44 protein-coding genes and 1 tRNA gene are annotated in these 40,549 nt (G+C 29.6%); 26 read left to right on the top strand and 19 right to left on the bottom strand.

From position 1 onward, the window contains the following. Nucleotides 1–44: 44 nt before the first annotated feature. Nucleotides 45–116, bottom strand: a tRNA-Gly gene (locus tag GQ540_RS08530). Nucleotides 117–327: 211 nt separating this feature from the next. On the opposite strand from GQ540_RS08530, the gene cyoE reads away from it, so the two are divergent. The 10 genes from cyoE (at nt 328) to tsaB (ending at nt 7,445) form a co-directional block, all read left to right on the top strand. After that, entirely contained in the window at nt 328–1,200 is an 873-nt protein-coding gene (gene cyoE / locus GQ540_RS08525) for a heme o synthase (RefSeq protein ID WP_291800047.1), read from the top strand. Next, nucleotides 1,201–1,782 (top strand): cytochrome c oxidase subunit 3, encoded by a 582-nt coding sequence (locus GQ540_RS08520; protein WP_291800046.1) that lies wholly within the window; start codon nt 1,201–1,203, stop codon nt 1,780–1,782. Between the two features lie 54 nt (nt 1,783–1,836). Beyond that, a complete protein-coding gene (locus GQ540_RS08515) occupies nt 1,837–2,817 on the top strand; it encodes a cytochrome c oxidase subunit 3 (protein WP_291800044.1) in 981 nt (326 codons plus the stop codon). 18 nt (nt 2,818–2,835) lie between these two features. Next, nucleotides 2,836–3,189, top strand: coding sequence for a cytochrome C oxidase subunit IV family protein (locus GQ540_RS08510; protein ID WP_291800043.1), 354 nt, complete (start codon nt 2,836–2,838; stop codon nt 3,187–3,189). 62 nt (nt 3,190–3,251) lie between these two features. After that, nucleotides 3,252–3,899, top strand: a complete 648-nt coding sequence (locus tag GQ540_RS08505) for a hypothetical protein (RefSeq protein ID WP_291800041.1) — start codon at nt 3,252–3,254, stop codon at nt 3,897–3,899. A 5-nt stretch (nt 3,900–3,904) separates the two neighbouring features. Beyond that, on the top strand, nt 3,905–4,531 hold the full coding sequence (locus GQ540_RS08500; protein ID WP_291800039.1) for an SCO family protein: 627 nt from the start codon (nt 3,905–3,907) through the stop codon (nt 4,529–4,531). Continuing rightward, on the top strand, nt 4,531–5,046 hold the full coding sequence (locus tag GQ540_RS08495) for a DUF420 domain-containing protein (protein WP_291800037.1): 516 nt from the start codon (nt 4,531–4,533) through the stop codon (nt 5,044–5,046). The genes GQ540_RS08500 and GQ540_RS08495 overlap by 1 nt, the downstream gene beginning before the upstream one ends. A gap of 1 nt (nt 5,047) precedes the next feature. After that, nucleotides 5,048–5,257: a hypothetical protein gene (locus GQ540_RS08490; protein ID WP_291800035.1), complete on the top strand. Its 210-nt coding sequence runs from the start codon at nt 5,048–5,050 to the stop codon at nt 5,255–5,257. A gap of 89 nt (nt 5,258–5,346) precedes the next feature. Beyond that, entirely contained in the window at nt 5,347–6,675 is a 1,329-nt protein-coding gene (locus GQ540_RS08485; protein ID WP_291800033.1) for a TolC family protein, read from the top strand. Between the two features lie 98 nt (nt 6,676–6,773). Next, on the top strand, nt 6,774–7,445 hold the full coding sequence (gene tsaB / locus GQ540_RS08480; RefSeq protein WP_291800031.1) for a tRNA (adenosine(37)-N6)-threonylcarbamoyltransferase complex dimerization subunit type 1 TsaB: 672 nt from the start codon (nt 6,774–6,776) through the stop codon (nt 7,443–7,445). Nucleotide 7,446: 1 nt separating this feature from the next. Here the strand turns inward: tsaB and GQ540_RS08475 are convergent, their stop codons facing one another. The 4 genes from GQ540_RS08475 to GQ540_RS08460 are packed head-to-tail and all read right to left on the bottom strand — an operon-like array spanning nt 7,447 to nt 11,411. Next, nucleotides 7,447–8,139, bottom strand: coding sequence for a hypothetical protein (locus tag GQ540_RS08475; RefSeq protein ID WP_291800029.1), 693 nt, complete (start codon nt 8,137–8,139; stop codon nt 7,447–7,449). Between the two features lie 48 nt (nt 8,140–8,187). Then, nucleotides 8,188–8,994 carry a mechanosensitive ion channel domain-containing protein gene (locus GQ540_RS08470; RefSeq protein ID WP_291800027.1) on the bottom strand — a complete coding sequence of 269 codons (807 nt, stop codon included), beginning with the start codon at nt 8,992–8,994 and terminating at the stop codon, nt 8,188–8,190. 6 nt (nt 8,995–9,000) lie between these two features. Then, nucleotides 9,001–9,363, bottom strand: a complete 363-nt coding sequence (locus GQ540_RS08465) for a DUF1304 domain-containing protein (protein ID WP_291800025.1) — start codon at nt 9,361–9,363, stop codon at nt 9,001–9,003. A gap of 2 nt (nt 9,364–9,365) precedes the next feature. Beyond that, complete coding sequence (locus GQ540_RS08460; RefSeq protein ID WP_291800023.1) at nt 9,366–11,411, bottom strand: thioredoxin domain-containing protein; 2,046 nt, start codon at nt 11,409–11,411, stop codon at nt 9,366–9,368. A gap of 224 nt (nt 11,412–11,635) precedes the next feature. Here GQ540_RS08460 and GQ540_RS08455 point away from each other — a divergent pair, with 224 nt between their 5' ends. Then, nucleotides 11,636–12,379, top strand: a complete 744-nt coding sequence (locus GQ540_RS08455) for a DUF2490 domain-containing protein (protein WP_291800020.1) — start codon at nt 11,636–11,638, stop codon at nt 12,377–12,379. Nucleotides 12,380–12,425: 46 nt separating this feature from the next. On the opposite strand, the gene GQ540_RS08450 is transcribed toward GQ540_RS08455, so the two are convergent. Together GQ540_RS08450 and GQ540_RS08445 are read right to left on the bottom strand one after the other, a co-directional pair. Continuing rightward, complete coding sequence (locus GQ540_RS08450; protein WP_291800018.1) at nt 12,426–13,613, bottom strand: pyridoxal phosphate-dependent aminotransferase; 1,188 nt, start codon at nt 13,611–13,613, stop codon at nt 12,426–12,428. Between the two features lie 10 nt (nt 13,614–13,623). Continuing rightward, nucleotides 13,624–14,721: an acyl-CoA desaturase gene (locus GQ540_RS08445; protein WP_291800016.1), complete on the bottom strand. Its 1,098-nt coding sequence runs from the start codon at nt 14,719–14,721 to the stop codon at nt 13,624–13,626. Nucleotides 14,722–14,867: 146 nt separating this feature from the next. On the opposite strand from GQ540_RS08445, the gene rsmG reads away from it, so the two are divergent. Next, nucleotides 14,868–15,506 (top strand): 16S rRNA (guanine(527)-N(7))-methyltransferase RsmG, encoded by a 639-nt coding sequence (gene rsmG, locus GQ540_RS08440; RefSeq protein WP_291800014.1) that lies wholly within the window; start codon nt 14,868–14,870, stop codon nt 15,504–15,506. A gap of 10 nt (nt 15,507–15,516) precedes the next feature. Here the strand turns inward: rsmG and GQ540_RS08435 are convergent, their stop codons facing one another. Then, nucleotides 15,517–16,674, bottom strand: a complete 1,158-nt coding sequence (locus GQ540_RS08435) for a hypothetical protein (RefSeq protein ID WP_291800012.1) — start codon at nt 16,672–16,674, stop codon at nt 15,517–15,519. A gap of 165 nt (nt 16,675–16,839) precedes the next feature. Between GQ540_RS08435 and GQ540_RS08430 the strand changes: the two genes are divergently transcribed. After that, a complete protein-coding gene (locus GQ540_RS08430; RefSeq protein ID WP_291800010.1) occupies nt 16,840–17,019 on the top strand; it encodes a hypothetical protein in 180 nt (59 codons plus the stop codon). Nucleotides 17,020–17,093: 74 nt separating this feature from the next. Here GQ540_RS08430 and pruA read toward each other — a convergent pair whose 3' ends face one another. Then, nucleotides 17,094–18,722 carry an L-glutamate gamma-semialdehyde dehydrogenase gene (gene pruA / locus GQ540_RS08425; RefSeq protein WP_291800008.1) on the bottom strand — a complete coding sequence of 543 codons (1,629 nt, stop codon included), beginning with the start codon at nt 18,720–18,722 and terminating at the stop codon, nt 17,094–17,096. Between the two features lie 108 nt (nt 18,723–18,830). On the opposite strand from pruA, the gene GQ540_RS08420 reads away from it, so the two are divergent. Then, nucleotides 18,831–19,538 carry an NRDE family protein gene (locus GQ540_RS08420; RefSeq protein WP_291800006.1) on the top strand — a complete coding sequence of 236 codons (708 nt, stop codon included), beginning with the start codon at nt 18,831–18,833 and terminating at the stop codon, nt 19,536–19,538. Here the strand turns inward: GQ540_RS08420 and GQ540_RS08415 are convergent. From GQ540_RS08415 to GQ540_RS08405, 3 genes are read right to left on the bottom strand one after another with little or no spacing between them, the layout of a single operon-like run. Further along, nucleotides 19,535–20,707, bottom strand: coding sequence for a DUF3667 domain-containing protein (locus tag GQ540_RS08415; RefSeq protein WP_291800004.1), 1,173 nt, complete (start codon nt 20,705–20,707; stop codon nt 19,535–19,537). The genes GQ540_RS08420 and GQ540_RS08415 overlap by 4 nt on opposite strands. 2 nt (nt 20,708–20,709) lie before the next feature. After that, nucleotides 20,710–21,096, bottom strand: a complete 387-nt coding sequence (gene apaG / locus GQ540_RS08410) for a Co2+/Mg2+ efflux protein ApaG (protein ID WP_291800002.1) — start codon at nt 21,094–21,096, stop codon at nt 20,710–20,712. Nucleotides 21,097–21,145: 49 nt separating this feature from the next. After that, nucleotides 21,146–22,390: a DUF5103 domain-containing protein gene (locus GQ540_RS08405; protein WP_291800000.1), complete on the bottom strand. Its 1,245-nt coding sequence runs from the start codon at nt 22,388–22,390 to the stop codon at nt 21,146–21,148. Nucleotides 22,391–22,581: 191 nt separating this feature from the next. Here GQ540_RS08405 and GQ540_RS08400 point away from each other — a divergent pair, with 191 nt between their 5' ends. The 7 genes from GQ540_RS08400 to GQ540_RS08370 all read left to right on the top strand — a co-directional run bounded on the left by GQ540_RS08400 (nt 22,582) and on the right by GQ540_RS08370 (nt 29,028). Beyond that, nucleotides 22,582–23,931, top strand: coding sequence for a Na(+)-translocating NADH-quinone reductase subunit A (locus tag GQ540_RS08400; protein WP_291799998.1), 1,350 nt, complete (start codon nt 22,582–22,584; stop codon nt 23,929–23,931). A 4-nt stretch (nt 23,932–23,935) separates the two neighbouring features. Next, a complete protein-coding gene (locus GQ540_RS08395; protein ID WP_291799996.1) occupies nt 23,936–25,141 on the top strand; it encodes an NADH:ubiquinone reductase (Na(+)-transporting) subunit B in 1,206 nt (401 codons plus the stop codon). Nucleotides 25,142–25,143: 2 nt separating this feature from the next. Beyond that, complete coding sequence (locus GQ540_RS08390) at nt 25,144–25,890, top strand: Na(+)-translocating NADH-quinone reductase subunit C (RefSeq protein WP_291799994.1); 747 nt, start codon at nt 25,144–25,146, stop codon at nt 25,888–25,890. Between the two features lie 3 nt (nt 25,891–25,893). Further along, nucleotides 25,894–26,541, top strand: a complete 648-nt coding sequence (locus GQ540_RS08385; protein ID WP_291799992.1) for an NADH:ubiquinone reductase (Na(+)-transporting) subunit D — start codon at nt 25,894–25,896, stop codon at nt 26,539–26,541. A gap of 5 nt (nt 26,542–26,546) precedes the next feature. Next, a complete protein-coding gene (gene nqrE, locus GQ540_RS08380) occupies nt 26,547–27,260 on the top strand; it encodes an NADH:ubiquinone reductase (Na(+)-transporting) subunit E (protein ID WP_291799990.1) in 714 nt (237 codons plus the stop codon). 2 nt (nt 27,261–27,262) lie between these two features. After that, on the top strand, nt 27,263–28,573 hold the full coding sequence (gene nqrF / locus GQ540_RS08375; RefSeq protein WP_291800049.1) for an NADH:ubiquinone reductase (Na(+)-transporting) subunit F: 1,311 nt from the start codon (nt 27,263–27,265) through the stop codon (nt 28,571–28,573). A gap of 77 nt (nt 28,574–28,650) precedes the next feature. Then, a complete protein-coding gene (locus tag GQ540_RS08370) occupies nt 28,651–29,028 on the top strand; it encodes a Na(+)-translocating NADH-quinone reductase subunit F (RefSeq protein WP_291799988.1) in 378 nt (125 codons plus the stop codon). A 44-nt stretch (nt 29,029–29,072) separates the two neighbouring features. On the opposite strand, the gene GQ540_RS08365 is transcribed toward GQ540_RS08370, so the two are convergent. Further along, on the bottom strand, nt 29,073–29,915 hold the full coding sequence (locus tag GQ540_RS08365) for an OmpA family protein (protein WP_291799986.1): 843 nt from the start codon (nt 29,913–29,915) through the stop codon (nt 29,073–29,075). Nucleotides 29,916–30,049: 134 nt separating this feature from the next. Here GQ540_RS08365 and GQ540_RS08360 point away from each other — a divergent pair, with 134 nt between their 5' ends. Further along, nucleotides 30,050–31,036: an FAD:protein FMN transferase gene (locus GQ540_RS08360; protein ID WP_291799984.1), complete on the top strand. Its 987-nt coding sequence runs from the start codon at nt 30,050–30,052 to the stop codon at nt 31,034–31,036. Nucleotide 31,037: 1 nt separating this feature from the next. On the opposite strand, the gene GQ540_RS08355 is transcribed toward GQ540_RS08360, so the two are convergent. The 3 genes from GQ540_RS08355 to map are packed head-to-tail and all read right to left on the bottom strand — an operon-like array spanning nt 31,038 to nt 32,954. Further along, nucleotides 31,038–31,802, bottom strand: coding sequence for a class I SAM-dependent methyltransferase (locus GQ540_RS08355; RefSeq protein WP_291799982.1), 765 nt, complete (start codon nt 31,800–31,802; stop codon nt 31,038–31,040). A gap of 8 nt (nt 31,803–31,810) precedes the next feature. Next, nucleotides 31,811–32,137, bottom strand: coding sequence for a cupin domain-containing protein (locus tag GQ540_RS08350; protein ID WP_291799980.1), 327 nt, complete (start codon nt 32,135–32,137; stop codon nt 31,811–31,813). Nucleotides 32,138–32,150: 13 nt separating this feature from the next. Further along, nucleotides 32,151–32,954 carry a type I methionyl aminopeptidase gene (gene map, locus GQ540_RS08345; RefSeq protein WP_291799978.1) on the bottom strand — a complete coding sequence of 268 codons (804 nt, stop codon included), beginning with the start codon at nt 32,952–32,954 and terminating at the stop codon, nt 32,151–32,153. 165 nt (nt 32,955–33,119) lie between these two features. Between map and GQ540_RS08340 the strand changes: the two genes are divergently transcribed. Continuing rightward, nucleotides 33,120–34,388: an acetyl-CoA hydrolase/transferase C-terminal domain-containing protein gene (locus tag GQ540_RS08340; RefSeq protein ID WP_291799976.1), complete on the top strand. Its 1,269-nt coding sequence runs from the start codon at nt 33,120–33,122 to the stop codon at nt 34,386–34,388. A gap of 76 nt (nt 34,389–34,464) precedes the next feature. Here the strand turns inward: GQ540_RS08340 and GQ540_RS08335 are convergent, their stop codons facing one another. Together GQ540_RS08335 and gpmI are read right to left on the bottom strand one after the other, a co-directional pair. Beyond that, the gene (locus tag GQ540_RS08335; protein ID WP_291799974.1) at nt 34,465–34,992 is read right to left on the bottom strand and encodes a thioredoxin family protein; all 528 of its coding nucleotides are present in this window, start codon (nt 34,990–34,992) and stop codon (nt 34,465–34,467) included. A gap of 34 nt (nt 34,993–35,026) precedes the next feature. Continuing rightward, the gene (gpmI, locus tag GQ540_RS08330; RefSeq protein WP_291799972.1) at nt 35,027–36,544 is read right to left on the bottom strand and encodes a 2,3-bisphosphoglycerate-independent phosphoglycerate mutase; all 1,518 of its coding nucleotides are present in this window, start codon (nt 36,542–36,544) and stop codon (nt 35,027–35,029) included. 268 nt (nt 36,545–36,812) lie between these two features. On the opposite strand from gpmI, the gene GQ540_RS08325 reads away from it, so the two are divergent. From GQ540_RS08325 to GQ540_RS08315, 3 genes are all read left to right on the top strand, one after another. After that, entirely contained in the window at nt 36,813–37,229 is a 417-nt protein-coding gene (locus GQ540_RS08325) for an ankyrin repeat domain-containing protein (protein ID WP_291799970.1), read from the top strand. Nucleotides 37,230–37,345: 116 nt separating this feature from the next. Continuing rightward, nucleotides 37,346–39,097 (top strand): aromatic amino acid hydroxylase, encoded by a 1,752-nt coding sequence (locus tag GQ540_RS08320; RefSeq protein ID WP_291799968.1) that lies wholly within the window; start codon nt 37,346–37,348, stop codon nt 39,095–39,097. A gap of 64 nt (nt 39,098–39,161) precedes the next feature. Then, nucleotides 39,162–39,473, top strand: a complete 312-nt coding sequence (locus GQ540_RS08315; protein ID WP_291799966.1) for a rhodanese-like domain-containing protein — start codon at nt 39,162–39,164, stop codon at nt 39,471–39,473. Nucleotides 39,474–39,521: 48 nt separating this feature from the next. On the opposite strand, the gene GQ540_RS08310 is transcribed toward GQ540_RS08315, so the two are convergent. After that, a complete protein-coding gene (locus tag GQ540_RS08310) occupies nt 39,522–40,466 on the bottom strand; it encodes a GSCFA domain-containing protein (protein ID WP_291799964.1) in 945 nt (314 codons plus the stop codon). Nucleotides 40,467–40,549 lie beyond the last annotated feature (83 nt).

Genomic DNA, 40,549 nt, shown 5'->3' with positions numbered 1-40,549 from the left:
CTACCAATTCCACCACTTCAGCATTGGTATTTTATATATTGTAGAGCGAAAGACGGGATTTGAACCCGCGACCCCCACCTTGGCAAGGTGATGCTCTACCCCTGAGCTACTTTCGCAGTCATATTTTCTTTAGAACTTACATTCAATCTCTCAAATGCGAGTGCAAATTTAAAATAATTAAACTAATTGCAAAGGCTTTTTTAAAAATTATTTTAAAATAATTTTTAATCGGCTAGCTTTAAGGTTGTAATTCTCTAATAATAAAATATATTTGCAGTGATTTTAACCAAATTTAACATCAATAACTTCAAATTCAAGTACAATAAAGTGAATTTTTCAGCAATATTTAACGATTTTAAACAATTAACAAAGGTAGGATTGTCACTAAGTGTAGTATTTTCTTCATTAGCGGGGTATTTATTAGCAGTTGAAAAAATTCAAGTAGCAACACTTTTTATGTTAGCAATTGGAGGTTATTTAATGGTTGGCGCATCCAATGCCTTTAATCAAATAATTGAAAAGGATACCGATGCTTTAATGAAACGAACCATGAGCAGACCTTTGCCAACTGGTAGAATGCATGTTTCAATGGCATTGGTTATTGCAATTTCATTTACCATTGTAGGTTTAGCAATTTTATACAGTATAAATCCTAAAAGCGCCTTATTTGGCGCCATTTCAATCTTTTTGTATACAAGTGTTTATACGCCATTAAAATCGATTACACCTCTATCTGTTTTTGTTGGCGCTATTCCTGGGGCCATTCCATTTATGTTGGGTTGGGTAGCCGCTACAAATGATTTTTCTATTGAGCCTGGAGTGTTATTTTTAATTCAATTTTTTTGGCAATCTCCTCACTTTTGGGCTATTGCATGGTTGCAATATGATGAATATAAAAAAGCTGGTTTTAATTTAATGCCAATGGGGCAAAAAAACAAAAAGGCAGTAATACAAATTATTATATATACAGTTTGTTTAATAGTAGTTTCAGTAATTCCTGTTTTAAAAATGACAGGAAGTTTTTATATTTACCCATTAACAGCAGTCATTTTAGTTGCATTAGGAAGTACAATGTTGTTTTATGCTGTTAAATTATATAAAAATCAGACAAATAAAGAAGCAAGGCAATTGATGTTATCAAGTGTTTTGTATATTACACTCATACAAATAATTTACGTTGTAGATAAATTTTTACATTAAATGAAAAATACGTTAAAACAAGAATTAAAACAAGCCAAAAGAAAATCGGCTAAACCAATGCTTTGGGTCTCAATGATTAGTATGACTATGATGTTTGCTGGTTTAACAAGTGCATATGTTGTAAGCAGAAAACGTGACGATTGGGTTTCGTTTGATTTACCACCCGCATTTTATACAAGCACAATTTTAATTGTATTAAGTAGTATTGCTTTTTTATTGGCTAAATTTTTCATCAAAAAAAACAACAGAAAACTTACAACCTTATTCTTAGCTTCAACATTAATTTTAGGAGTAGGATTTGTGTTTTTTCAGTTTGAAGGATTTAAAGAGTTGTTTGATTCAGGGTTGTTTTTTGCAGGTGCAAAAAGCACTGTAAAATCGTCTTTTATTTATGGGATTACACTAGCACATTTAGCACATATTGCAGCTGGAATAATTGTTCTTTTAGTTGTATTCTATAATCATATAAATAAAAAGTATACTTCAACAAATTTCTTAGGTTTAGAACTAGGTGCTATCTTTTGGCATTTTGTTGATATTTTATGGATTTATCTATTTTTATTCTTCAATTTTATTAGGTAATAAAAATTACATATATTTGGCGCAACTATAACTAAAAATCAAAACAAACTTTATATGGAAGCAACTGTTGCTACTGATACTAATGACAATAATTGGGATGGAGGGAATAAAAAACCTTTAGACGCAAGTTATGGTAAAATGATGATGTGGTTCTTCATTTTATCTGATGCACTTACATTTTCGGGTTTTTTAGGAGCCTACGGTTTAATGCGTTTTAAATTTATTGACTCTTGGCCAATTGCTGATGAAGTTTTTACTCACTTTCCATTTTTGCACGGTGTACACGCACCAATGTATTATGTTGCATTAATGACCTTTATTTTAATATTTTCATCTGTAACAATGGTATTAGCTGTTGATGCTGGTCATCAAATGAATAAAGCCAAAGTAACTTTTTATATGTTTTTAACCATTATTGGTGGTGCAATATTCTTAGGCTCACAAGCTTGGGAATGGAAAAATTTTATAGGAGGTTCATATGGAGCAATTCAATTAAACGACGGTAAAATTATTCAATTTGTAGATGCTTCAGGACATCAGGTTACTTTAGAAAGTTTTGCTAAATCTTCTCATTCAGAAAGAACCCAGCATATAAAAAGTAAAGGATTATGGTTTGTTGAAGAAGCAGCTTTACCAGCAATAACATTAAATGAAGTTATTGAAGGTTTTAAAGCTCACCCTGAAATTACGATTAGAACAGAACAAATAAATCCAGAACTAAAAGAAAAAATTATAATTCCTCGCTCTAATGCTATGAATTATTTAGATGAAAGCAAAGCCGTAGTTGTAGGTGCAAACTTACAAGTAAACGAATACGGAAGAACATTGTTTGCTGATTTCTTTTTCTTTATAACAGGTTTTCACGGTTTTCACGTATTATCTGGAGTTATCATAAACATTATCATATTTTTTAATGTTATTATTGGAACTTATGAAAAAAGAAAAAGTTATGAAATGGTTGAAAAAGTTGGATTGTATTGGCACTTTGTAGATTTAGTTTGGGTATTTGTATTCACATTCTTCTACTTAGTTTAATTCAAAAAAAGATATAAAATGGCAAACGCACAAGAACATACATCACACACAAAATTAATTTGGAAAGTATTTGGAATACTTTCAGCTATAACGTTAGTTGAAGTTATTTTAGGAATTATAAAACCTGAATCACTTCATTTAACCAACTTTTTAGGAACAAGTTTATTAAATATTATATTTCTAGTTTTAACATTGGTAAAAGCATATTATATCACTTGGTTTTTTATGCACATGGCCGATGAAAAAAAGAATTTAAGAAGAGCAGTTGTTTGGACAGCGCTTTTCTTAATAACTTATTTAGCTGCGTTATTATTAATTGAAGGAAGTTACATTAACGATGTTTTAGGACCATTAACTAAATGGAACTACTAAAATCTAAAAAATATAAATTTAGAAAGGTGGTTTTTTAAACCGCCTTTTTTTATACAAAAGAGATGAAGAAATTTTGGGTGCTTTTTAGCTTATTTATTTTACCGCTAGTATTTTATATATTTTTATCAAAAGGAATTTATAAATATTCAAACTTACCAATACTTACAGAAAAAGTAATTGATTTTCAAAATTTTTCTTCAGAAGAAAATAATTCATTTGCTGAAAAACTATCAATAGTTTGTTTTTTAGGAAATGATATAAATGAAGCAAAGGCAAGCTTATTTAATTTAAATCAAACAGTTTATAAACGCTATTATTTAAAACCTCTATTCCAAATGGTAGCTGTACTTCCTAAAGGAAAAGAAGATGATTACAAAGAAGTAATTAAAGAACTTGCTGCTTTTACAGATATTAAAAACTGGTGTTTTGTGTACACAAATTCAGAAAATATTCAAACACTTTTTAATAGCTTTGACACACCTTATCAATTAAATGAAAATTTGTATTCAGAAAACGCATTTATTATTGATATGGAGTTACGTTTACGAGGAAGAAAAGACGATGAGGATACCCAAGATGGAAAATTATACGGTTATAATATGAGGTCTGTTTCAACGCTAAAAGATAAATTGAAAGATGATATTAATATCATTTATTATCAATTAAAAAAATCTAGGGAAAAACAAGAACGAAGAAAACGAGAAATTTAATCACAATGAAAAAATATTCATATATAGGTGTCGCTTTTATCATTTTAATTTTTGGAATTTATGCAATTCCAAAAATTGTAAACAAATTTAAAACACCTAAATTAGTTACTATTGCTAAAGTTCCTTCATTTGAATTTACCAATCAGGATGGTAAATTAATTTCAAATTCGTTTTATAAAAATAAAGTGTATGTTGTTGAGTTTTTCTTTACAACGTGCCCAACAATTTGTCCTAGAATGAATGAGAATATGGTAAAAATTCAAAACGAGTTTTATGCATTTCAAGATTTTGGAATTGCATCATTTAGCATCAACCCAAAACACGATACTCCTGAAGTTTTAAAACAATATGCCAAAGATCACGGAGCAACTTTAAATAATTGGAATTTCATGACTGGAAATCAAGATGCTATTTATAAATTAGCAAATACAGGTTTTACACTTTTCGCAGGTGAAAATAGCGATGCTGAAGGTGGCTTTGAACATTCAGGAATGTTTGCCTTAGTTGATAAACAAGGAAATATCCGCTCAAGATTAGATGAATTTGATAATCCAATTGCATTTTATGAAGGATTAGACCCAAAAGGAGTTAAAATGATTAAAGAAGATATTGCCATTTTATTAAAAGAATAATGACAACAGACACCAAAAAATATAACAAGTGGATAGTTATGTTATCCATTGCAATTCCTTTAGTAGTTGCTATTTTATTTGGTGTAAAAATTGATGCGGAACTGCCTATTTTTTTACCGCCAATTTATGCCAGTATAAATGGGTTAACTTCAATACTACTTATTGTTGCAGTTTGGGCTGTTAAAAACAAAAAATTAAAGTTACACGAAAAATTAATGAAAACAGCCATTGTGTTTTCTGTGTTATTTTTAGTTTTATATATGGCATATCATATGACTTCTAACTCAACCAAATTTGGTGGTGAAGGAAGTTTGAAAATTATATACTTTATAATTTTAATTTCTCATATTATTTTGTCAATTATTGTAATTCCATTTGTGTTAATTACCTACGTACGTGCAATTACAAATAACATTGAACTTCATAAAAAAATAGCAAAATACACATTTCCTTTATGGTTGTATGTTGCTCTAAGCGGTGTTGTAGTTTATATTTTAATAAGTCCTTATTATTAAAATGAAAAAAATTCTAGTCATATTATTTTTATTTTCATTTCAAATAAACAATGCACAATGCGCTATGTGTAAAGCTGTTGTTGAAAGTGGTGATGTTTCACAAGCAGAAGGGTTAAACTCAGGTATACTTTATTTAATGGTTTTTCCTTACCTTTTAGTGGGTGCTTTATTTTACTTTATTATTAAAAATAGAAGAAAGAAGAAAATTTAACATTTCTATAAGAGACTAAGAGTGTAACAAATAATAATTTTAGTCGTCATATAACAATATCAACTTAACTATAAACTCAATTCAAGATAATGAGAACAAAAATTGTTACTATTTTGGCGCTTATATTTTTCATAAGTATTAATGCGCAAGATAAAAAATGGACACTTCAAGAATGTGTAAATCATGCTTTAGATAATAATATTACAATTAAGCAAAACAGGTTAAATGTTGAAATAAGCCAAGAGAATGTGATTAGTACTAAAGGTAATTTTTTACCTAATTTAAATGCATCAACAAGTGGTAATCTAAATTTCGGATCTGGTTTCGATCCAGTTTCTCAAGATAGAGTTTCTACAAGTACTTTCGGTGGTTCTTTCGGAATTAACTCTGGGATTACAGTTTTCAACGGTTACAGGAATTTAAACACCTATAAACAAGCGCAATTAGGTGTTGAAGGAAGTGAATTGGATTTAGAAAAAATTCAAGACGACATTTCATTGTTTGTTGTAAATACGTATTTAAATGTATTATTTGCTAAAGAAAATTTGAGTGTAGCTAAAGTTCAATTTGAAATAAGTAAAAAGCAAATTGAAAATGCAACAGCTAAATTTGACGCCGGAGTGAAACCTAAAGGAGATTTATTAAACGCACAATCAACAGCAGCTACAGATGAGCAATCTGTAATTTCTTTTGAAAACACATTAAATTTAGCTCTATTAGACTTAGCACAATTATTACAGGTGAATCCTATTGGTTTTGATGTTGAAGTTATTAATGTTGAATCCCCTTCAGTTTCATTATTATATAAAAACCCTAATGAAGTTTACCAAAAAGCATTGACTAACAGGCCAGAAATTAAAAAAGCTCAATTAGATATTGAATCAGCTGACTTATCAGTTGAAATTGCAAAAGCATCATTCTTACCTTCTGTATCTTTAGGTGCCAATGTTGGAACCGGTTATGGTTTTAATCTTAAAAATAATTCTCATATACCCTATTTTACACAATTAGATGATAATTTAGGTTACGGTGTCAGTTTCAGCGTTAATATTCCTATTTTTAATAGAAACCAAACGAAATCTAATGTAAATAGACAAAAAATTAATTACGAGATTTCTAAATTTGGGTTAGAGAACGAAAAGTTACAATTACAACAAACTATTCAAAAAGCGTATTACGATGCTAAAGCTGCTGCAAAAACTTTTGAAGCTGCAGAAAAATCATTAATTGCACAAAATGAAGCTTTTAAAAATGCACAAGAAAGTTACAATTTAGGAGCAATGACACAGTTTGATTTTGATCAAGTACGTAATCGTTTTGTGAATGCTGAAGGTGCAATAATTAGAGCAAAATACGACTACGTATTTAAAACTAAAGTATTAAAATTCTATTTTGGAGAGCCTATAACACTTGACTAATTATTGAACAAATAGTTAATTAAACATCCAACTTTTAAGTTGGATGTTTTGTTTTATAGCTATTGAATTAAGTATCTTTGCCTTTTAAAATTAAAACATTGGGGTATATATTAAACATAGAAACGGCAACAAAAAACTGCTCGGTGAGTTTGGCTAAAAATGGAAGAACTATTGTTTTAAAAGAATTAAACAATGGTAATTACTCACACGCTGAAAAATTACACGAATTTATAAAAGAAGTTGTTAATGAAGTTGGCGTTAAATTAACTGAATTAAAAGCCATAGCCGTTAGTAAAGGCCCAGGTTCTTATACAGGCTTAAGAATTGGTGTTTCGGCAGCAAAAGGCTTATGTTTTGCTTTAGACATCCCATTAATAGCAGTTGACACTTTGCAAGCATTAGCCTTGTCTATTTCAATTTCTGAAGGACTTGTAATTCCGTTGTTAGATGCAAGAAGAATGGAAGTTTATAGCGCTGTATTTAATTCTGAAAATGAAATAAATAGAGAAGTAAAAGCTGAAATTATTTCAAAAGATTCGTTTTGTACTTATTTAAATGAACAAGAAGTTTATTTTGTGGGTGATGGAGTTGAAAAATGCAAAGGAATTATTACACATAAAAACGCCACATTTATTGATGACAAATTGCCTTCAGCCAACGAAATGTCAAAACTTTCTTTTGAAAAGTACAAAAAAAACGACATCGAAGATGTCGCTTATTTTGAACCTTTTTATTTAAAAGATTTTGTTGCTATAAAACCTAAAAAATAAATTATTTTAAAGTTGAATAATATTCTAGAATTTTTATAATGTCTTCTTTTTTAGATTTTTTCAACTTATTGTGTTTCATAAAACTAGCAATATCATTTGATTTATCACTAAAAGATTTCAAAAAATCCTTTTTGCTTTTTGGAAGTAAAAGAACTTTGCTATTACCTAATTTATAATAAAATGACTCACTTGAATTAAACCTAGCAAGTTTATCTTCTTCATATGAAGATTTAGCTTTTTTAGCTGAGATTAAAGTTCTTTTATGCTTTTTATATAGTTCTATATTACTCTTATTAAGTAGTAATTCTAAATAGCCTTCATTATTTTCACCTTTATCCTCATACGTTTTTAAAACAAATGTTTTACCTAGAATTAGTACATTAAAATTAGTTGCTTTAGCTAAATAAACTATAGATTTATCTTCTTTTTGAATTTCAATTTTATCTTCATAAACATTATAGCGCATCTGATAACTATAAATCTTTTTTGCATTTGTATTATTAATAGTTCCTAGTATAAATTGATTATTAAAGTATGGATCACCTTCATAATTTTTGTAGTTACTAGTAGGGTTTTTGTATCTAAAAACATCTGATATATCAGAGATAGCATTATTAATTGAATTTCCTTTTTGAGAAAAAACAGTTGAATACGTTAAAAGTGTTATTAGCAGTATTAATTGAGGTTTTTTCATTGCGTTTTATTATTTTTAATTTTAAAAAATTTAATTGCAAATATAAGATTATTTACGAATATGAACTTGATGAGGATATGGTATTTCAATACCAGCTTTATCAAGCGCATTTTTACCTTCTTCAAGAATACCAAAATAAACATTCCAATAATTTTCAGGAGTTGCCCATGGACGAACAGCGAAGTTAACAGAACTATCAGCCAATTCAGATACATTTACGCTTGGAGCAGGGTCTTTTAACACATTATTATTACTTAACATAACTTGCATTAACACATCTTTTGTTTTTTTTATATCTTCATCATAACCAACTCCAAAAGTTAAGTCTACACGTAATTTACCTTCTTCGGTATAATTTATAATATTTCCATTTGATAAAATTCCATTTGGAATAATTACTAATTTATTTTCTGGTGAAGTCAATTTTGTTACAAAAATTTGAATTTCTCTTACTGCACCTAGCTCTCCTTGAGCTTCAATTAAATCACCTACTTTAAAAGGTTTGAAAATCATGATTAATGCGCCACCTGCAAAATTAGCTAATGCACCTTGTAATGCTAAACCAATAGCTAAACCTGCAGCTCCTAAAACAGCTATAAATGAAGTGGTTTCAATTCCTAATTGAGAAATAGCTGTAATAAATATTAATATTTTCAAAGCCCAACCTACTAAGTCTCCTATAAATTTTTGAAGTGTAACATCAATGCCTCTTTTAGCCATTAATTTTTTAGTGATTTTTACAATTTTTTTAGCTAACCATAACCCAACTATTAAGATAAGAAAGGCAATTACTAAATTCATTGCGTATTTTTCAATTAATGACATAGCAATGTCTAAATACTTTTGGTAGTCCATAGTCTTTTATTTAAAAAGTAATGTTAATATTATTCCAATAATTGCGGGTATTGCCTGTACATAAAATAGTTTTATTTTTTTTGTAGTTAAAGCGCCTACTATTCCAGCAATTGAAACGCAACTTAAAAAAAACAGTCCTATTTGCATTGAATATTTTTTATCTATTATTGACCAAATAAGTCCGGCTGCTAAAAACCCATTATACAATCCTTGGTTTTGAGCCAATGTTTTAGATATTTTTGCGTCTTCAAGTTTTAATCCAAAGGCTTTCAATCCTCTTGGTTTATCCCAAAAAAACATTTCTAATATCATAAAATAAATATGCTCAAATGCAACTAATGCAACAAAAAATATTTGTAAAGTTTTCATTTTTAAAAAGTTATTTTTAATTGATTTAACGCTTTTTTTGGATCACTTACAGGAAGCTGACAAGCACCATCTACACAAATATAAATATAAGTTTCACTTTCATTATAACGCCCTTCCATTAATGGTAATTTACTATTTTTTGTACTTCCGGCAATTAGTTTATTAGGAATGTAATTTTCATTTAATTCGTGAAGTTTCTCAAAAGCATTTTCACCTGAAATAGCTATTTCATAATAATCTCTTGAAAAATCAGCCATTAATTGCAACCAATTTGAATAACCTGACCCATATTTTTGAGTTCTATCTTTTACATTGGCAAGCATTTGTTTACTTACTTTTAAATAATAACTATTTGAATAGTAATGACTTAATTTAAATAAATTTCTTGCCATTATAGAATTTGAAGCAGGAATAACATTGTCTTCAATTTCCATTTTTCGTGTTATTAAATTTGGATCTTCATTTGAAGTAAAATAAAACATAGCTCTTTCTGTATCATAAAAATGATCAAAAGTATAATCGGTTAATTGTTTGGCTGTGTTCAACCACATTTCATTAAATGTAGCTTCGTATAAAGCAATGTATGCATCAATTACCGTAGCATAATCTTCCAAATACCCGTTTATGGTGCTTTTACCATTTTTATAATTATGATTTAAATTTCCGTTTTCTTGTAGTTGTTTGGTATAAATAAATGTTGCGTTTTTTATGGCTACATCTAAAAAGTGTTTTTCATTAAAAACGGTATATGCGTTTATATATCCTTTTAACATTAATGCATTCCAAGAAGTTAAAGATTTATCATCTAATCTTGGCTTGTCTTTTTTATTTCGTTTTTTTAATAATATTTTTTGCCAAGAAGTAACTTTCTCTTCTAATTCTTCAATTGAAATTGAGTGATTTTTTAATATTTGAGAGGTATTATCTTTTCTAATAAGTATATAATTATCGTGTTCCCAAAATCCATAATTGTTTACATTGTAATAATCTGAAAATAGTTCAAAGTCAGCAGTTAAAATCAATTTTAATTCCTCTTTTCTCCAAACATAAAAAGCACCTTCTTCTAATTTACCTTCCTTATTATTACTATCTGCATCTAATGATGAATAAAAAGCACCCTCACTTGAAGTTTGCTCTCTTTCAATAAATTGAAGTGTTTGATAGATCGTATTTTTATACAACTCGTTTTTGGTTGCTTGATAGGCTTCTGCATATAAACTAACCAATTGTCCGTTATCATATAGCATTTTTTCAAAGTGTGGAACATGCCATTTTTTATCTACCGAATAACGCGCAAAACCTCCGCCAATTTGATCATAAATTCCACCTAAAGCCATATTAGTAAGCGATGTATTTACATAATTTAAAATTTCGTTATCTTTAGCTTGAATTGCATAGCGTAATAAAAATTGATAATTATTTGGCATTGGGAATTTAGGAGCACCTATTCTTCCGCCTAAATCAAAATCCATGGTTTGTTTCCATTCTGTAACCGATGATTTTAAATCTTCAGTGGTAAAACCTTCAGTAGTATTATTAAACGAAATTAAATTTGAATTTTTAACTCCTTCAGTTAGCTTTTCAGCATAATCAATTGCTTTTTCTGGAGTTTTTGCATATAATTCAGCCAATTGAGTTAATGCGTTTATCCAATTTTTCTTCGGAAAATAAGTTCCTCCCCAAATTGGTCTTCCGTCAGGTAAAGTAATACAATTTAGCGGCCAACCTCCTTTGCCTGTTATTAACTGTACGGCGTTCATATACACTTGGTCAATATCTGGGCGCTCTTCTCTATCAACTTTAATATTTATGAAATTTTGATTCATAATTGCAGCAACCTCCTCATCTTCAAAACATTCATGTTCCATCACGTGACACCAATGACAAGAAGAATAACCAATAGATATTAGTATTAATTTATTTTCCTTTTTTGCAAGCTCAAGTGTTTCAGCATTCCAAGCATGCCAATCTACTGGGTTATGTGCATGTTGCAATAAATACGGACTTGTTTCATTTATGAGACTATTTGTATATGTATGTTTTGGCATTTTTTGTTTAGTTTGACTTGTACAACTAGTAATAATTATTAGTAAAATAAAAACTATTAAACGGCTCATTAAATTATTTTTTTGATAAAGATAATGAAAGTAATCACGTTCGTTTAAATTACTAAAACGTTTTTTTAATAATTGAAGAAAAATGATTTCTGGCGAAATGATGTTAAGTAACTTTGCATACTTAATAATCTCAACTATTAAAATATAGTATTCTAATGAAAAAATTATTTTTCGTACTCCCATTTTTAATTGCAATACAAAATATCAACGCGCAAACAGAAGTTCTAAAAGAAACTGGCTCTTGGTTTACCTTCACAAACAACGTAAAATTATCTGATAAATTCTACTTTGGAAATGTATCTCAAATGCGAAGGGTTGATTTTATGGATGACATAAAAATTGTTTTACTAAGACCTAGTTTAAACTATAAAATTAATTCTAATATAACTGTTGGTATGGGTTATATGTTTTTTAGAGCTTACCCTAATGGCGTTGTTCATGCTTCAATTACTAAAGGCGAAACCAGGTTTTGGCAACACATTACTTTAAAATCTTCAGTAGGTAAAACTAAATTTTACAATAGGTTTATTTTTGAATATCGCTTTAAAGATGTTATTAATACAGAAGTTACTCCAAATATTATTGATGGTACAACATACGCTCAAAGATTTAGGTACAGATTACTTGCAACTTTTAATTTATTTAAATTAAAAAACAACAACTATATTTTAGGGAAAGTTTCTAATGAATTAAGAATTAAATTTAAAACCGGCTTATCTCAACCAGATTTTGATCAAAATAACTTGTATGCTTATATTGGTTATAAATTATTTGATAATTCTAAAGCTTGGATAGGTTATGGTAGAAATTACTTCAAAAAAAGTGAAGGAACATATCTATCTGAAGATATACTTCAAGTAGCTTTGAGTTACGATTTTGATGTATCTAAAAAGAAATAAAAAAGCCGAGCAAATTGCTCGGCTTTTTTATAGTATATAGTTTTTTTTAGCTTAAAGCTTCTTTAATTCTATTCACAGCTTCACGTAGTTGAGCTTCAGATGCTGCATAAGAAATTCTTATACAATTTGGTGCTCCAAAAGCTTCTCCTGTTACTGTAGCAATGTTTGCTTCTTCTAATAAAAGCATAGAAAAATCTGATGCAGTTTCAATTTTATGACCCTTAATTTCTTTTCCAAAAAATGCTGAAATATCGGGAAAAACATAAAATGCACCACCTGGTATATTTAATTCAAACCCTTCAATTGCTCCTAATAATTCTAAAACCATATCTCTACGGTTTTTAAATTCATCAACCATATATTGTATTTTAGAAACGGGCGCTTCTAAAGCTGCAATTGTTGCACGTTGCGCAATACTATTTGCGCCTGAAGTTATTTGTCCTTGCATTTTATTACACGCTTTAGCAATCCAAGTTGGCGCTCCAATATAACCAATTCTCCAGCCAGTCATAGCAAATGCTTTTGCTACACCGTTTACTGTAATTGTTCTATCATACATACTTTCAATAGCTGCAAAACTAAAAATTGGCTCTCCATAACTTATGTGCTCATAAATTTCATCTGAAAGAATATAAATATTAGGATGTTTTTCTAACACTTTTGCCAAAGCTCTATATTCTTCTTCACTATAAATTGAACCACTTGGGTTGTTTGGCGAGTTAAAAAATATTAATTTGGTTTTAGGCGTTATTGCTGCTTCTAATTGCTCAGGCGTAATTTTAAAATCTGTTTCAATTGTTGAAGGAATTTCTTTATAAGTAGCCTCTGCTAAAATTGAAATTGCCGAATAACTTACCCAATATGGAGCAGGTAATAAAACTTCATCACCCGGATTTAATAAAACCATAGCAACATTTGCAATTGATTGTTTTGCTCCTGTAGATACGACCACTTGATTAGGTTGGTATTCTAAATTATTATCACGTTTAAATTTAGCACAAATAGCTTGTTTTAAATCTAAATATCCATCAACTGGGCTGTATGAACTGTAATTATCATGAATAGCTTGTACTGCAGCTTCTTTAATAAAATCTGGTGTATTAAAGTCCGGCTCTCCTAAACTTAAACTAATAATATCTTTTCCTTGTCCTTTTAATTCTCTTGCTTTAGCGGCCATTGCTAAAGTTGCTGAAATTGGTAAACTGTTAATTCTGTCTGATAGTTGGTTGCTCATAAAATAAAAATTATACGTACGCAGGTTTTATACCTAACGTTTTTAATTGGTTAAAGTGCTCAATAAGCGCTTTTTGAAATGTTTTATATTCGTTATATGGTAAATTAAATTCTAATGCTGTTTCTTTTACAATTTTTGCGATTTTCACGTAATGAACATGAGAAATATGCGGGAAAATATGATGCTCAACTTGATGATTTAAACCTCCTGTATACCAAGAAACAAACTTGTTTTTTGGTGCAAAATTTGAAGTTGTAAATAATTGATGAACTGCCCAAGTATGTTCTAAATTTCCTTCTTTATCTGGTAAAGGCATTTCAGTTGATGGCACTACATGTGCTAATTGAAAAACTACACTTAAAATAATACCGGCTGTATAATGCATAACAAAAAAGCCTATTAATATTTTCCACCAAGCAATATCTAATATTAAAAGAGGTAAAACAATCCATAAAAAGTAATACACTATTTTAGTTATTATTAAAACGGTCCATTCAGTCGCCGGGTTTGGGAATTTTCCATAAGAAAGTTTACGTTTTAAATAACTGTGCATTTGTTTAAAATCGGTAGTAATTGCCCAATTTATAGTTAATAATCCATATAGTAAAAATGAATAATACTTCTGAAACTTATGAATTTTCAACCATTTTGAATGTTTGGAAAAACGAATAATTCTACCTGCATCAATATCTTCATCATGTCCTTGTATATTAGTAAAAGTATGGTGTAATACATTGTGTTGAACTTTCCAGTTATAAACATTCCCTGCTAAAATGTAAATACTACTTCCCATTAACTTATTTACCCACTTTTTACTTGAAAAAGATTCGTGATTACTATCATGCATCACATTCATTCCAACACCTGCCATTCCTATTCCAATAACAACTGTTAATAAAAGCAATACCCATTGAGGCATAGAAACCGTTAAAATTAAAACTAATGGCACTAAAAACACAGCAAACATTATAATAGCTTTGGAATATAATTTCCAATTTCCAGTTCGTTTAATTTGGTTTTCTTTAAAGTAAGAATTAACTCTTTTGTTTAGCGTTCTAAAGAATTTCGCTTTGTCAATTCTAGAAAAATGTATTGTCTTGTTAATCATATTATAGTTATATATAACAAATATACATGCCAAAATTACACCAATTCTATTCTGAAGAAGAAATTTTATAAAAAATATAACATTTTATCAAAAGTTGTTAATTTAATTTTGAAAGAAGTAATTTTACGCCCACAATATTTAACTCCATGGAACTACTATTAAAATACTTTTCAAATTTATCTGAAACTCAAATTAATCAATTTTCTATGTTAAAGGAATTGTATGCTGAGTGGAATGCTCAAATTAATGTAATTTCAAGAAAAGATATTGATGAATTATATGTGCGCCACGTATTACATTCTTTAGGAATTGCAAAAATACAACCTTTTCAGCCTAAAGCATCTGTTCTAGATGTTGGTACTGGCGGTGGTTTTCCGGGTATTCCATTGGCTATATTGTTTCCTGAAACTAATTTTTATTTGGTAGATTCAATTGGAAAAAAAATAAAAGTAGTAAATGAGGTTGCTGCTGCACTTGGTTTAAAAAATGTAAAAGCAGAACACATAAGAGCTGAAAAGGTAAAAGGAGAATTTGACTTTGTAGTGAGTAGGGCAGTAACTAAAATGGATGATTTTGCTAAATGGGTAAAAACCAAAGTTGCTAAAAAACAACGTCACGAATTAAAAAACGGAATTTTATATTTAAAAGGTGGCGATTTAACTGACGAATTGACAAACTTCCCTAAAGCTAGTCAGTTTAATTTAACAGATTTTTTTGAAGAAGATTTTTTCGAAACTAAAAAGGTTGTTCATATTCCTTTAAAATATAAACCAACTAAGTCTTAAAAAAAATCAATTATTCATTACTAATAATTGCATTTGGAGATGCATCATTTTTTAAATTTGAAAACAATGTATTTTTAGGTGCTCTTCCAATTATTTTAAAATCTCTTTTTCCTTTAAACCAATGTTCAATATACCCAGCGGAGTGAATGGCAATTCTATCGTACGATTTAAATTTTAAAAATTGTTGTTCAGCTTTATCTAGATCGGCTTCAAATTTATTAAAACGAGTTCTTCTATTTTCTTTTGCAATTTCATCGTAATACGTTTCATTTTTTGCTGTTTTCCATTTACCAACTATATTATCGGTTTCAACTCCTATTGCAACAAACTTATCATCATCAAATTCATCAGCCCATTTAAGCAACGTACTTGCCAATTTAATAAACCTATCATTATTACTTGTGTAATTCATTAAAGCACCATGTTTTGAAAATGACATATAGTGATAAGCAACATAATTACTTGAACCGTTCCAAGTAACTTTAGTTCTACTCACCCAACTTGGTCTTAATGCTGCTGAATGCACAAAAGGTCTTGCGCTATTTTTTAGTAATTTTTTATTCCACTCTTCAACTTTTTTAGTTGCAGCTTCACAATACTCTAAATACGGAACTAAATATTCTTTACTTCTAGGTTCTTGATCAAATTGAACCCCATGAAAACCACTTTTGGGATATTTCAAGTTAAATTTTCCAACAGCATCCATAATTATTTTTGCTGCAATAACATGTTCATTTTCAGAAGTTTTCCCCATATAATCAATAGACTGTTTTTGCCTGCCAGATTTTCTTAAATCGGGTTTCCCATTAGGTTTAAATAATGGCTTTAAAAAACTATAATATAATCCCCAAACTTTTACACCTCTATTATTTGCTTTTTGTATGAAATTTACAATTTTTTCTTGATTTTCTTCGGATGCAATTTCACCCTTTTGAAGTGTTTTACTTTTCCATGAAGGAATACAAAACATATATATATCGGAAATAGATTTATTTAAACAAAAATCTAAATATGCATCTTGTTCTAATTCACTTTTTAACGCATAATTTTGCCAACTCCAATGTGCTCTTTTAATTGGTTTATCAAGTAAATCCCAACCTTTATGAGCTTTATTTTGGGCATTTATTACTCCATAAATTAAAAAAAAGAAAAGAAATATTTTTTTCATTAAATAAATATATTGTTAAGATTTTGGTTTAAATTGTTAACGACTAATTTGCATGAAAGTTGTACGCACTTCACTCTTATCACATAAAATTTGAAATTATGACAAATGTTAGTTTTTAAACAAACAATAAAAGGTAAATTTGTCTTAAATTAAACAATAACAATTATGAGTAGAGTTAAAGAATGTTTGGTGTGTAAAACATCATCTACTGAAGCACCTGTAACAAAATTTTATTATCAAGAAAGCGAATTTTATATTTGTCCGCAACATATACCTGTTCTAATTCATAACCCTCAAGAATTAGTTGGTTTATTACCTGATGCTGATAAATTACAAAAAGGATAATAAATTATTTAAACAATTAGTACATCAAAAAACTCGCCTTTCGGCGAGTTTTTTGATTGTATAAAGTTTGTTGCTTATTCTCCTAAGAATGGATATTTGTAATCTGTAGGCGTTACAAACGTTTCTTTAATAGTTCGGTTACTTACCCAACGTAATAAATTCCAAACAGAGCCCGCTTTGTCATTAGTTCCTGAACCTCTTGCACCTCCAAATGGTTGTTGACCAACAACTGCACCGGTAGGTTTATCATTAATATAAAAATTACCAGCGGCATTTTCTAATTTGTTAGTTGCAATGTCAATAACATAACGATCACCGCTAAATATTGCTCCTGTTAACGCATATTCACTTGTTTTATCAACAACATCTAACATTTCTTCCCATTGTTCATCTTCATAAACATAAATAGTGATAATTGGTCCAAATAACTCATTAACCATTGTTTTGTATTGTGGATTTGTAGTCACAATTACAGTTGGTTCAATAAAATACCCAACAGAATCATCATAACCACCACCCGCAATAATTTCAGCATCAGCATCTTGTTTTGCTTCATCAATATAACCAGATAGTTTTTTGAAAGCTCTATTATCAATAACTGAATTTATAAAATTTGAAGGATTTTCAGGAGAGCCCATTTTAAATGATGCAATATCTTTTAAAATAGACGTTTTTATATCTCCCCATAAACTTTTTGGTAAATAAGCTCTTGAAGCTGCTGAACATTTTTGACCTTGATATTCAAAAGCTCCTCTTGAAATTCCTGTTGCAACTTCTTGTGCATTTGCAGAAGGATGCGCCCAAATAAAATCTTTCCCTCCAGTTTCACCAACAATTCTAGGATACGTTTTATAATTATTCATGTTTTTACCAATAGTTTCCCAAAAACTATTGAATACCGGTGTAGAACCAGTAAAATGAACTCCAGAAAAATCTGAACTATTTAATAAAACATCCGTAATCATTCCTGAATTTCCTGTTACCATATTAATAACACCATCAGGTAAACCAGCAGCTTTAAATAATTCCATAATTACTTGTGCTGAATATACTTGTGAACTTGCAGGTTTCCAAATAACAACATTCCCCATTAAAGCAGGTGCCGCTGGCAAATTACCAGCAATTGCTGTAAAGTTAAAAGGAGTAATTGCATATACAAAACCTTCTAACGGACGGTATTCCATACGGTTCCAAATTCCTGGAGAAGATTCTGGTTGATTGGTGTAAATTTGAGTCATAAATTCTACGTTAAAACGTAAAAAATCAATCAATTCACAAGCTGCATCAATTTCAGCTTGCATTACGTTTTTAGACTGTGCAATCATTGTTGCTGCATTCATTTTATAGCGGAAAGGTCCGGCTAATAAATCTGCAGCTTTTAAGAAAATTGCTGCTCTATGCTCCCAACTTGTTGCTGCCCATTTTACACGAGCCTCAGCAGCTTTTTCAACTGCCAATTCAATATGTTGTTTTTCTGCTGTATGATATTTTCCAACTGTATGTTTGTGATCATGTGGTGGATGAATATCTATTGTATTACCTGTTCTATATTCTTTACCTCCAATATAAAAAGGAATGTCAACTTGCTCGTTGTACATTTTTTTGTAAGTGTCTAACAAAGCTTTACGCTCTGGAGTTCCCGGCGCGTATGAATTTATAGGCTCGTTAACTGCTTTTGGTACTTTATAAAATCCTGTAGCCATTATATTATTTTTTAAAGTTATTTCTATTTAAATTTGCTCTGCAAAGTTACAAAATAGGTTTTGTTTTTTTTGCCGCAAACTAATACTCAATAAACTAATTTTAATAGCATGTGTACTGTTACTTTTTTGCCTTTGGCTCATAATAACTTCATTTTAACTTCTAATAGAGATGAGCAACGATTACGCGAAACATTGCCTCCTGCTATTTATAAAGAAAATAATATTAAAATGTTATTTCCGAAGGATAAAATTGCAGGTGGAACTTGGATTGGAACAAGCTCTAAAAACAGGTTAATTTGTATCTTAAACGGAGCCTTTATCAAACACGTAAAAAAAGATACCTATAAAAAAAGCAGAGGTGTTATTGGTAAAGAAATATTACAAACTTCAAACTTTAAAAATTATATTGAAAAATCTGATTTAGAAGATGTTGAGCCATTTACAATGGTAATTATAGATTGGAATGATAAACAATTAAATTTGCATGAATTGATTTGGGATTCGGAAAAAAAATATTTCAATAAACTTAAAAATGAACCTAAAATTTGGTCGTCATCAACATTGTATACTGATGAAATAAAACAAGTTAGAAAACAATGGTTTAAAGATTGGGTTACAACTACTAAAAACAAGTTTAATCAAAAAGAAATTTTAAATTTTCATCATTCAGAAATTGGTGATAAATCGCAATCAATTTTAATGAAACGTTCTTATGTTGAAACAGTGAGTATTACTTCCGTAAAAAAAGAAAATGGTACTATTGAAATGTTATATGAAGATGTTGTTCATGAAGAAAAAATAGTGTCTGAATTTTAGCCAATAATAAATGAAAGTATTGAAACTATTGCAAACCCAATAAACCCTAAGAATAAATAAAAGTTGTTTAAAATAATAAATTTAACAACTGTTTTAACTCTTCCCTGCTCATAGAAATGGCGTAAAGCCTTGTATAAATACAATAAGAACAAAAGAATAATTACCCACCAAGTAGATTCCATTTCAACAAATAAGTTCAATAAATAATAAATCACAAAAAGTAAAAATACAACAGTTTGTGTATGAAAAACAAAAACCAAATGTTCCATATATGTAAACTTTCTTCTAAAGTACACCGCTTTTAAAAACAGTGTGAAAATTGGTAAGAAAACAAAAAGAGAAATAGAAATATAAGAGGTTAGGGTTTTAAAATAACTTTTCCCTCCGTCTAATTGTACTTGTTCTATCTTTTTGGTAATGTTTACAACTTGCTGATAGTAAAATTTATTTCCAAATGTTTTTTCATAACCTAAACTATCTAATGCTTGTAGATTTGTGTATTCAGGGAATTTTTTATTATAATTAATGAATTTTTGAATTTTACTATAAAAACCATTTGAATTACTAATAGAATCGGACAACATGTTTAATGTAAATTCTTTTTTAGATTTGTTGCTTTCTTTTTCAATAAGCTTAAATGCTTCACCAAAATCTGTTATTACCCTTGCTTTGGTTGAATCTTTTGGATTGCCTTTTACAAGTTGATCTTGAGCATTTTCTAAAATTGAATCTAATTGTTTTGTTCCCTTTTGAGTTAATGAATCTAAATTTTTAGTATTCTCAATAATATTATTTACGGGGTTTTTATTTTCATCAATTTTAGTTGTAATTCCTAACAATAAAAAGAAGAGAATAGAAACATTTAAATAGAGTTGAAAAGGGTTTACAAACCGAGATCTTTTACCTTCAATATAATCTTTTGAAACTTTCCCTGGTTTTGTTAAAAGCGGGATAAAAGTTTTCCAAAAACGAGAATCGTAAGAAGTAAATCCAGAAAATATGTTACTTATAAAATTGTTAAAGGTTAGCTTTTTAGTTGTGTTTTTTTGACCGCAATACGAGCAGAAATTTTCTTGGCCTATTAATGGTTGTCCACAATTTAAGCATTCCAAACCTTTAGCTTGAATAACATTTTTTTTGGGTTTGAATTTGATAAGTTTAAATTTCATTTTTAGTTACTAATATTAGGAACCATTAATTGAAACGTAGGTATAAAAACTTTAAATGTTTTTGTAGTAGCAAAATTAACCATATTATAAAAACCACTCATTGAACCAATTGGTGAAGTTAAAAAACAATTAGAAGTGTACGTATGTGTTTGCGATGGTTTTAGAATTGGCTTTTTTCCAATAACGCCAGACCCTTCAACAATTTCTGTAGTATTTAATGAGTCATATATTTTCCAATGGCGCTCTAAAAGCTGTACTGTTTCATTGCTTTGATTTTCAATAGTAACTTGGTAACTAAATGCATAATACAACTTGTAATTTCGATAGCTTGTGCCTTCAAAATTAGATATTACTGATATTTTTATACCATTTGTTACTTGCTGTACCATAACAACTTACTACTTTCTTATTAAACTCAAATATACTAAATTTAAAAAGTTAATTGTTAATTTTTTGTGAATTACCAAAACCAACACCTATTACTTGTGTATATCTGCTTCCAAACTTTGTGTAATATACCAAAACAGTATAATCATTTTCGGTTTGGTAGTGAGAACCATCAATATCATGATTGCTTACTACGTTATTTTTATCTTTAGTAACGTATTGATAGTTATAAAATCCTTGTTTTAATAATATGGACGCTTCATATAAACCAGATTCTGAATTATAATGAAGTTTATTCGTTTCGTTTAACTCCCAATTATTAAAATCCCCTTGAATAAAAATACTTTTCCTATCAAGGTTTTCAAGACTTTTTAATGAAAAATGAACCCAACTATAATCTGCATCAGTATTATTATTTCCACCATTTAATGTTCTAACAATAAAATTACCATTTACATCAGGAAACAACGTGTAAGGTAAATCTATTCGTTCTTCATTTGTGTATAAATATGTATTGTATAAATCTCTTCCTAGCTCAACAGTAGCAATATTTAATGTTGAGCTTCTAATGTCTTTTGAATCAAAATATAAAAATTCATTTCCTCCCCAAAAGCTAGTTTCTTTATTGTACTTATACAATAGTTGTGTACCTCTATAAAATTGAGGTTTTAAACCTGAAATTGCAGTTTTCCAGTTGTTATTTTGAAGTAATACTGGTACTATTTCACTATCAGGATTGTTAATTCTAAAATCTGGATGATTGATATTAAATTCAACTGCTTGTTTGGTATTTATAGTTGAAATATCTCTACTTTTATAAACAGCAACACCAACTGTTACTTTTGGTTGATACACTACAAAATGACGTTTAAAAATTAGTTCTTCATCTTCATTTAAAACCGACAACATATAATTACCTGATATTTTAATTCTAGTATCTTCATTTGGAATACTTAATTTGTAATTTGTGTAAGGTTGTAACGTATTAAAAGAATTTTCATAATCTCTAATTCTATCTTCAGCATAACCGTGAACAAATTCAGATTCAGATAAGTCTGAAACCTGCCAATCTAACGTACAATGCTCAATTTTATAGGTATAATCATGTTCATTAGCATTTAAATCATCAAAAGATAAATTTATTCTTTCACCAAGTTTAATAATTGGCGCGTAACTATTTGAAGCTGCAGGTTTAAAAACAATAGTTTTAATATAATTAGGCTCCATAAAATTAGATTGTGAAAAACCTAATTGAATAATACACACAAAAGTGAAAAGGAAAAGATATTTTTTCAAGGTAACAACAGTTTATTTATCAGTTGAATCAACAAATTTTATACCAAAAGGTCAACTGTAAAAGTACTAAAACTAAAATTGACAAAGAAGGATAATAAATGTTACAGAAAAAATTGTTAAAAAAAGGAAAATTTATACTATTAATTGCTATTTTTGCACCGTTTTCAACGACTATTAAATAAACTATAAATATGTCAAAAGACATTCGAATTAAAAAAGGTTTAGATATTAAGCTTAAAGGTGAATCCGAGAAAGTTACCGAAAATGCAATATCTAGTAATGTTTACACATTAAGGCCTGAAGATTTCCACAGTATTATTCCAAAATTATCAATAAAAGTTGGCGCAAAATTAAAAGCTGGTGAAGCAGTTCTTTTTAATAAAGCTAATGAAGAAATGAAATTTTCTTCGCCAGTTAGTGGTGAAGTAATTGATATTATACGTGGTGAAAAAAGAAAAATATTAGCAGTAAAAATTCAAGCTGATAAAGAACAACAATTTTTTGATTTTGGAGCGAAAGATCCAAAAACAATGAAAGCTGATGCTATTAAAAGTCATTTATTAGCGGCTGGTTGTTGGCCATTTATTATGCAAAGACCTTATGCTGTAATTGCAAACCCTACAAAAACACCTAAAGCAATTTTTGTTTCTGGGTATGCTAGTTCACCTTTAGCTGCTGATTACGATTACGTATTAGCTGGCAAAGAAAAGGAATTACAAGCAGCAGTAACAGCTTTAAGTAAACTAACTTCTGGTGAAGTTCATGTGTCTGTAGGGGAAAAATCAAATTCGCCACTTTCAGTCTTAAGTGATATTACATTGCATAAAGTTTCTGGACCACATCCTTCTGGGAATGTTGGTACTCAAATTGCTCAAATAGATCCTATAAATAAAGGTGAAGTAGTTTGGACAGTTGCACCACAAGATTTAGTTATTATTGGTGAACTTCTTTTAACAGGTAAATTTAATGCTGAGCGTATTATTGCTTTAGCAGGTTCATTTGTTACAAGTCCTAAATATTACAAAACTAAAATTGGTTCTTCTATTTCTTCAATTGTTGATGGTAAATTAAATGAAGGTAATTCAAGAATTATAAGTGGAAATGTTTTAACAGGAACTACTCAAAATTTAAAAGGGGTTTTAGGTTATTATAATAATATGGTAACTGTAATTCCTGAAGGAGATGATTATGAATTTTTTGGATGGACAATCCCAGTTTTTAATAAGATTTCAACTTCAAGAGCTTTAACTTTTTCTTGGTTATTCCCAAATAAAAAGTTCGACTTAAACACCAATACAAATGGTGAACATAGAGCATTTGTTGTTACAGGTAATTACGAAGATGTTTTTCCATTAGATATTTTCCCAATGCAAATTCTAAAATCTTGTATGTATAAAGATTTAGATGAAATGGAGCAATTAGGAATGTATGAAGTAGCTCCTGAAGATTTTGCTTTAACTGAATTTGTTTGTGTTTCTAAACAACCACATCAAGAAATTATAAGAAAAGGTTTAGACTTAATGTTAAAAGAAATAGGATAAAATTATGGGATTAAAAGATAAATTACATAATATTAGTGAAAAGACTAAGGGTACAAATTGGGAAACTACATTTGGTGCTATCCACACTCTTTTTTACACACCTAAAGAGACAACTCATTCAGGAGGACATTTGAGAGGTGCTGATGATTTAAAGCGTACAATGACAAATGTTATTTTACCTCTAATTCCAGTTTTAATATTTGCAATGTTTAATGTTGGGTTTCAGCAAGATGTTGCAATTAATGGTTTTCCAGAAGGAATGTCATTCTTTAGCGGCGATTTTTGGAATTTTGATAATTTTTCTGTTGGAGCTTTAAAATTATTACCACTTATAATTGTTTCTTACGTTATTGGATTAGGAATAGAAGTAATATTTGCAACTATTAATAAACACGAAGTAGAAGAAGGTTATTTTGTAACAGGTATGTTAGTTCCGCTAATTGTACCAATTGATACGCCTCTTTGGATGCTTGCTGTAGCAGTTATTTTTGGTGTAGTAATAGGGAAAGAAGTTTTTGGAGGTACAGGAATGAATATTTTAAACCCAGCATTAACTATAAGAGCATTTTTGTTTTTCGCTTATCCAACTTGGATGAGTGGAGATAAAGTATGGGTAACAGGAGCGAAAGCAATGCAAGGAACTCCAGATGCTATTTCAGGTGAAACAATTTTAGGAAGTTTAGCTCAAGGTAAAGAATTTGTGTATTCAACTTGGGATATGTTCTATGGGTTTGTTCCAGGTTCAGTAGGTGAAACATCTGCTCTTTTAATATTATTAGGGGGTTTATATTTAATATTTACCAAAGTAGGAAGTTGGAGAATAATGCTATCAGCTGTTGTTGGAGCCTTAGTAATGGGACTTATTTTTAATGCAGTAGTTGATGCTGGTTGGATAAATGAAGGAAGTAAATTCTACAGTCTTATGAGTACAGAATTTTGGCACCATTTATTAATAGGTGGTTTAGCATTTGGTATTGTATTTATGGCAACTGATCCTGTAACAGCTTCACAAACAAATAAAGGAAAATGGATTTATGGTTTTTTAATTGGATTTATTTCAATTTTAATACGTGTATTCAATCCGGCATATCCTGAAGGTGTAATGTTAGCAATTTTATTAATGAACGTATTTGCACCTACTATTGACCATTATATAGTACAAGGAAATGTTAAAAAAAGGCTAAAACGTTTAAAAGCAAAAACAGCATAAAAATGGCAAGAAACACAGAGAGTAACCTATATACAATACTATTCACAACCGGAATGGTTGTTATAGTAGGAGCATTACTAGCTTTTTTAGCATCATCCTTAAAAGGGAAAATCACAGAAAATAAACGTATAGAAAAGCAACAAAATATTTTATACGCAATGGGTGTTAATGAAAATGATGAAACAAGCGTTAAGTTTGTATCAAAAGACAAAGTAGCAAGTGAGTTTTCAACATATATTACAAAACAACTAATAATTACAGGAACTGATGTTGTTGAAGATGATATGGCTTATTTAATAGACCTTAAAAAAGAAACTGCAGCTGCAAAAAATGAAAACTACCAACGTAGACTACCATTATTTATGGGAATGAAAGATAATATTCAATATTATATTATTCCAGTAAGAGGTAAAGGATTATGGGATGCAATTTGGGGATATGTTGCTGTAGACAACCAACTGGTAGTTCAGGGAGTATTTTTTGATCACGCTGGAGAAACTCCAGGATTAGGGTCAAACATAAAAGAACGTTTTTTTATGGATGATTTTAAAGGTGAACACTTTTTAGACGGAGATTTATTTAAAGGAATTTCAGTATCTAAAGGAAATTCAGATCCGAAAAATTTAGATAAAACTGATTTCGAAGTAGATGCAATAGCAGGATCAACTATCACCGGTGATGGATTAGCAGCAATGCTTAGAAAAGATTTGAAAATGTATTTACCATATTTAAAAACATTAAAGCAATAATTTATGGGACTTTTATCAAAAAAAGATTTAAAATTAATAACAGACCCTTTAGCAGATAATAACCCAATTACTATTCAAGTATTAGGTATTTGTTCTGCATTGGCAATTACAGCTGAGTTAAAAGCGTCTATCGTAATGTCAGTGGCAGTATTATTTGTAATGGGTTTAGGAAATCTTACAATATCATTAATGCGAAATATAATTCCATCAAAAATTAGAATTATAGCACAGCTTATTGTAGTTGCAACTCTTGTAATTATTGTTGATTTAGTATTAAAAGCATTTGCATATGAACTAAGTAAAACGTTATCTGTTTTTGTTGGTTTAATTATTACAAACTGTATTATTATGGGACGTTTTGAAGCCTTTGCATTGGCTAACGGACCTCTTAGATCGTTTATAGATGGTATTGGAAATGCATTAGGGTATGCATTAATCTTAATAATTGTTGGATTTTTTAGAGAATTGTTAGGATCAGGATCATTACTAGGATTTAAAGTGTTAGGTGATTCTATTGAGAAAACTGGAGTATATGCGTATGGGTATGAAAATAACGGATTTATGTTATTAGCACCAATGGCATTAATTACTGTAGGAATAATTATATGGGTACAACGCTCAAGAAATGAAGCATTAATTGAAGATAACTAAAGAATATGGAACATTTAGAATTATTTTTTAAGGCAATATTTATAGATAACATGGTGTTTGCAACGTTCTTAGGAATGTGTTCATACTTAGCTGTATCTAAAAAAGTATCAACTGCAGTAGGATTAGGAGTGGCCGTTATTTTTGTAATGGCTATTACAGTTCCTTTAAACTGGTTATTAGACACATATATATTAAAAGATGGCGCTTTAGCATGGTTAGGGCCTGAATATGCAGTATATGATTTAAGTTTCTTATCATTTATTATGTTTATTGCTACCATTGCAACAATGGTACAATTAGTAGAAATTATAGTAGAAAAATTTTCACCATCATTATATAACTCATTGGGAATATTTTTACCATTAATTGCTGTGAACTGCGCTATTTTAGGAGGTTCATTATTTATGCAATCTCGCGAAATTCAAACAGTAGGTCTAGCATTAAATTATGGTATTAGTTCTGGAATAGGCTGGTTTTTAGCAATTTTAGCAATAGCAGCTATTCGTGAAAAAATTAGATATTCAAATGTACCTGCTCCATTAAGAGGTTTAGGAATTACATTTATTATTACGGGTCTTATGGCCATAGGTTTTATGAGTTTTGGTGGAATGCTAACAGGAGGTGAAGAAGAAGTAGCTAAAGAAACAGAAACTGTACAAATTGAAGCAGTAAAAGAAGCTATTGATATAGCAAATAACGAAAAAGAAATACACGAATAATGATGATATTAGCAGCAAATACCTTAGGTACAATTGTAGCAACCGTAGTAGCATTTTTAGTTTTAACACTATTATTAGTTGCAGTATTATTATATGTAAAACAAAAACTATTACCATCCGGACCTGTAAAAATTAAAATAAACGGAGAGAAAGAAATTGAAGTTGCATCAGGAAGTTCATTATTGACAACCTTAAGTGCTGAAAAAATATTTTTGCCTTCTGCTTGTGGTGGTGGTGGAACTTGTATACAATGCGAATGTCACGTACATTCAGGTGGTGGTGAAGCTTTACCAACCGAAACACCTCACTTTACTCGTAAACAATTAAAAGATGGCGCTCGCTTATCTTGTCAGGTAAAAGTGAAACAAGATATGGATATTTCTATTCCTGAAGAAGTTTTTGGAATTAAGAAATGGGAAGGAACCGTTGTAAGAAACTACAATGTAGCTTCATTTATTAAAGAATTTGTTGTTGAAATTCCTGAAGATATGGGCTACAAAGCTGGAGGGTATATTCAAATTGAAATACCTGAATGTGAAATTGACTTTAAGGATATGGACATTACAGCACATCCTGAAGAACATGAAACTGCAGATAAGTTTCAGGTTGAATGGGATAAATTTGGTCTTTGGAATTTAAAAATGAAAAATACTGAATTAGTAGAACGTGCATATTCTATGGCTTCATATCCTGCTGAAGGAAAAGAAATTATGTTAAACGTTCGTATAGCTACGCCACCTTGGGATAGAGCTAAAAACGGATGGATGGATGTTAACCCTGGTGTTGCATCATCATACATATTTTCACGTAAACCAGGTGATAAAGTAACTATTTCTGGACCTTATGGCGAGTTTTTCATTAATGAATCTGAGGCTGAAATGTTATACGTTGGTGGTGGAGCTGGTATGGCACCAATGCGCTCTCATTTATATCACTTATTCAAAACATTAAAGACAGGTAGAAAAGTTACATATTGGTATGGTGGTCGTTCTAAAAGAGAATTGTTTTATTTAGATCATTTTTACGAATTAGAGAAAGAGTTTCCTAATTTTAAATTTTACTTAGTACTATCTGAACCTGCACCTGAAGACAATTGGGTGAATAAAAAAGATGCAAATGATACTGATGGAGATGGTTTTACCGGTTTTGTACACTTAGCAGTAATTGATGAGTACTTATCTAAACATGAAGCTCCTGAAGATCTTGAATTATATTTCTGTGGACCACCATTAATGAACAAAGCTGTTCAAAAAATGGGTGAAGACTTTGGTTTAGCAGACGAAAATATTAGGTTTGATGACTTTGGTGGATAATCAATAATTTGAATCAAATTGATACACAAAATTAAATCCGATACCTTTGTATCGGATTTTTTTTAAACAATTTTTAAATGAGTAGACCTCTTACTGACCAAGAAATACACAACTTAGCTATGAACATAGTTGGGAAAGATTTAGAAGCAAAAGGCTATGAGTTTATTGCTGTGAATAGTCAATTAAAAAGAAATCCTCAATTTGTTTGTATAGATAAAAATAATACACGGTTTTTTGTAATAGTCAAAACAACTCAGGTTAATGATATACCAATAAGTTATGATGCTATTTGGATGGAGACTTTTAAAATTCATGCTAGAAAAAACAATGCCAAAGTTGTGTTTGCAGGTGTTGGAATTGGACACAAGGATAACAAAAAGGCACCACCAAATTTAAATGAAGAATACTTATTACAATACGAGGGCTTACAATTGTTAGATGTTGAGTTAAACTAAAAAACCACACTTAAAGTGTGGTTTTTATATTTATAAGAATTTTATTATTCTACTTTGTTTTCTAACAAGTCAAAGAATTGTTCAAGTTTTGGCATTAAAACAATACGAGTTCTTCTATTTCTAGATCTACCTTCAACAGTATCATTACTTTCTAATGGCATATACTCACTTCTACCAGCAGCAATTAAACGACTTGGCTCAATATTAAAATCATTTTGCAAGACTCTTATAACTGACGTAGATCTATTCACGCTTAAATCCCAATTATCCTTAATGCTTGCGTTACTTATAACTTTTTTATTATCTGTATATCCTTCAACCATAACTTCTAACTCAGGTTGTGCCGCAATTACTTCAGCAACTTTACCTAATACTGTTTTAGCTTCACTTGAAATTGTTGCGCTACCGCTTTTAAACAACAATTTATCAGCTATAGAAATATAAACAACCGTTTTTTCAACATTTACCTGAATATCATCATCATGTAAACCATCTTTTAAAACTTTCTTTAATTTAAACCCTAACGCTAAATTAATTGAATCTTTACGAGTAATTGCTTTTTGAATATACGTAATATACTCATCTTTTTTACCCATTTGAGATAAGGTTTCTTTAATATTATCTGAAGCAGATTTAGATAAAACAGTTAAATTATCTACATATTCTAACGTCTTTTCTTTGTCGTTTTTTAAGTCAATCACACGTTGTTCTAGTGCTGATATTTTTCCTTCATTTTCAATTCTACACTTCATTAAATCAGCTTTAGAATCAACTAATTCCTGACTTTTTTTGTTGTAATTCCCTTCCAATTCAGTGTATTTTTTTTGTGACACACAAGAGCTTAACATTACAGAAGTTGTAACAACTAACACAAATAATTTTTTCATAATTTAATATACTTTAGTAAAAACAAAGTTAAAAAAAAGAATGTTAGAAATTACAGTTTAAAAATAAATTATGAAGATTTTATGATATTCTAAAATTGTATATTTGTTAAATTGAATTTTTATAAAATAGGATTTTGAAAAACGTATTGGTTCTTGTATTAGTAATTGTATTTTTTTCTTGCGAAAAAAAAGATGAGAATTTAAAAATTCTTAAAGGAAACGCAATTGGAACTACATTTTCAATTAAATATGTTTCAGAAAGTAATTTAAACTTTCAAATTAAAATTGATAGCTTAATAAAAGCTGTTAATAAATCAGTTTCTACATATATTCCAACATCAGATATTTCAAAAATTAATAAAGGTGATACTACTATTGTAGTTGATCATTTTTTTGAAGAAGTATTTTTTAAATCAGAGAAAATTTATACAAATACAAATGGTGATTTTGATCCTACTGTTGGAGTATTAGTAAATGCTTGGGGTTTTGGACCTGAAAAAGCTATTGAAAATTTAGACTCAGCAAAAATAAAAGAACTCTTAACCTATGTTGGTTTTGACAAAGTAAGTCTTAAAAATGGAAGAATAATTAAGCAATACTCTGAAATATATTTCGACTTTAATGCTATTGCCAAAGGGTATTTAGTTGATATTATTGGGCGTGTTTTTGAACAAGAAGGAGTTAAAAATTATATGGTTGAAATTGGTGGTGAAATTAGAGCAAGAGGCGTAAACCAACATGGTAAATTTTGGAGAATTGCAATAGAAAAACCTAATGAAGATGGTACGCGTTCTTTTGCAACTACTATCCAGTTGCGTAATGAATCTATGGCTACTTCAGGAAATTACAGAAAGTTTAGAACAACAGCTGACGGCACAAAATATGTTCACACTATAAATACGAAAACAGGTTTTGCTACAGAGAGTAATTTACTAAGTGCTTCAGTTATTTGTAAAACAGACTGTGCAGATGTTGATGGATACGCAACTGCATTTATGGCTATGGGTTTAGAAAAATCTCAAGAGTTTTTAAAAGAGAACACTTCGCTAAAAGCATTTTTAATTTATGCGAATGATAAAGGGGAAATGCAACTATATAAATCAGCTAATTTTAATGACTAATTTATTTAAAACAAACAGGTAAAACTTCACCTTTTACTAAACAGTACTTCCTTATTAAATCGCCAGAAATTGTTTTAGAGTAATTAACTTCATTTACAGTAAAACCAACTTTTCGTAGGCGGTTAAAATAATCTCTTCCGTAAATACGAACATGGTCATACTGTCCAAAATGTTTTTTCTTTTCTTCAGGTGAAGTTATTGAGAAATCTTCATAGGTTGTTTCTCGTTCCAATTCTTGCGGTATTTGAAAAATTCCCATTCCTCCAAGCTTTAGAACTCTATACAATTCTTGCATTGCTTTTTTATCATCTTCAATATGTTCTAAAACATGATTGGCAAAAACAACATCAAACGTATTATCTTCAAAAGGTAAATTACAAATATCAGCCTTAACATCAGCAATTGGTGAGTATAAATCTGCAGTAGTGTAGTCTAAATTATTTTGATTTTTAAATAACTTTAAAAAACATTGTTCAGGAGCAATATGCAATACTTTTTTAGGTTTCGAAAAAAAATCAGTTTCATTTTTTAAATACAACCAAAGTAATCTATGACGCTCTAACGAAAATGTACTTGGGGATAATGCATTTGGGCGTTGAATACCATAACCATAAGGTAAAAATTTTCGAAAACTTTTACCATCAATTGGATCAGTATACGTTGTTCCTTTCAAAAAAAAAGCAATTAATGGGCGTACCCAAAAACTAACTTTAATTAAAATTGGCCGTGGAATAATATTTAGTATTAATTTAAATAACTTTTTCAAAAACTATATTATGAATCAAATTTATAATCTTCTCGTATTGGGCAAAAAGTATCTGTTAATTTACAAGCTGTTAAAGCTTTTCCGCTATGAGTAACATTTGGCGGAATGCTTACAATTGTACCTGGTTTTAAAATTTGAGTTTCGCCATTAATTGTTATTTCAAGCTTACCTTCAATTAATTGTGTAGTTTGTTCATGTATGTGAGAATGTTCGGGTAAAACTGAACCTTTTTCAATTTCCCAAAATGCAATAGTTGAACTATTAGTGTGAAAAAAACGGCCTTTAAAACCTTTTATCACTTCAACTTGTTCAATTTTTAAAATCTCTTTAAACATACTTCAAAATTATTTATTGTCTAAACTCATCTTCTTCATTACTTTCAATTCCTAAAGCTTCATATACATATTTGAACGTTGAAAGTAGCTCTGGTTTACCATTTACAATGGCAACATCATGTTCAAAATGAGCGCTCGGTTTCCCGTCTTTTGTCAAGATTGTCCAACCATCATTTAATTGGTTAATTTGTTGTGTTCCTAAATTTACCATTGGTTCAATAGCAACTACCATTCCTTCAACAAACTTTTTACCTCTTCCTCTACGTCCATAATTTGGCATTTCAGGATCTTCATGCATTTCACTTCCTAAACCATGACCTACAAGTTCTCTAACAATTCCATACCCGTGTTTTTCACAATAATTTTGAATTGCAAAACCAACATCTCCTACTCTATTCCCAATTTTAAATTCACGAATACCAGCGTATAAACTCTCTTTTGTAATTTGTAATAATTTTTTTGTTTCAGACGCCACATTTCCTACTTCAAAAGTATAAGCGTGATCTCCATAAAAACCATTTTTTAAAGCCCCACAATCTATAGAAATAATATCACCATCTTCCATTGGTTTATCACTTGGAATTCCATGTACAATTTGCGCATTAGGACTCATACACAACGTGTTTGGAAAATCGTATAATCCTAAAAACCCAGGTATTGCTCCTTGTTCTCTAATAAAATCTTCAGCTAATTTATCTAAGTATAAAGTAGAAACACCTGGTTTTACTTCTTTAGCTAACATTCCTAAAGTTTTAGATACAATTAAGGCACTTTCGCGCATTAATTCAATTTCTTCACGAGTTTTAATTACTATCATTCTATCCTATTAATTTATTGTGCAAAGGTACTTTAAAAATAATAATTTCAAAGTTTGAATATTGCTTTAATAATAAAAAGATGACGTCCTTTAAAAGGTGATATTTAACAGTTTTTATAATGAAAATCATTCGTAAATTTGCAAAATAATTTAAATACATAAACTATGTATAAAGCAGTAACAGCTGAAGAAGCTGTAAAAGTTATAAAATCTAACGATAGAATATATATTCAGGCGGCAGCATCTGTTCCTCAAGAATTAATTGATGCAATGACAAACAGACATGAGGAATTAAGAAACGTAGAAGTTTGTCACTTACATTTGGAAGGAGAAACACCTTATGCAGATCCAAAATATAAAGATAGTTTTCATGTAAATTCATTGTTTATAGGCCATAATGTTCGTCATACTTTAAAAGCAGGAAATGGTTCATATACACCCGTTTTTTTAAGTGAAGTGCCATTATTATTTAAACGAAACATTTTACCACTTGATGTCGCATTTATTCAAGTTTCACCTCCAGACAGACATGGATATTGTTCTTTAGGAGTTTCTGTTGAAGCTATTTTAGCAGCAATAGACAATGCTAAACACGTAATTGCATTGATAAATCATCAAATGCCACGTGTACATGGGGAAGGAATTATTCATATTTCTGAATTAAATACTTTTGTTGAAGTTGACAGACCAGTACCTGAATTTATTTTGCCTACACCTAATGAGGTTGAAAATAAAATTGGTGATCATATTGCTGAGCTTATTGACGATAAAAGCACACTTCAAATGGGAATTGGTTCAATACCAAATGCAGTATTATCAAGATTAGGAAATCATAAAAATTTAGGATTACACACTGAAATGTTTTCAGATGGAGTGATTGATTTAATTTTAAAAGATGTTATTAATAGCAATTTTAAAGGTGTTAATGCAGGTAGGGCACTTGCAACTTTTTTAATGGGCTCAAAGCGATTATATGATTATGTTGATGATAATCCGTTTGTTGAAATGCGGTCATGCGATTATGTGAATGATGTAGCTATTATTAGAAAAAATCCAAAAATGGTTGCTATAAACTCTGCAATACAAGTAGATTTATCAGGTCAAGTTTGTGCTGATTCTATTGGAACAAGAATGTATTCAGGAGTTGGTGGACAAATGGATTTTATTAGAGGTGCTTCATTAAGCGAAGGCGGAAAAGCAATTATTGCAATGCCTTCAATGACTAATAAAGGTATTAGTAGAATTGTTCCGTTCTTAAATCCTGGTGCTGGGGTTGTAACTACAAGAGCTCACGTACAATATATTGTAACAGAATATGGTGTTGCCAATTTGTATGGAAAAACGATAAAACAACGATTAAATGAGTTGGTAAAAATAGCTCATCCAGATCATAGAGAGCGTATTGAAAGAGAATATTTTGATGCACCAAAATAAAAAATAACCCAAAGATGAAAAAAGCCGGTATTCATATTTTGAATATCGGCTTTTTGTTGTTTATAATTTGATGAAATTAATCTTCGTATGAATGTTTATAAGGTTCTCCGCTTACTATTTTTAAAAAATCTTTTTCAACAGTTTCTCTAGGATATTCAACAAAACGACCTATTTCCTTTCCTTCTTTATAAAAAATAAAAGTTGGTACTCTTTCAATTTCAAAACCTTCTTGTAAATTATCAGGTGTAGATTTATTTCTGTCAACAGCAATAAATTCTAAACTATTATAATTGAAATCAGCCGCGTCTAAAATTTTATAAAAAACCGGTGTTTGCTCTTGACTATCACCACACCAAGTTCCCATAAATGCTTTTATAGTTACTTCTTTTAATAATGGTTTTAACTTTTCTATAACCTCATTATTTAATTTATAATCTTCGTAATTAAAATTAAACCACTCATTAAAAGGTTTTTGAAGAAAACTTTCTTTGTTGACAATACCAACTAAATAGCCATCAGCATTAATTACAGCTGTTTCTTCATTTTTTTGCGCAGCACAACTTATTGAAACTATTAAAACAAAACTTAAAAGTATTTTTTTCATTTTTTTTAAAATTAATTTCAGTAAAACTACAAAATTATATTAAAGAATGTTGTGTCATTGCTTTAGGCTGTTCAACGCCCATTAATTTTAAAATTGTGGGAGCAATATCTCCTAAAACACCGCTTTCAATATTCTTTAAATCTTTGTCAACTAAAATAAATGGAACTGGACTTGTTGTGTGTGATGTATGAGGAGAACCATCAGGATTCATCATAATTTCACAGTTTCCGTGATCAGCAATTATTAACGTTGTATAATCGTTTTCATTGGCTACTGTAACAACATCTTTCACACATTGGTCAACTGCTTCACAAGCTTTAATAGCGGCTTCCATAACACCTGTATGCCCAACCATATCTCCATTTGCGAAGTTTAAACATACAAAATCGACTTCTTTTTTATTTAATTCAGGAATAATTGCATCTCTAATTTCAAAGGCGCTCATTTCTGGTTGTAAATCATATGTTGCAACTTTTGGCGATGGACATAACAATCTTTTTTCTCCTTCAAACTCTTGCTCTCTTCCTCCTGAAAAGAAAAATGTTACGTGTGGATATTTTTCAGTTTCAGCAATTCTAATTTGCTTTTTACCGGCTTTTTCTAATACTTCACCTAAAGTTTCTTTTAAATTATCTGAATTATAAATTACATTGATATTTGTAAAAGTTTCATCATAATTTGTCATTGTATTATAATGCAAAGGCAAAGTTTTCATATCAAACTCTGGAAAATCTTTTTGTGAAAGAACGTTTGTAAGTTCTCTTCCTCTATCAGTTCTATAATTGAAGAAAATAACAACATCATCTGCTTTAATTTGTGTTTTCGGATTGCCTTTTTCATCCATCATAATAATTGGATTGATAAATTCATCAGTCACATTATTTTTATAACTTTCTTTAATGCTTTCAACTGCATTGGTAGATTTTGTACCAGTAGCATTAACCAAAGCATCATAGGCTATTTTAACACGCTCCCAACGATTATCACGATCCATCGCATAGTAACGCCCCGTAATTGAAGCTAATTCACCTGCTGATTTGGTCATGTGCTCTTGAATGTCATTAATAAAATATTCTCCTGATTTCGGGTCGCAATCTCTACCATCAGTAAATGCATGTAAAAACACATTTTTAGCATTGTTTTCAGCAGCTACGTCTAACAATCCTTTTAAATGATTTATATGTGAGTGAATTCCACCATTAGAAACCAAGCCTAGTAAATGAATATTTTTATTGTTTTCTTTTGCATAAGAAAGCGCATCTAGTAAAACTTTTTCTGTTCCCAACGTTTTATTTTCAACAGCCATGTTAATTTTAACTAAGTTTTGGTACACAATTCTATCAGCACCTAAATTCATATGACCAACTTCACTATTTCCCATTTGCCCAATAGGCAATCCAACATGTTCACCGTCAGTTCTTAAACTTGCATTTGCGTAACTATTGTATAAACTATCTATATAAGAAGTTTGTGCGTTAAAAATTGCTGAAACTTTTGGGTCTTGTGTAATTCCCCAACCATCTAAAATCATTAAAATCACTTTCTTATTCATCAGAATATCTATTTATTTTTTGAATGCCAAATATACGAAGTATTCAACGTAAGAACTTTATTATTAGGTCTTAAATTCATCTGAAATTTACTAAAACGATTGCGGGAATTTTTTAAAGCACAAAGAAAATCACTCATTTATATCACTTTTTAGTGTACTCACATCAAATAGCTGTTAAGGAGTTGTTAATTAAGATTTTAAAGCATAACAAATAGCTGGTTTTGTCGTCTTTATTAAAAACTATATTAACTTTTATCTATTAAACATTATGAAAAAAATAATCTTATCAATCGCCTTACTATCTGTTATTTTGGTTTCTGCAAAGAATGAAACTCCTAATAATAATTTTAAAATTACACCTTCAACGTATACAATGAGCGTTAATGCTTTTTGTAAACTTATTCAAATGGGAGATTATGAAACAGTAAAATCTTTAATTGAAGACGGTATAGACGTTAACAAAAAGTCTGTAGGTTTAACACCATTAATGTATGCAGCAAGACATAATAAAGCCAAAATCACCAAATTATTAATTAATAATGGTGCAAAATTAAAAGTTAAATCTGACGGAAAAGGATTTACGGCTTTAAGATGGGCTGAACTTTCTAATGCTAATGATGCCTTTGAAATAATAGAGTCTGCATTAGAAAATCAAAAAAGAAGAAAAAGAAGAAATAGAAAATAACATCTATTCAAATTGTTATTGTTAGGTCGAATTTAATATTCGGCCTTTTTTATTTTATGAATGGTTTACAACTCAATTTTTAAAAATTTGTAACTTACCAACATAAAATGAAATAAATGTCAAAAGCAATAAAATTTAATAAAGTAACCAAAAGGTTGCCAAAACACTTACACAAATTTATTGTTAAACAACCTTATAAAAATTACACAGCGCAAAACCAAGCAGTTTGGCGTTATGTAATGCGAATAAATATTGATAATTTAAGCACAATTGCTCATGAATCATATATTGATGGATTAGAAAAAGCTGGAATTTTAACCAATAACATTCCAAAAATGGAAGGAATGAATCGTATTTTAAAAGAAATTGGTTGGGCAGCAGTTTCAGTTGATGGGTTTATTCCGCCAAATGCTTTTATGGAGTTTCAAGCTTATAATGTCTTAGTTATTGCATCAGATATTAGAACATTAGAACATATTGAATATACACCTGCCCCAGATATAATTCACGAAGCTGCGGGTCACGCACCAATTATTGCAAATCCCGAGTATGCTGAATATTTAAGACGATTTGGAGAAATTGGTTGCAAAGCAATTTCATCAGCCAAAGATTTTGAAATGTATGAAGCTATTCGATTGCTTTCTATTTTAAAAGAAGATCCAAATTCTTCAGAAGGTGAAATAATAAAAGCTCAACAAATAGTTGAAGAGTTACAAAATAGTATGGGTGAGCTTTCTGAAATGGCTCAAATTAGAAATTTACATTGGTGGACAGTTGAATATGGTTTAATTGGAGGTTTAAATTCTCCAAAAATTTATGGTGCAGGATTACTTTCATCTATTGGAGAAAGTAAATGGTGTTTGACAAAACAAGTGAAAAAAGTTCAGTATACTATTGAGGCTGCCACACAAAATTTTGATATTACAAAACCTCAACCTCAATTATTTGTAACTCCAAATTTCGCACATCTAAGTTTTGTTTTAGAGGAATTTGCTAATAAAATGGCATTAAGAAAAGGTGGCTTAAATGGTATTCAAAAATTAATAGATTCTAAAAATTTAGGAACAATTGAATTAAGTACAGGCATACAAGTTTCAGGAGTTTTTACAAATGTTATTGTTGATAAAAACAAGAAGCCAATCTATATTCAAACAAGTGGAAATACTGCATTAGCTAGTAGAGATAAAGAATTAATAGGTCACGGAATAGATTACCATTCAGAAGGTTTTGGAAGCCCCGTTGGGAAATTAAAAGGCATTAATTTAGCCATAGAAGATATGTTTCCTAAAGATTTAGAAGTTTATGGAATTTATGAAGCAAAAAAAACTACGTTAGTTTTTGAAGGAAATATTAAAATTGAAGGAGAAGTAATTACTGGAAAACGAGATTTGAAAGGGAAAATTCTACTAATTTCTTTTAAAAACTGTACTGTTACACACAATAACACAGTGCTTTTTAAACCCGAATGGGGAATTTACGATATGGCTGTTGGGAAAGAAATAACTTCAGCTTACGCAGGGCCAGCTTCTGCAAATTCATTCAAAAATATTGGTAAACTTTCTAAAGAAAAAACGCATAAGATTAAGTATTCTGCAAAAGAATTAAAGCTCCACAAATTGTACAAAAAAGTTGCTAAAATGCGCAAAAATATAGTTTTAGACATTGATAAACTGACTTCTGTTTTTGTAATTCTTAAAGGAAATTACAGCACAGATTGGTTATTACCTCTAGAAATTTTTGAACTTGTTTATAACTCAAAAAGCAAATTAGAATTAGAATTATTAAATTATTTAACTCAATTAAAGGAACTTAAGAAATATACTCAACTCATAGATAGAGGTTTAAAATTAATCAAAAAAAATAATTAGTAACCTTCATTACCAAAATTTACATATAAACAGTTATATTTGCGCCTAAATTAAAATTAAAAAAATGAGTTTTTTCGGTTTATTTGGAGGCGATACTGGTGGAGAGTCTATTGAAGAATATTTAAATGATGGTGCAATTGTTATTGATGTTAGAACTGTTGAAGAGTTTTCTGGCGGACATGTGAGCGGTTCAAAAAACATTGTTTTAAATGTAATACCAAGTAAAGTTGCAGAAATTAAAGCTATGAATAAAAAGGTAATTGCTGTTTGTAGAAGTGGTGCTAGAAGTGGACAAGCAACATCCTTTTTAAAACAACAGGGTATTGATGTAATTAATGGAGGACCTTGGCAAAACGTAGACAAATTTGTAAAATAAAATAAGTCATATATAACAAAAAAGAGAAGCTGTAGCTTCTCTTTTTTGTTATAACTTAATATTATAATTATTTTGTAAATCTTTTCTTTTTTTCTCTAAATCTGCTATAAACTTTTTATGCTGTTCAGAATTTGAGTTGAAAGGTTTGTGTGCCAACCCTCTTTGAATTGTATCAACTTCTTTTTGAATAGTTACTATTTTTTCATCAATCCAAACATATTGAAACTGTTCCCAAATATAATTAATTGCAGTTTCATTAGGGTGAATCATATCACTATTGTAAAAACGATACTCACGTAAATCATCTTGCATAATTTCATACGAAGGAAAGTAATAAAGCTTATTCCTTTTATCCGTAATTTGATGAATGGCAGCTAATAAATGTGCTTTACTTTGAGAGTTTTCAACAAAACCATCTTTTAAATGACGAACTGGACTTACAGTAAAAACAATGTTTATTAATGGATTTACATCCTTAATAAGGACACACATATTTTCTAATGAAGCAATAATTTCTTTTACTAAAAGTAACTCTTTTAAAAACTTTTTTTGAGGTACTTTATGGCAATTTCCAGCAATTACACCTGTTTCAATAAAACGATATACCCAAGAGCTACCAAGTGTAATTATAATGTGTGTAGCTTCTTTTAGTTGTTTATTTGTTGCTAAAATTGTCTCATTTAAATTTTGAAGTAATTCGTTTTTATCACTAGAACTTAAATCAGAATGTGCATCAAAACAGTGCCAACGCTCATTTAATTGGAAAATATCTTTTTCTGAATATATTTCTTCATTTATAGCTTTTGTAATTAGATTTTCAATAGCAATTGGATTGAATAAAATCCCAAACGGATTACTTACAGCATTAAATTTAAAGTAATTTAATTTTTTGTAGATGTTCTCTGAAAAGCAAGAACCAATTAGCATCAATTTAGAAGTATAATCTATTTGATTACGTTCTTTTTGAAGTTGAATGTTGGTTCTGAAATTCATTTTATATAGTTGTACAATTATCGTCATGCTAAACTTGTTTCAGCATCTTTTTATGAGACCCTGAATCAAGTTCAGGGTGACGA

It is taken from the genome of Lutibacter sp., from assembly GCF_013139515.1.
Taxonomy (GTDB): domain Bacteria; phylum Bacteroidota; class Bacteroidia; order Flavobacteriales; family Flavobacteriaceae; genus Lutibacter.
The sequence above is the reverse complement of the archived record's forward strand: the minus strand, read 5'-3'. Positions and strand labels throughout refer to the sequence as shown.

Excerpts from the sequence above, each read along its gene's own strand:
- GQ540_RS08350 (WP_291799980.1), bottom strand. The coding sequence starts at position 32,137 with ATGTTTAAAGAGATTTTAAAAATTGAACAAGTTGAAGTGATAAAAGGT.
- GQ540_RS08340 (WP_291799976.1), top strand. The coding sequence starts at position 33,120 with ATGTATAAAGCAGTAACAGCTGAAGAAGCTGTAAAAGTTATAAAATCT.
- GQ540_RS08315 (WP_291799966.1), top strand. The coding sequence starts at position 39,162 with ATGAGTTTTTTCGGTTTATTTGGAGGCGATACTGGTGGAGAGTCTATT.
- apaG (WP_291800002.1), bottom strand. The coding sequence starts at position 21,096 with ATGGTACAGCAAGTAACAAATGGTATAAAAATATCAGTAATATCTAAT.
- GQ540_RS08365 (WP_291799986.1), bottom strand. The coding sequence starts at position 29,915 with ATGAAAAAATTATTTGTGTTAGTTGTTACAACTTCTGTAATGTTAAGC.
- GQ540_RS08385 (WP_291799992.1), top strand. The coding sequence starts at position 25,894 with ATGGGACTTTTATCAAAAAAAGATTTAAAATTAATAACAGACCCTTTA.
- GQ540_RS08415 (WP_291800004.1), bottom strand. The coding sequence starts at position 20,707 with ATGAAATTTAAACTTATCAAATTCAAACCCAAAAAAAATGTTATTCAA.
- GQ540_RS08485 (WP_291800033.1), top strand. The coding sequence starts at position 5,347 with ATGAGAACAAAAATTGTTACTATTTTGGCGCTTATATTTTTCATAAGT.
- GQ540_RS08490 (WP_291800035.1), top strand. The coding sequence starts at position 5,048 with ATGAAAAAAATTCTAGTCATATTATTTTTATTTTCATTTCAAATAAAC.
- GQ540_RS08430 (WP_291800010.1), top strand. The coding sequence starts at position 16,840 with ATGAGTAGAGTTAAAGAATGTTTGGTGTGTAAAACATCATCTACTGAA.
- GQ540_RS08435 (WP_291800012.1), bottom strand. The coding sequence starts at position 16,674 with ATGAAAAAAATATTTCTTTTCTTTTTTTTAATTTATGGAGTAATAAAT.
- map (WP_291799978.1), bottom strand. The coding sequence starts at position 32,954 with ATGATAGTAATTAAAACTCGTGAAGAAATTGAATTAATGCGCGAAAGT.
- gpmI (WP_291799972.1), bottom strand. The coding sequence starts at position 36,544 with ATGAATAAGAAAGTGATTTTAATGATTTTAGATGGTTGGGGAATTACA.
- pruA (WP_291800008.1), bottom strand. The coding sequence starts at position 18,722 with ATGGCTACAGGATTTTATAAAGTACCAAAAGCAGTTAACGAGCCTATA.
- GQ540_RS08500 (WP_291800039.1), top strand. The coding sequence starts at position 3,905 with ATGAAAAAATATTCATATATAGGTGTCGCTTTTATCATTTTAATTTTT.
- nqrF (WP_291800049.1), top strand. The coding sequence starts at position 27,263 with ATGATATTAGCAGCAAATACCTTAGGTACAATTGTAGCAACCGTAGTA.
- GQ540_RS08450 (WP_291800018.1), bottom strand. The coding sequence starts at position 13,613 with ATGAGCAACCAACTATCAGACAGAATTAACAGTTTACCAATTTCAGCA.
- GQ540_RS08395 (WP_291799996.1), top strand. The coding sequence starts at position 23,936 with ATGGGATTAAAAGATAAATTACATAATATTAGTGAAAAGACTAAGGGT.
- GQ540_RS08460 (WP_291800023.1), bottom strand. The coding sequence starts at position 11,411 with ATGCCAAAACATACATATACAAATAGTCTCATAAATGAAACAAGTCCG.
- GQ540_RS08325 (WP_291799970.1), top strand. The coding sequence starts at position 36,813 with ATGAAAAAAATAATCTTATCAATCGCCTTACTATCTGTTATTTTGGTT.
- GQ540_RS08515 (WP_291800044.1), top strand. The coding sequence starts at position 1,837 with ATGGAAGCAACTGTTGCTACTGATACTAATGACAATAATTGGGATGGA.
- GQ540_RS08475 (WP_291800029.1), bottom strand. The coding sequence starts at position 8,139 with ATGAAAAAACCTCAATTAATACTGCTAATAACACTTTTAACGTATTCA.
- rsmG (WP_291800014.1), top strand. The coding sequence starts at position 14,868 with ATGGAACTACTATTAAAATACTTTTCAAATTTATCTGAAACTCAAATT.
- GQ540_RS08495 (WP_291800037.1), top strand. The coding sequence starts at position 4,531 with ATGACAACAGACACCAAAAAATATAACAAGTGGATAGTTATGTTATCC.
- nqrE (WP_291799990.1), top strand. The coding sequence starts at position 26,547 with ATGGAACATTTAGAATTATTTTTTAAGGCAATATTTATAGATAACATG.
- GQ540_RS08370 (WP_291799988.1), top strand. The coding sequence starts at position 28,651 with ATGAGTAGACCTCTTACTGACCAAGAAATACACAACTTAGCTATGAAC.
- GQ540_RS08420 (WP_291800006.1), top strand. The coding sequence starts at position 18,831 with ATGTGTACTGTTACTTTTTTGCCTTTGGCTCATAATAACTTCATTTTA.
- GQ540_RS08470 (WP_291800027.1), bottom strand. The coding sequence starts at position 8,994 with ATGGACTACCAAAAGTATTTAGACATTGCTATGTCATTAATTGAAAAA.
- GQ540_RS08310 (WP_291799964.1), bottom strand. The coding sequence starts at position 40,466 with ATGAATTTCAGAACCAACATTCAACTTCAAAAAGAACGTAATCAAATA.
- GQ540_RS08505 (WP_291800041.1), top strand. The coding sequence starts at position 3,252 with ATGAAGAAATTTTGGGTGCTTTTTAGCTTATTTATTTTACCGCTAGTA.
- GQ540_RS08400 (WP_291799998.1), top strand. The coding sequence starts at position 22,582 with ATGTCAAAAGACATTCGAATTAAAAAAGGTTTAGATATTAAGCTTAAA.
- GQ540_RS08455 (WP_291800020.1), top strand. The coding sequence starts at position 11,636 with ATGAAAAAATTATTTTTCGTACTCCCATTTTTAATTGCAATACAAAAT.
- GQ540_RS08445 (WP_291800016.1), bottom strand. The coding sequence starts at position 14,721 with ATGATTAACAAGACAATACATTTTTCTAGAATTGACAAAGCGAAATTC.
- GQ540_RS08510 (WP_291800043.1), top strand. The coding sequence starts at position 2,836 with ATGGCAAACGCACAAGAACATACATCACACACAAAATTAATTTGGAAA.
- GQ540_RS08520 (WP_291800046.1), top strand. The coding sequence starts at position 1,201 with ATGAAAAATACGTTAAAACAAGAATTAAAACAAGCCAAAAGAAAATCG.
- GQ540_RS08465 (WP_291800025.1), bottom strand. The coding sequence starts at position 9,363 with ATGAAAACTTTACAAATATTTTTTGTTGCATTAGTTGCATTTGAGCAT.
- GQ540_RS08390 (WP_291799994.1), top strand. The coding sequence starts at position 25,144 with ATGGCAAGAAACACAGAGAGTAACCTATATACAATACTATTCACAACC.
- GQ540_RS08320 (WP_291799968.1), top strand. The coding sequence starts at position 37,346 with ATGTCAAAAGCAATAAAATTTAATAAAGTAACCAAAAGGTTGCCAAAA.
- GQ540_RS08335 (WP_291799974.1), bottom strand. The coding sequence starts at position 34,992 with ATGAAAAAAATACTTTTAAGTTTTGTTTTAATAGTTTCAATAAGTTGT.